The organism is Dolichospermum sp. UHCC 0406 (assembly GCF_009712025.1).
Classification (GTDB): domain Bacteria; phylum Cyanobacteriota; class Cyanobacteriia; order Cyanobacteriales; family Nostocaceae; genus Dolichospermum; species Dolichospermum lemmermannii.
The window spans coordinates 1-57,261 of the sequence record NZ_VILA01000010.1 but is presented as its reverse complement, the minus strand read 5'-3'; the positions used below and the strand labels follow the sequence as shown (position 1 = coordinate 57,261).

General features: G+C 38.0%; 59 protein-coding genes and 1 pseudogene. 27 read left to right on the top strand and 33 right to left on the bottom strand.

Annotated features, from left to right (window positions below; all coding sequences use genetic code 11):
- Positions 1-75 precede the first annotated feature (75 nt).
- From FJR09_RS08955 to FJR09_RS08945, 3 genes are all read left to right on the top strand, one after another.
- Complete coding sequence (locus FJR09_RS08955; RefSeq protein ID WP_015079171.1) at positions 76-795, top strand: hypothetical protein; 720 nt, start codon at positions 76-78, stop codon at positions 793-795.
- A 153-nt stretch (positions 796-948) separates the two neighbouring features.
- The gene (locus FJR09_RS08950; protein ID WP_015079170.1) at positions 949-1,278 is read left to right on the top strand and encodes an MgPME-cyclase complex family protein; all 330 of its coding nucleotides are present in this window, start codon (positions 949-951) and stop codon (positions 1,276-1,278) included.
- 212 nt (positions 1,279-1,490) lie between these two features.
- A complete protein-coding gene (locus FJR09_RS08945) occupies positions 1,491-2,144 on the top strand; it encodes a hypothetical protein (protein ID WP_168651216.1) in 654 nt (217 codons plus the stop codon).
- A gap of 76 nt (positions 2,145-2,220) precedes the next feature.
- Here the strand turns inward: FJR09_RS08945 and FJR09_RS08940 are convergent, their stop codons facing one another.
- The 5 genes from FJR09_RS08940 to folD all read right to left on the bottom strand — a co-directional run bounded on the left by FJR09_RS08940 (position 2,221) and on the right by folD (position 6,432).
- On the bottom strand, positions 2,221-3,384 hold the full coding sequence (locus FJR09_RS08940) for an LptF/LptG family permease (RefSeq protein ID WP_015079168.1): 1,164 nt from the start codon (positions 3,382-3,384) through the stop codon (positions 2,221-2,223).
- A gap of 99 nt (positions 3,385-3,483) precedes the next feature.
- Entirely contained in the window at positions 3,484-3,822 is a 339-nt protein-coding gene (locus FJR09_RS08935) for a hypothetical protein (protein ID WP_015079167.1), read from the bottom strand.
- Positions 3,823-3,939: 117 nt separating this feature from the next.
- A complete protein-coding gene (locus FJR09_RS08930; protein ID WP_015079166.1) occupies positions 3,940-4,395 on the bottom strand; it encodes a divergent PAP2 family protein in 456 nt (151 codons plus the stop codon).
- A gap of 93 nt (positions 4,396-4,488) precedes the next feature.
- On the bottom strand, positions 4,489-5,427 hold the full coding sequence (crtE, locus tag FJR09_RS08925) for a geranylgeranyl diphosphate synthase CrtE (RefSeq protein ID WP_168651215.1): 939 nt from the start codon (positions 5,425-5,427) through the stop codon (positions 4,489-4,491).
- 129 nt (positions 5,428-5,556) lie between these two features.
- A complete protein-coding gene (folD, locus tag FJR09_RS08920) occupies positions 5,557-6,432 on the bottom strand; it encodes a bifunctional methylenetetrahydrofolate dehydrogenase/methenyltetrahydrofolate cyclohydrolase FolD (protein ID WP_015079164.1) in 876 nt (291 codons plus the stop codon).
- 312 nt (positions 6,433-6,744) lie between these two features.
- Here folD and FJR09_RS08915 point away from each other — a divergent pair, with 312 nt between their 5' ends.
- On the top strand, positions 6,745-7,776 hold the full coding sequence (locus FJR09_RS08915; RefSeq protein ID WP_015079163.1) for a hypothetical protein: 1,032 nt from the start codon (positions 6,745-6,747) through the stop codon (positions 7,774-7,776).
- Here the strand turns inward: FJR09_RS08915 and FJR09_RS08910 are convergent.
- From FJR09_RS08910 to FJR09_RS08900, 3 genes are all read right to left on the bottom strand, one after another.
- Positions 7,748-7,921, bottom strand: a complete 174-nt coding sequence (locus FJR09_RS08910) for a hypothetical protein (RefSeq protein ID WP_015079162.1) — start codon at positions 7,919-7,921, stop codon at positions 7,748-7,750. The genes FJR09_RS08915 and FJR09_RS08910 overlap by 29 nt on opposite strands.
- Positions 7,922-8,014: 93 nt before the next feature.
- Positions 8,015-8,305 (bottom strand): 4a-hydroxytetrahydrobiopterin dehydratase, encoded by a 291-nt coding sequence (locus FJR09_RS08905; protein ID WP_015079161.1) that lies wholly within the window; start codon positions 8,303-8,305, stop codon positions 8,015-8,017.
- Between the two features lie 47 nt (positions 8,306-8,352).
- The gene (locus FJR09_RS08900) at positions 8,353-8,613 is read right to left on the bottom strand and encodes a transporter suffix domain-containing protein (RefSeq protein ID WP_015079160.1); all 261 of its coding nucleotides are present in this window, start codon (positions 8,611-8,613) and stop codon (positions 8,353-8,355) included.
- Positions 8,614-8,850: 237 nt separating this feature from the next.
- On the opposite strand from FJR09_RS08900, the gene FJR09_RS08895 reads away from it, so the two are divergent.
- Positions 8,851-9,219, top strand: a complete 369-nt coding sequence (locus FJR09_RS08895) for a pentapeptide repeat-containing protein (protein ID WP_217359769.1) — start codon at positions 8,851-8,853, stop codon at positions 9,217-9,219.
- A gap of 54 nt (positions 9,220-9,273) precedes the next feature.
- On the opposite strand, the gene FJR09_RS08890 is transcribed toward FJR09_RS08895, so the two are convergent.
- The 4 genes and pseudogenes from FJR09_RS08890 to FJR09_RS26125 form a co-directional block, all read right to left on the bottom strand.
- Complete coding sequence (locus FJR09_RS08890; RefSeq protein ID WP_168653819.1) at positions 9,274-9,609, bottom strand: XisI protein; 336 nt, start codon at positions 9,607-9,609, stop codon at positions 9,274-9,276.
- A 56-nt stretch (positions 9,610-9,665) separates the two neighbouring features.
- Complete coding sequence (locus tag FJR09_RS08885) at positions 9,666-10,124, bottom strand: hypothetical protein (RefSeq protein ID WP_015079157.1); 459 nt, start codon at positions 10,122-10,124, stop codon at positions 9,666-9,668.
- Positions 10,125-10,135: 11 nt separating this feature from the next.
- Complete coding sequence (locus tag FJR09_RS08880) at positions 10,136-10,435, bottom strand: hypothetical protein (protein WP_041457755.1); 300 nt, start codon at positions 10,433-10,435, stop codon at positions 10,136-10,138.
- Between the two features lie 101 nt (positions 10,436-10,536).
- A pseudogene (locus FJR09_RS26125) lies at positions 10,537-11,352 on the bottom strand (carbohydrate ABC transporter permease).
- Positions 11,353-11,527: 175 nt separating this feature from the next.
- Between FJR09_RS26125 and FJR09_RS08870 the strand changes: the two are divergent.
- From FJR09_RS08870 to FJR09_RS08855, 4 genes are all read left to right on the top strand, one after another.
- Positions 11,528-12,226 carry an aldehyde oxygenase (deformylating) gene (locus FJR09_RS08870; RefSeq protein ID WP_168653820.1) on the top strand — a complete coding sequence of 233 codons (699 nt, stop codon included), beginning with the start codon at positions 11,528-11,530 and terminating at the stop codon, positions 12,224-12,226.
- Between the two features lie 277 nt (positions 12,227-12,503).
- Complete coding sequence (locus FJR09_RS08865; protein WP_039202860.1) at positions 12,504-13,523, top strand: long-chain acyl-[acyl-carrier-protein] reductase; 1,020 nt, start codon at positions 12,504-12,506, stop codon at positions 13,521-13,523.
- A gap of 102 nt (positions 13,524-13,625) precedes the next feature.
- Positions 13,626-14,606, top strand: a complete 981-nt coding sequence (locus FJR09_RS08860) for an acetyl-CoA carboxylase carboxyltransferase subunit alpha (protein ID WP_015079153.1) — start codon at positions 13,626-13,628, stop codon at positions 14,604-14,606.
- 158 nt (positions 14,607-14,764) lie between these two features.
- A complete protein-coding gene (locus tag FJR09_RS08855) occupies positions 14,765-15,490 on the top strand; it encodes an SDR family oxidoreductase (protein ID WP_015079152.1) in 726 nt (241 codons plus the stop codon).
- On the opposite strand, the gene FJR09_RS25125 is transcribed toward FJR09_RS08855, so the two are convergent.
- The 3 genes from FJR09_RS25125 to FJR09_RS25115 are packed head-to-tail and all read right to left on the bottom strand — an operon-like array spanning position 15,487 to position 15,900.
- Positions 15,487-15,636 (bottom strand): hypothetical protein, encoded by a 150-nt coding sequence (locus FJR09_RS25125; protein ID WP_235081964.1) that lies wholly within the window; start codon positions 15,634-15,636, stop codon positions 15,487-15,489. The genes FJR09_RS08855 and FJR09_RS25125 overlap by 4 nt on opposite strands.
- Positions 15,581-15,724 (bottom strand): hypothetical protein, encoded by a 144-nt coding sequence (locus FJR09_RS25120; RefSeq protein ID WP_168204385.1) that lies wholly within the window; start codon positions 15,722-15,724, stop codon positions 15,581-15,583. The genes FJR09_RS25125 and FJR09_RS25120 overlap by 56 nt, the downstream gene beginning before the upstream one ends.
- 32 nt (positions 15,725-15,756) lie before the next feature.
- On the bottom strand, positions 15,757-15,900 hold the full coding sequence (locus tag FJR09_RS25115; RefSeq protein ID WP_254433069.1) for a hypothetical protein: 144 nt from the start codon (positions 15,898-15,900) through the stop codon (positions 15,757-15,759).
- A 102-nt stretch (positions 15,901-16,002) separates the two neighbouring features.
- Here FJR09_RS25115 and folE point away from each other — a divergent pair, with 102 nt between their 5' ends.
- The gene (gene folE / locus FJR09_RS08845) at positions 16,003-16,710 is read left to right on the top strand and encodes a GTP cyclohydrolase I FolE (RefSeq protein ID WP_015079151.1); all 708 of its coding nucleotides are present in this window, start codon (positions 16,003-16,005) and stop codon (positions 16,708-16,710) included.
- Positions 16,711-16,869: 159 nt separating this feature from the next.
- Here the strand turns inward: folE and FJR09_RS08840 are convergent, their stop codons facing one another.
- On the bottom strand, positions 16,870-17,502 hold the full coding sequence (locus tag FJR09_RS08840) for a phosphoribosylanthranilate isomerase (RefSeq protein WP_041458277.1): 633 nt from the start codon (positions 17,500-17,502) through the stop codon (positions 16,870-16,872).
- Between the two features lie 129 nt (positions 17,503-17,631).
- On the opposite strand from FJR09_RS08840, the gene psaK reads away from it, so the two are divergent.
- From psaK to FJR09_RS08825, 3 genes are all read left to right on the top strand, one after another.
- Positions 17,632-17,880, top strand: a complete 249-nt coding sequence (gene psaK, locus FJR09_RS08835) for a photosystem I reaction center subunit PsaK (RefSeq protein WP_015079149.1) — start codon at positions 17,632-17,634, stop codon at positions 17,878-17,880.
- Between the two features lie 579 nt (positions 17,881-18,459).
- Positions 18,460-19,656, top strand: coding sequence for a site-2 protease family protein (locus FJR09_RS08830; RefSeq protein WP_168652518.1), 1,197 nt, complete (start codon positions 18,460-18,462; stop codon positions 19,654-19,656).
- A 214-nt stretch (positions 19,657-19,870) separates the two neighbouring features.
- Positions 19,871-20,530 (top strand): Uma2 family endonuclease, encoded by a 660-nt coding sequence (locus FJR09_RS08825; protein ID WP_168654066.1) that lies wholly within the window; start codon positions 19,871-19,873, stop codon positions 20,528-20,530.
- A 145-nt stretch (positions 20,531-20,675) separates the two neighbouring features.
- Here FJR09_RS08825 and FJR09_RS08820 read toward each other — a convergent pair whose 3' ends face one another.
- The 3 genes from FJR09_RS08820 to FJR09_RS08810 form a co-directional block, all read right to left on the bottom strand.
- A complete protein-coding gene (locus FJR09_RS08820; RefSeq protein ID WP_148762930.1) occupies positions 20,676-20,948 on the bottom strand; it encodes a GlsB/YeaQ/YmgE family stress response membrane protein in 273 nt (90 codons plus the stop codon).
- Positions 20,949-21,093: 145 nt separating this feature from the next.
- Entirely contained in the window at positions 21,094-22,476 is a 1,383-nt protein-coding gene (hemN, locus tag FJR09_RS08815) for an oxygen-independent coproporphyrinogen III oxidase (RefSeq protein WP_168652516.1), read from the bottom strand.
- Between the two features lie 355 nt (positions 22,477-22,831).
- Positions 22,832-23,506, bottom strand: a complete 675-nt coding sequence (locus FJR09_RS08810; protein ID WP_015079144.1) for a heme oxygenase (biliverdin-producing) — start codon at positions 23,504-23,506, stop codon at positions 22,832-22,834.
- Positions 23,507-23,901: 395 nt separating this feature from the next.
- On the opposite strand from FJR09_RS08810, the gene acsF reads away from it, so the two are divergent.
- Entirely contained in the window at positions 23,902-24,978 is a 1,077-nt protein-coding gene (gene acsF, locus FJR09_RS08805; RefSeq protein ID WP_168652515.1) for a magnesium-protoporphyrin IX monomethyl ester (oxidative) cyclase, read from the top strand.
- A gap of 48 nt (positions 24,979-25,026) precedes the next feature.
- On the opposite strand, the gene FJR09_RS08800 is transcribed toward acsF, so the two are convergent.
- Positions 25,027-25,923, bottom strand: a complete 897-nt coding sequence (locus FJR09_RS08800) for a metal ABC transporter substrate-binding protein (protein ID WP_235082016.1) — start codon at positions 25,921-25,923, stop codon at positions 25,027-25,029.
- 267 nt (positions 25,924-26,190) lie between these two features.
- On the opposite strand from FJR09_RS08800, the gene FJR09_RS08795 reads away from it, so the two are divergent.
- The 3 genes from FJR09_RS08795 (at position 26,191) to FJR09_RS08785 (ending at position 29,832) form a co-directional block, all read left to right on the top strand.
- Positions 26,191-27,018 carry a metal ABC transporter ATP-binding protein gene (locus FJR09_RS08795; RefSeq protein WP_168651511.1) on the top strand — a complete coding sequence of 276 codons (828 nt, stop codon included), beginning with the start codon at positions 26,191-26,193 and terminating at the stop codon, positions 27,016-27,018.
- Positions 27,019-27,342: 324 nt separating this feature from the next.
- On the top strand, positions 27,343-28,188 hold the full coding sequence (locus FJR09_RS08790) for a metal ABC transporter permease (protein ID WP_015079140.1): 846 nt from the start codon (positions 27,343-27,345) through the stop codon (positions 28,186-28,188).
- A 108-nt stretch (positions 28,189-28,296) separates the two neighbouring features.
- Positions 28,297-29,832, top strand: coding sequence for a serine/threonine-protein kinase (locus FJR09_RS08785; protein WP_168652514.1), 1,536 nt, complete (start codon positions 28,297-28,299; stop codon positions 29,830-29,832).
- An 11-nt stretch (positions 29,833-29,843) separates the two neighbouring features.
- Here the strand turns inward: FJR09_RS08785 and FJR09_RS08780 are convergent, their stop codons facing one another.
- Positions 29,844-31,166: an RNA-guided endonuclease TnpB family protein gene (locus FJR09_RS08780; protein ID WP_015079138.1), complete on the bottom strand. Its 1,323-nt coding sequence runs from the start codon at positions 31,164-31,166 to the stop codon at positions 29,844-29,846.
- A gap of 109 nt (positions 31,167-31,275) precedes the next feature.
- Here FJR09_RS08780 and tnpA point away from each other — a divergent pair, with 109 nt between their 5' ends.
- From tnpA to FJR09_RS25110, 4 genes are all read left to right on the top strand, one after another.
- A complete protein-coding gene (gene tnpA, locus FJR09_RS08775) occupies positions 31,276-31,677 on the top strand; it encodes an IS200/IS605-like element ISAsp6 family transposase (RefSeq protein WP_015079137.1) in 402 nt (133 codons plus the stop codon).
- Between the two features lie 333 nt (positions 31,678-32,010).
- On the top strand, positions 32,011-32,580 hold the full coding sequence (locus tag FJR09_RS08770) for a COP23 domain-containing protein (protein WP_235081960.1): 570 nt from the start codon (positions 32,011-32,013) through the stop codon (positions 32,578-32,580).
- A gap of 24 nt (positions 32,581-32,604) precedes the next feature.
- On the top strand, positions 32,605-33,411 hold the full coding sequence (locus FJR09_RS08765) for a serine protease (protein WP_168652513.1): 807 nt from the start codon (positions 32,605-32,607) through the stop codon (positions 33,409-33,411).
- Between the two features lie 646 nt (positions 33,412-34,057).
- Positions 34,058-35,305, top strand: coding sequence for a GUN4 domain-containing protein (locus FJR09_RS25110; protein ID WP_254433068.1), 1,248 nt, complete (start codon positions 34,058-34,060; stop codon positions 35,303-35,305).
- A 147-nt stretch (positions 35,306-35,452) separates the two neighbouring features.
- Here the strand turns inward: FJR09_RS25110 and FJR09_RS08755 are convergent, their stop codons facing one another.
- The 3 genes from FJR09_RS08755 to FJR09_RS08745 form a co-directional block, all read right to left on the bottom strand.
- Positions 35,453-36,028 (bottom strand): YHS domain-containing (seleno)protein, encoded by a 576-nt coding sequence (locus tag FJR09_RS08755; RefSeq protein WP_168652512.1) that lies wholly within the window; start codon positions 36,026-36,028, stop codon positions 35,453-35,455.
- Positions 36,029-36,440: 412 nt separating this feature from the next.
- On the bottom strand, positions 36,441-36,890 hold the full coding sequence (locus tag FJR09_RS08750; protein ID WP_015079132.1) for a hypothetical protein: 450 nt from the start codon (positions 36,888-36,890) through the stop codon (positions 36,441-36,443).
- Positions 36,891-36,944: 54 nt separating this feature from the next.
- Positions 36,945-38,993 carry an FHA domain-containing protein gene (locus FJR09_RS08745; protein ID WP_168652511.1) on the bottom strand — a complete coding sequence of 683 codons (2,049 nt, stop codon included), beginning with the start codon at positions 38,991-38,993 and terminating at the stop codon, positions 36,945-36,947.
- A 220-nt stretch (positions 38,994-39,213) separates the two neighbouring features.
- Between FJR09_RS08745 and FJR09_RS08740 the strand changes: the two genes are divergently transcribed.
- Positions 39,214-39,999 (top strand): HAD family hydrolase, encoded by a 786-nt coding sequence (locus FJR09_RS08740; RefSeq protein ID WP_015079130.1) that lies wholly within the window; start codon positions 39,214-39,216, stop codon positions 39,997-39,999.
- Between the two features lie 11 nt (positions 40,000-40,010).
- On the opposite strand, the gene FJR09_RS08735 is transcribed toward FJR09_RS08740, so the two are convergent.
- Complete coding sequence (locus tag FJR09_RS08735; RefSeq protein ID WP_015079129.1) at positions 40,011-40,643, bottom strand: tetratricopeptide repeat protein; 633 nt, start codon at positions 40,641-40,643, stop codon at positions 40,011-40,013.
- Between the two features lie 81 nt (positions 40,644-40,724).
- On the opposite strand from FJR09_RS08735, the gene FJR09_RS08730 reads away from it, so the two are divergent.
- Positions 40,725-41,900, top strand: coding sequence for a DNA double-strand break repair nuclease NurA (locus tag FJR09_RS08730; RefSeq protein WP_015079128.1), 1,176 nt, complete (start codon positions 40,725-40,727; stop codon positions 41,898-41,900).
- Positions 41,901-42,062: 162 nt separating this feature from the next.
- On the opposite strand, the gene dacB is transcribed toward FJR09_RS08730, so the two are convergent.
- The 6 genes from dacB to FJR09_RS08700 form a co-directional block, all read right to left on the bottom strand.
- Positions 42,063-43,526, bottom strand: coding sequence for a D-alanyl-D-alanine carboxypeptidase/D-alanyl-D-alanine-endopeptidase (gene dacB, locus FJR09_RS08725; RefSeq protein ID WP_168652510.1), 1,464 nt, complete (start codon positions 43,524-43,526; stop codon positions 42,063-42,065).
- 1 nt (position 43,527) lies between these two features.
- Complete coding sequence (gene dnaB, locus FJR09_RS08720) at positions 43,528-46,785, bottom strand: replicative DNA helicase (protein ID WP_015079126.1); 3,258 nt, start codon at positions 46,783-46,785, stop codon at positions 43,528-43,530.
- 108 nt (positions 46,786-46,893) lie between these two features.
- Entirely contained in the window at positions 46,894-47,352 is a 459-nt protein-coding gene (rplI, locus tag FJR09_RS08715; protein ID WP_015079125.1) for a 50S ribosomal protein L9, read from the bottom strand.
- Between the two features lie 231 nt (positions 47,353-47,583).
- Complete coding sequence (gene gloB, locus FJR09_RS08710; RefSeq protein ID WP_015079124.1) at positions 47,584-48,357, bottom strand: hydroxyacylglutathione hydrolase; 774 nt, start codon at positions 48,355-48,357, stop codon at positions 47,584-47,586.
- A gap of 325 nt (positions 48,358-48,682) precedes the next feature.
- Positions 48,683-49,063: a hypothetical protein gene (locus FJR09_RS08705; protein ID WP_015079123.1), complete on the bottom strand. Its 381-nt coding sequence runs from the start codon at positions 49,061-49,063 to the stop codon at positions 48,683-48,685.
- Positions 49,064-49,109: 46 nt separating this feature from the next.
- Positions 49,110-50,807: an AarF/ABC1/UbiB kinase family protein gene (locus FJR09_RS08700; RefSeq protein ID WP_015079122.1), complete on the bottom strand. Its 1,698-nt coding sequence runs from the start codon at positions 50,805-50,807 to the stop codon at positions 49,110-49,112.
- A 398-nt stretch (positions 50,808-51,205) separates the two neighbouring features.
- On the opposite strand from FJR09_RS08700, the gene FJR09_RS08695 reads away from it, so the two are divergent.
- Positions 51,206-52,468 (top strand): FAD-dependent hydroxylase, encoded by a 1,263-nt coding sequence (locus FJR09_RS08695; protein ID WP_015079121.1) that lies wholly within the window; start codon positions 51,206-51,208, stop codon positions 52,466-52,468.
- Positions 52,469-52,891: 423 nt separating this feature from the next.
- On the opposite strand, the gene lysS is transcribed toward FJR09_RS08695, so the two are convergent.
- Entirely contained in the window at positions 52,892-54,475 is a 1,584-nt protein-coding gene (lysS, locus tag FJR09_RS08690; protein ID WP_015079120.1) for a lysine--tRNA ligase, read from the bottom strand.
- A gap of 56 nt (positions 54,476-54,531) precedes the next feature.
- Positions 54,532-54,891, bottom strand: a complete 360-nt coding sequence (locus FJR09_RS08685; RefSeq protein ID WP_168653676.1) for a VOC family protein — start codon at positions 54,889-54,891, stop codon at positions 54,532-54,534.
- Positions 54,892-55,099: 208 nt separating this feature from the next.
- Between FJR09_RS08685 and FJR09_RS08680 the strand changes: the two genes are divergently transcribed.
- The 3 genes from FJR09_RS08680 to FJR09_RS08670 all read left to right on the top strand — a co-directional run bounded on the left by FJR09_RS08680 (position 55,100) and on the right by FJR09_RS08670 (position 56,916).
- Complete coding sequence (locus FJR09_RS08680) at positions 55,100-55,477, top strand: GIY-YIG nuclease family protein (protein WP_148762964.1); 378 nt, start codon at positions 55,100-55,102, stop codon at positions 55,475-55,477.
- Between the two features lie 4 nt (positions 55,478-55,481).
- Positions 55,482-55,688: a hypothetical protein gene (locus tag FJR09_RS08675; protein WP_015079117.1), complete on the top strand. Its 207-nt coding sequence runs from the start codon at positions 55,482-55,484 to the stop codon at positions 55,686-55,688.
- A gap of 652 nt (positions 55,689-56,340) precedes the next feature.
- Positions 56,341-56,916, top strand: a complete 576-nt coding sequence (locus FJR09_RS08670; RefSeq protein WP_174783276.1) for a ferric reductase-like transmembrane domain-containing protein — start codon at positions 56,341-56,343, stop codon at positions 56,914-56,916.
- Positions 56,917-57,261 lie beyond the last annotated feature (345 nt).

Below are 57,261 nucleotides of genomic sequence, written 5' to 3'. Positions count from 1 at the left end.
TTGACAGACTACTAGAGGGGTTGTACCTGCGTAATTCCAGAAAATTAGAGTCACATTTGGAAACTTCAACCTACTATGAATTCTCAACAGTCTAACAAATTGCCACTATGGGTACAAGATAGAGACAAGGTAATTGCAGCCAGCACTGATGCTCAATGGCGCAATCAAAAACCCCCTGACTATAGCCGTTCTCAGCAAAACCTAGCAAAAGAGAGTATCCACCATCATCTCGAAGGTACACTAGAAGCTATAGTTGAAAATCTGGTGAGAACCTTTGAAATGGAAGTGTCATGGAAAACTAACCCCCAACAGTGGTTATCTATCGTCAATGACAAATTCCGGGTAACAAGCAATGGTGGTCAAGAATACACCGCTGCCGAATTAGGTAAATCAGGTACTTATAATTTATTTATGGCTGATTCTGAACATTACAAAGCTTCAGAGGAAAGTTTTGAATCATCCCATGATATCTTTCATAGTACCTTTCCTCAAGGATTTCCCTGGGAAGTATTGGCGGTTTATTCTGGTCCTCCCAATGTTACATTTAAATGGCGACACTGGGGACATTTTCAGGGTAAGTATAAAGATTATGCACCCACAGGGAAAACAGTTGAAATTATCGGTATGAGTGTTGCTCATGTCACCGAAGATTTAAAAATTGTTTCCTTAGAACACTATTTTGATAATGCCCTATTTTTAGAAAGCCTGACAGCAGGTGGCAAACTAGAAAATAGTGAAAATAAGAGCGGTGGTTGTCCTTTTGGTTCTTGGTTTCAGGGATTGAAGAAAAGTTAATCGCTCAGGGTACAGATTCAACACTGCGCCCTAAAATTATAGCAGATCCCCGACTTCTGTTTTCATGATGTTAATAAATGATGAATTAATACTAGAAGTCGGGCATATTACCACAGTAACCTAAAATTATAGATTAGTCAGCAAGCAAAGAAAATGCAAACATACTATTACGTTTTGGCCAGTCAACACTTTCTTATGGAACAAGAACCGATAGACGAAGTTCTCAAAGAACGGACTCGTAACTATCATGAACAAGAAAAAGAAATTGATTTTTGGTTAGTTAAGCAACCCGCTTTTTTAGAAACACCAAAAATGGCAGATATTAAAAAGAAATGTCCCCAACCTGCGGCAGCCATTATTTCCACCAATTCGCAATTTATAACTTGGCTAAAACTGCGGTTAGAGTATGTGATTACTGGAGAATTCTCCGCCCCTAGCGACACTATACCAAATCCATTAGCATCCCTTACCACAGCTTCTTAATAGGGAACAGAGAACGGGGAACGGGGAATATATAAGAATTTCACCTCTTCCCCAATTACCAATTACCAATTACCAATTACCAATTACCAATTACCAATTACCAATTACCAATTACCAATTACCAATTACCAATTACCAATTACCAATTACCAATTACCAATTACCAATTACCAATTACCAATTACCAATTACCAATTACCAATTACCAATTTATGCAAATATTAACAATCTTACCAAGTGCCTTATTACTAGCAGTTACTCCCTTAATTAGCAATATTAATCCTGTTATTGCTCAACAAAATCTTACTAATTGTCAACCACCAAATGCAGGAGAATATTTATTATTAGTAGTAAGTCCCACAACTGAAAATCAAAAGCAGTTGCGTAGTGCATTACCGACTGAATTAAAAACAGTTATTTGCAAATATAATAATCAAACAGTAACGCGAATTGGTGGGTTTAAAAATATTGATGATGCCAATCGCTGGGCAAGGTATATTCAGAATATAGTTGGTTTATCTGCCATTATCACCACTCGTGCTACAGAACAAGCACCTCAACAAGCACCACAAACAACACCAAAATTACCAACTTCAAAAATTAGCTATAACCCCAAAATATTAGGGGAAGGTTATGCAATTCTGGTTGATTATTTTAACCGTCCAGAAATGGTTAGTAGCCTGCAAAAATCCGTAGGAGGTGATGTGGGTTTTGTCTCCTATGGACAACGCCCTTACCTGTTGGCAGTTTATACTACCAATCAAAAGGAAGCATACAATACATTAAAAAAACTTAGCGAAAGTGGATTTGTAGCTATCTTAGCTGATGGTCGGAAAGTAGTTTTACTCCGCTCAATTGTCCGTTGATAATTAGTTAGAGGAGAGTTTAAAATTATCCTACGACGATATGGCGGTATGATTTACTTTTTGCGTAAGATGTTTACTAAATTAATGACAGCGAATTTTTCGTAATTAGTAAATAACCTGCAATGCTAGTACCGACAATATTTGGCAACCAAACCCAACCATATAAGATATTTTCTGATACAACCAAAATACCTGTAATTAGTTGAAATGTATCGTACAGTAGGATGATACCCAAAGTCAAGGCAAAGCTGTTATATTTGGTTCTTGTTTTTAAGTTAATGCCTATGGCTGAACCTAAAAAGGCAAATACAGTGGAGGAAATAGCTGAGGCAAAGCGTTTTTGAATGTGAACTTGTAGTTTGAGAAAATTTTGGTGATCGCCCGCTGTTTCCAAAATTGACAATTGCTGATAAGCTTGATATAGACTCATTTCTCTATGATCAAGTTTTTCTCTATCTGCCTTAAATTGTGAAGATATATTCGGTAAATATAAAGATATTTTATGAAATTTTAGATTTTTTCCATAAGAACCATTGGTATTAATAATAGTTTTATTACCATCATAAAAATAGCAATATTCTTCACTATGGCATTCTGCAAATTTAGAATTAATAATCATCTTTAATCTTTCATTATCTCTAATTAATAAGACTACAGATTTCATTTTTCTTTCGGTTAATTCTTTTGCATAAAATAGGTATTTAAGATATTTACTTTTAGAAACTATATCATCTGTGTTATTTTGGGATATTTGAACATAAAATATATCATGGATTCTGATGTTTTCTCTACTAATATTTAGATGTTTTTCTAGAGTAATTGCTGCTTTGTAGTTAGCTGGAGGAACAACTACTTCATTCAAGATTAACATCAAAATTGTTAATAATAAACCTATCATTACCGCAGGATATACTAATCTGTATAAACTAAGCCCGCAGTTTTGTAAAGCAATAATTTCAGTATTTCTTGATAGCTGCTGATAGGTAAAAATAGTTGCCATTAAAGTGGCAATAGGTAGGGAATAAATAATAAATTCTGGTAATTTCAGGATATGAAGATATATAAGAACATCAAAAGATAACCTTTTCTCTATCAAAAATCTAAATTGTTCAAAGGAAATACCAATTGATTCCGCAACCACAGTAACAATGACAATACTAAATAATAAAGGGGTTATTAATTGAGAGACTAAATAGCGTTCTAGTAATGATATTTGAGTAAAAATATTGATTTTCTTCATTTATCATTTTTTGGGTTTTATATGATGTATAAGCGGACAATATGTCCGCCTTCTTTATGTAACAGAGTATTAATTAGTTAAAAATTCTCAGGTTTTGCCTTAACTGTTAATGAAAATGACCGCTGCTTGTGCTGCTTCCGAAACTTCAGTCAAGCACCTGGCTTGTGAACGACTACCAACATTAAAGATGTTTCTACACTGTTCTCTTAGCTCTAATCGTACCCTACCAATATCAGCAGCAGTTGTAGTCTTATCCAAGGTTGCCGAATAACCTAATGAAGGAACATTAATAGTTAAGGTCTTTGGGTTAGTATCACTAGATGTATTACCAGATGTATCACTAGATGTATTACTAGATGTACCCCCACCACAGGAAGTTACTGTTAAACCAGTGAGTATAATTCCCACTAGCTTGCGGGTAGAAAAAATCGTTGTCATAACTTTAACACCTGAATTGCACTAATTAAATTTTTACATAAGATTCTAATTTACACAAGATTTGCCTGAAAATCTGATTATTACGTACGAGCAATATCCTTGTTTACTGACAACCGACTAATATACAGCCCGCGCTAACCAAGAAATAGCTACACCTAAAACTGAACCAGCGATAACTTGAACTGGTGTATGTCCTAATAATTCCTTGAGACGGTCTTGAAAAAAGTCCGGTTTTTCATGGAATAATTCATCAATCATTTGATTGAGAATTTTTGCTTGCTTGCCAGCAGCTTGACGCACTCCAGCGGCATCGTACATAACGATGATAGCAAAAACTGTAGCTAGAGCAAATTCTGGAGATGCCCAACCTAAAGTTTGGCCAACACCGTCTGCTAGGGCTGTTACTAGGGCTGAATGGGCGCTGGGCATACCTCCAGTAGTTACTAAAACACGCACGTTTAATTTACGATGTTTGACTAACTCAACGATAAGCTTTAATCCTTGAGCTACAAAACAAGCTACAAGCGCAACCAGCAGCACCCGGTTGTTAACAATTTCGCCTATGTCCTGCATGGTATTTTGGTGAAGTTAGTAAGTGTAAGCAGTGATTGTATGGAGGAAAAACGGCAGTAGAAGCCAAAATTTAGTTAAAATCCACAATTGGGCTTAGTTATTGCGGTTGATGATAAAGTGAGCGAGCGCTTGCAAAGGAATGGCTTTTTCACCATAGGATGCTAATTCAGCACAAGCTTGAGCAACCAGGTGTTGAGCTTTAGCGCGAGATTCTTCAATTCCCCACAGACTAGGATAGGTGACTTTCTTGGCTGTGAGATCCTTACCAGCGGTTTTACCTAACTGCTCTTGGGTAGCAGTGATATCCAGAATATCATCAATGATTTGGAAAGCCAGACCGATATTTTGAGAATAACGAGTTAATTTTTGCACATCTTCGGCAGATGCACCAGCAATAATTCCCCCACAAACTACACAAGCTTCTAACAAAGCTGCGGTTTTATGATTATGAATAAAATTCAGGGTTTCTAAGGAAATATCTGACTTACCTTCCGATTCCAAATCTACCACTTGACCACCGACTAAGCCAGCCGCACCCAAGGCTTTACCCAGGCGAATGATGACTTGTAAAACTCTATCCCTAGGTACATTTGTAGGAGTTTGGGCGGCTACGTGTTCAAAAGCTAAAGCCAATAAACCATCTCCTGCCAAAATAGCCACATCTTCACCATAAACTTTATGATTTGTGAGTTTACCGCGACGATAATCATCATTATCCATGGCGGGTAAATCATCATGAATCAAGGACATGGTATGAATCATTTCTACGGCACAAGCTGTAGCCATAGCCATTTCTATTGTGCCACCAATCATGTCAGCAGTCGCAAGACAGAGAATAGGACGAACTCGTTTACCTCCAGCTAAGAGAGAATAGCGCATAGCTTCATAAATCTTTTCTGGATAAACGACGGTAATGGAATTATCCAAAGCTTGTTCGCAAAGCTGTTGTCGTTGTTTGAGATAGGTAGCGAGGTTAAAACTAGCCGACTCTGATTTTTTTGGGGTTTCCAATCTTTTATCCGTTGCTACCATGCTTTGTATTCCTCTTGACTGTTCAAAATATTGGGCTGTTTGTGATCTGTGTACCAATTTTACGGGGCTTTGGGGCGGAAACACTCACGGTTTTGGTGAGTAATCATGAATATTCATAAAAATTATTTCTCAGTTGCCTGTGGTTTGTAAATAGCTAGAAACAGTATTTTGCAATAACATGGCTACTGTCATTGGACCGATACCACCAGGAACAGGAGTAATATATTCTGCCACATTAGCGATCGCTTCAAACTGAACATCACCAACTAACCGACTTTTACCATTGCTATCTGTAACCCGATTTATTCCCACATCTACCACAACTGCGCCCGGTTTTACCATCTGGGCATTAATCATTCCCGGAATCCCGGTGGCAGCAATGAGAATATCAGCATCTTTGGTAATATCTTGTAAATCCTGGGTTTTGGAATGGGCAATTGTGACTGTGGCATTAGCTGCTAATAACATCAAAGCCATCGGTTTCCCTACTAAAATACTCCGTCCTACGACTACGGCTTTTTTGCCCTGTAAAGGAATTCTATATTCTGCTAACAATCGCATCACACCGGCAGGAGTACAACTCCGTAAACCGGTTTCACCTCGTACCAGTCTTCCTAAGTTCACAGGGTGGAGTCCGTCAGCGTCTTTATCCGGGGCAATTTGATGTAGTAGACTGACAGCATCTAAATGATTGGGAAGGGGTAGCTGGACTAAAATCCCATCTACTTGATCATCTGCGTTGAGTTGGGCAATTACTTCCTCTAGTTCGGTTTGGCTGGTTTGGGTGGGAAAGTGTTTACCAAAAGAGGTAATTCCGACTTTGGCACAGGATTTTTCTTTGTTGCGAACATAAGCGGCTGATGCGGGGTTGTCTCCCACCATTAATACCGCTAATCCAGGCGATCGCCCAATTTTACCTTGTAATTTGCTAATTGTCTCACTAAGTTCTTGCTGAATTTTATCGGCTAATGCTTTACCATCAAGGATTTTCGCAGTTTGTTTCATAAGGGAATAGGTGACAGGTGACAGAGAATTGTTTCTTATTTAGTGCTTACGCACAAATCACGGAATAACGATAGCGAAGCGTGGCGTTAGCCATACCACAGAGTCACAGAGGACACGGAGAAATGAGGGTTTCAGAGATATTTTCCGTAAGTCCTGTTATTTTTGTCTGTTCTGCACTTTCGTCCCTTCATTTTCTCATTTTCCCAGTCCCCCTAAAATTTAATTTTTAAAGTACAATACTTACTCACCAATTTTCATGACGCAAGTTGCGTGAATATAAGCTAAATCGCATACCCCAACCAGCTATCCATCGTGCAAGATACCGACTCTATGAATGACATTGCTGCTGCACTCCAACAGCCAGCAGATTTAGACTTTGCATTACCTGATCCAGAAGATGAACAAATTCCTGAGTCCGACTTTTTACAACAACTTGATGTAGCATGGCAGGTATGCGATCGCTTTGATTTACAAACAGAAATTTGGCGTGGTCGCATTTTACGCGCTATCCGTGACCGTGAGAAAAAAGGCGGAGATGGACGCGGTGCGGGTTTTCTTAAATGGCTCAAAGAACGCGAAATCAGCAAAACCCAGGCATACAGTTGGATTCAATTAGCCAATAGTGCTGATACCTTGATATCAGATGGCAAACTGAACCCAGACACGGTTAATAACTTTAGTAAACGGGCATTTGTAGAAACCGCCAAAGCGTCTCCAGAAGTACAACAGATGGTCAGTGAAGCTGCGGAGAAAGGCGATCGCATTACCCGCAGAGAAGTCCGTCAACTCAGTGACGAATGGACAGCCATGTCCTCCGATTTATTACCAGAAGAAGTTAGGGAAAAAGCCGCAGATAACAGTCTGCCACCGCGCTACATTGCCCCTCTGGTCAAGGAAATGGAAAAACTGCCCGAATTGCACCAAAAGGCATTACAAAGGGATATAGCCGCCAATCCTGATGTTGATACTGTTAAACAAGCTACCTCAGAAGCCCGACAATTAGCCAAATATCTCAAATCTGCTGCCCAAGTGCAAGCGTTAATAGCGGAAGATGTAGATATTGAAACTGCCTTAGAAGAAGCCCAACGAGTCGGTTGTTTAAGTATTGCTGCTGACTTGGTAAATCAAGCATCACAAATTGAACAAACCATTGGCAAATTGTATATGACCTGGAAAAAAATTAGTAGTTTAGCGGACAGGTTATATGTGGATACTGGTGCAAGTACGCCCAATTTGCGATCGCTCCTCACCTGCATAGAACCTCTAGGAGGGGAAATCATGGAACTGCAATTAAGCGGTACAACAGAACATACCATTAGATTACAGATTCAGGAAACGAGTTAAGTAATTGGTAATTGGTAATTGGTAATTGGTGATTGGTGATTGGTAATGGGTAATTGGTAATTGGTAATTGGTAATTGGTAATTGGTAATTGGTAATTGGTGATTGGTAATTGGTGATTGGTAATTGGTGATTGGTAATTAGTCAAACTCTTTCCCAGTCCCCAACTTCCCCAACTTCCCCAACTTCCCCAACTTCCCCAACTTCCCCAACTTCCCCAACTTCTCCAACTTCCCCAATCTTACGGTGCTAATTCTTCCATTTTCTTCGCCAGTTCTACATCCAAATTGCTGATAGCATTACCGATGTCGTGGGTAATAAGATTTACCTGGACTGTACTGTAAACATTAAACCATTCCGGGTGATGTCCAAGTTTTTCCGCGTGAACACCCACACTAACCATCCAACCTAACGCAGTTGCAAAGGAGCTAAATTTATATTCTTTGTATAATTTGCCTTCTTTAATTTGCCATCCTGGTAAACTATTGAGGGCTAATTTTAGTTCTGCTTCGCTGAGTTTTTGTGCTGCCATTTTCCTAACCTACATAGAGATTTATAAATACTGATTCTACCTAATTATCATCTTTTTCTATTTTTCCGCTTCCATCTTTTGACGAGTATATTTAGATAACGGAAATTTAAATAACGGCGATACTTTTGCACTACTTCTTTCCCCACCAACAGCGTACCTGGCCAAAATAGAACTTCAGCCAAAACTAATAACGCTGGAACTAATATAGCTTTTTGGGCGAGAGAAATTGGCAAAAATGGCACTATCACAGCGATCGCCAACCATGGTAAAAATGAAATGATAATTAACACTAAACCCAACTTTTGCATATTTTCTGATGATGACGGAATCTGAGTTTAGTATTTTTGTATGTTTAGCTGGAGTGGTTTAACTCACATTGTAGGTTTTTATTTCACGCAAAAAATGATTTGTTTCATTTGCATAAAATCTCTGAGTAATGAAATGATAGAGTTATAATTGAGTAGTGATACTGAATATGCTATTTACCTGTAATTTCAGACAACTTAGAGAAGGGGAATCAGTGGATGTACAAGATTTATTTGGCTATGATTACAACTATTTTTAGTTTAGTTAGTGATCCTGTCTATGCCGCAAATCCTGCACATATTGAGCAGCTATTAAAGACAAAAAAGTGTGTTAAATGTGACTTGTCAGGAGCCGAATTGCTGGGGGTTAACCTATCAGAAGCCGAATTGTTAGGAGCAAACCTGTCAGGAGCTAACTTATCAAATGCTAACCTATCAGAAGCCCATCTAGGAAAAGCCGACCTGTCGAGAGCCAACTTGTCAAATGCCAACTTGTCAAGCGCCAACCTGTTAAACTCCAATCTATACAGAGCCAAGTTATATAACGCTAATCTTCAAGGAGCAAACCTTCAAGGGGCAATGATGCCTGATGGCACAATTCATCCTTAAAGATAGAGCAAAAATAATCAAAATCCTGATTCTGACAACTGAAACATTCAAAAATCAAGCTACACCATAACCAGTATAAGGACGTTTGTAGGGTGGTTGTAAACCAAAAACAATATCTTCTTTTCGTATTCCCATATTTACAAGTTCTTGAGCTAAATCTGATTCTGTCATGTTTTGTTGAATCCAGATTTTGTTATCTTTAATATCGAAATGAATGACGCTATGATAAACCCTTCTTAAATCATCCCAACCAACACGCATAAGTTGATAATGATCATGAATAGTATCAAAAATCAGTTCATTATCTATTTCGTCATATTTGGGCTTAAATTTACCATGTTCTTTGAGGATGGTTTGAATACACTGACGATAATGTTCTATGTTGGCCATTGTATGATTAGCGCGTAAGTGTGCTGCATTTTATCAAAACCACAATCAGTAAATTCCTAGCTGACCAAGTATTTGCTTACAAATTCAAATGGAGTCAAACATTCAAACTCTCCTGTTTCTTCAGCCAAAATCCGAATTAACTTATGATTAGCTGAAACAAAACATTGAGAATGTCCTGCTTTTGCCGTCAAATAAACTCCTATATCTTCACGAGGAATAACTCCTGCTGATTCCATTTCTGCCTGAGCAAAATCATCAATTTGAACATAACAAATATTTAACTTTTGCCAAATTCGTCCAATAATTTCTCCTGCCCAGTCTTTATTCTTTAACCGTTTAGCAACTCTGGAAATTTGATCAATTAATTCATCAGAAATAACTACCTCAATTCCATCATTACCTTGAGTTTCCCAACCTAACCATTGCAGAATTTGACCTTCATAACTATTTAAATCCACTGCACCAATCAGATAAACATTAGTATCCAAAAAAATTAACTCAGGAACGGTTGTCATTTTATTTAATCTTACTTTTGTCGGCGTTCTAACGCTATTTCTTGTTTAACCTCTTGCACAAGATCAATAATTTTTTCCCTGGAATCATAGCCAGCTTCACTCAATGCCTGTTTTAATTCCTGTTCTAATTGTTTGGGTGGCATCAGATTAAGCTGTTGATATTCACTGATGTTTGTGAAAAATTCAGTGGTATCTGTTTCTGCAAATAGAATAATCACTCGCACTGAACTAGGTGAAGTGCCTTCAATTGGGTAATCTAAGGATAATTGACCTTGTTCATCAATTTTACCTGTGGTTTGGATTGCTTTCATAAAAGTTTTTAGTTTAATTCGATGACAATAAATATATTTTACCAAAGCTGTAAACTTTAAAAATATTATCCTTTTCATTGAGACTAACAATTAACCAATGCCTAATTCTTAATTCCTGTTGTGGCAATACCCTGTATAAACTGCCGTTGACCAATTAAAAATAATACCATCACTGGTACAGTAGCAATTGTCACCGCTGCCATCATCAACGGCCAATTATTGGTAAACTGCTCTTGAAACTCTGCTAAAGCTAATTGCACTGTTCTTAATTCTGGTCTGGTTGTAAATACCAAAGGCTTAAATAAATCATTCCATTCACCAATAAAGGTAAATAGAAACAGAGTTACTAACGCTGGACGTGCTAAAGGCAACATTATCCGCCATAAAATTTGTAATCGGTTTGCACCATCAATAGCGGCTGCTTCCTCCAATTCTACGGGAATTGTCTGGAAATATTGACGTAACAGAAAAATCCCAAAGCCGTTGACAGCAGTTGGTAAAATCAAAGCCCAGTAGGTATTAATCAGATGTCCCCACTTCAGCACCAAAAAGATGGGAATTACCAATAACTGAAAAGGAATCACCAAAGTTGCTAACACCACCAAAAGCAACGCTTGTCTACCCCGAAATTTTAGCCTCGCCAGGGCGTAACCCGCTAAAGCCGAAGTGAAAATTGGAAAAGCCGTAACTGCGATCGCTACTAAGGTAGAATTAGCAAAAGCTAATAAAAACTTCCCTTGTCCCTACCCCCCGGTAATTGGCTAAAGTCCAATTATTTGGGGAAGTGCCTGTTCGCACCCCCAAAAGAGGTCAGGAAAACCACAATTAGCGGCAGTAACCCTATAAATGCACTTGTTAGCGCTACTAACAGGCTCAACAAATTGGCATTTTTTTAGATTCCAGTTTAGCTTGGACATTGGCTATGACTCCATACATTTGTTTTTCTGTTGGTACAACCATCAGTAAAAACTAATTTAATAACTATAGTTTCTTGTTAAGTTAAATTAAATCACAGTGATAATTACCCCAAATTGATCGGGTAATTTAAGTTTTTGTATTAAATAATTCATGGACAACGGAGTAACACCGAATATGCAGCAGCTTGTAGACCAAATTGAAAAAATTGATTTCCAAAGCGAAATATATAAAGATGCTTATAGCCGCATCAATGCCATTGTCATTGAAGGGGAACAAGAAGCCCACGAAAATTACATGACATTAGCGAAACTGCTGCCAGCACAGGAAGAGGAATTAATTCGTCTCTCGAAAATGGAAAGTCGCCACAAAAAAGGTTTTGAAGCCTGTGGACGGAATTTAAAAGTGACTCCAGATTTAGTATTCGCTAAAAAGTTTTTCTTGGGACTACACGACAATTTTCAAACCGCAGCCGAAGAAGGTAAAGTCGTTACTTGCCTTTTGATTCAATCATTAATTATCGAATGTTTTGCGATCGCTGCCTATAATATCTACATTCCCGTAGCTGATGATTTTGCTCGTAAAATCACAGAAGGAGTTGTAAAAGAAGAATACAGCCATCTTAACTTTGGTGAAGTGTGGTTGCAAGAAAACTTTACAGAATCTAAAGCCGAATTAGAAGCAGCAAACCGCCAAAATCTGCCCATTGTCTGGAAAATGCTGAACGAAGTAGCAGACGATGCCAAAGTTTTAGCTATGGAAAAAGACGCTTTAGTAGAAGATTTTATGATTCAATATGGTGATGCCCTAAGTAAAATTGGCTTCACTACCCGTGATATCATGCGTCTTTCTGCCTACGGACTGGCAACCGTTTAATAACTGCCCACAGGGGTGACGACTTTGTTACCCCAGGGAGGTAGGGGAAGTAGGGGAAGTAGGGGAGGTAGGGGAGGTAGGGGAGGTAGGGGAGGTAGGGGAGTAATAGTTCTGTAGTCAACCGTCAACTGTGAACATTGACCCCTTATGTAGTATTTTTAATAGTTAGATACTATAGTTTGCGATTTCTCCAAAATCCAAAATCTCAAATCCAAAGTTGGTATTGCCCACTAATTCCACAGTTTTGCACGACAGCACACGCCTAATATATCACTCCATGTTTGGTTTAATTGGACATCTGACTAGTTTAGAACACGCTCAATCAGTAGCTCAAGAATTGGGATATCCAGAATATGCCGATCAAGGGCTAGACTTTTGGTGTAGCGCCCCGCCGCAAATAGTTGATCATATCACTGTCACCAGTATCACCGGGCAGAAAATAGAAGGAAAGTATGTAGAATCTTGCTTTTTGCCAGAAATGCTGGCCAATCGTCGTATTAAAGCTGCCACGCGGAAAATTCTCAACGCTATGGCTCATGCTCAAAAGCATGGCATTGATATTACAGCTTTGGGAGGATTTTCCTCAATTATTTTTGAGAACTTTAATTTAGAGCAGTTCAAACAAGTCCGCAATATTAACCTAGATTTTGAACGCTTCACCACAGGCAATACTCATACAGCTTACATTATTTGTCGGCAAGTAGAAGAAGCCTCTAAACAACTAGGGATTGAATTGTCCAAAGCAACTGTAGCTGTGTGCGGTGCAACGGGGGATATTGGTAGCGCAGTCACCCGCTGGCTAGATAAAAAAACAGATGTCCAAGAATTACTATTAATTGCTAGAAATCAAGAACGTCTCCAAGAACTGCAAGCAGAACTAGGACGCGGTAAAATCATGGGATTACAGGAAGCATTACCCCAAGCGGATATTGTCGTTTGGGTGGCGAGTATGCCCAAAGGCGTAGAAATTGACCCGACAACATTAAAACAACCCTGTCTATTGATTGATGGTGGCTATCCTAAAAACTTAGGCACAAAAGTTCAGCATCCGGGGGTATATGTATTAAATGGTGGCATTGTGGAGCATTCTCTAGATATTGACTGGAAAATCATGAAAATTGTCAATATGGATGTGCCAGGGCGGCAATTATTTGCTTGTTTTGCCGAATCAATGCTGCTGGAATTTGAGAAGTTATATACAAACTTTTCTTGGGGGCGTAATCAGATTACCGTAGACAAAATGGAGCAAATTGGTCGTGTGTCCATTAAACACGGTTTTAGACCATTACTAGTTTAGTCATTGGTCATTGGTCAGTGGTCAGTGGCAAAGAAAAGACAACTGACAACTGACAACTGACAACCAACAACTGACAACTGACAACTGACAACGAACATAATTATGGCAACCACTGAGCGCAAACCGCTACTGTTAGATTTTGAAAAGCCTTTAGCAGAACTGGCTACTCGGATTGACCAAATTCGCCAATTGGCTGAAGAAAATGGTGTTGATGTTTCTGGACAAATTCGCCAACTAGAGACACGGGCGACGCAATTACGGGAAGAGATTTTTAGTAGTCTGACACCATCTCAACGATTGCAGGTAGCCCGTCATCCCCGCCGCCCTAGCACTTTAGATTATATTCAATCTATTAGTGATGAATGGATGGAGTTGCATGGCGATCGCTGTGGCGGAGATGATCCAGCTTTAGTTGGTGGCGTTGGTCGCATCGCTGGACAACCGGTGATGATGTTAGGACATCAAAAAGGTCGAGATACTAAAGATAACGTGGCTCGGAACTTTGGTATGGCTGCTCCTGGGGGCTACCGTAAGGCTCTGCGCCTCATGGAACACGCCAATAAGTTTAGTATGCCAATTTTGACCTTTATTGATACTCCTGGGGCTTGGGCAGGCATAGAAGCCGAACATCAAGGACAAGGAGAAGCGATCGCCTATAACCTGCGGGAAATGTTCAGTTTTGACGTACCCATCATTTGCACAGTTATTGGTGAAGGTGGTTCTGGTGGGGCGTTAGGTATTGGTGTAGGCGATCGCCTATTGATGTTTGAACACTCAGTTTATACCGTCGCTACCCCGGAAGCCTGCGCTGCAATTTTGTGGAAAGATGCCAGTAAATCTCACCTGGCCGCCGTAGCCTTAAAAATTATCTCCCACGACCTCAAAAACTTGGGCATTATTGACCAAATTCTCCCTGAACCCTTGGGTGGCGCACACTCAGACCCTTTAACAGCAGCGACAAACTTGAAACAAGCCTTGCTAGAAAACTTAGACGAACTGAACCGTCTGACACCTGCTGAACGTCGCCAACTCCGTTATGATAAATTCCGTAATATCGGCGTTTTCACAGAACTTGCTCACTAAAAATACTCAAGAAAATGGCATAGAATCACAGCAATGCTATAATTGCCTATGGCTGCTTAAAGATTTTTAACAATCTTCAAGAGCTATAGGCATTTGTATTTACTTGGGTTTATGAGCATCTGTTGGCTGACAGCATTGCCAAAAAGTTGGAAAATATCATGAATTTTGAGCAAAAAAGACGCGCCTTAATTACTGGTGCTAGTAGCGGAATTGGCAAAGCAACAGCTTTGGCATTTGCCAAGGCTGGGATAGATGTAGCATTGGTCAGCCGTTCTCAGGATAAACTAGAGTCCGTAGCTAAAGCTGCACAGGAGTTAGGAGTAGAAGCCAAAGCCTTTTGTGTAGACTTAGCTGAAGTTACCCAGGTTAAATCCAAAATTCAAGGAATAGCTGACGAATTTGGCAACATAAATATTCTCATCAATAACGCTGGGATTGGATATACGGGCAACCTGAGTGAAACACCTTTAGAAGACTGGCAACAGGTAATTAATTTAAATCTCACCAGTGTCTTTCAGTGCATGATGGGAATTTTGCCAGGAATGCGCCAACAAGGCCAAGGCACAATTATTAATATTGCCTCTATAGCTGGCAAACAAGCTTTTCCGGGTTGGGGCGCTTACTGCGTCAGCAAAGCAGGACTTCTTTTCCTATCCCAAACCCTCGCACAAGAAGAACGTGCTAATGGCATTCGCGTCATTGCCATTTGTCCTGGTTCTGTGAATACGGAAATTTGGGATACACCTACAGTCCAAGCCAACTTTGACCGTTCCCAAATGTTAACTCCAGAAATTGTGGCAACAACAATTCTGCACACTGTCTTATTACCACAAGAAGCAGTAATTCAAGAATTGACGATTATGTCCAATGCTGGTGTTCTCTAATTGGTGATTTTATCATTTATCTCTTTAATTACCACTGACAACTGTACGGGCGAAGCATTTGCAGAACTATTTTTGGCAATGACCGATAATTTATCTTCCAAATGCTTCGCCCCTACTAACAACTGACAACTGTACGGGCGAAGCATTTGCAGAACTATTTTTGGCAATGACCGATAATTTATCTTCCAAATGCTTCGCCCCTACTAACAACTGACAACTGTACGGGCGAAGCATTTGGGGAACTATTTTTGGCAATGACTGATAATTTATCTTCCAAATGCTTCGCCCCTACTAACAACTGACAACTGTACGGGCGAAGCATTTGGGGAACTTTTTTTGGCAATGACTGATAATTTATCTTCCAAATGCTTCGCCCCTACTAACAACTGACAACTGTACGGGCGAAGCATTTGCAGAACTATTTTTGGCAATGACCGATAATTTATCTTCCAAATGCTTCGCCCCTACTGACAACTGACAACGAACAACTGACAAATTACTAAAATTCAATCATGACTATCGCTGGTTCAAACGGTTCTAACACTTCCCAATCACCTCTCATTCCTGATTTAGCAGAAGCTATCAATGTCCGACCAGACCGCAATACCCATAATGGCAAAGAACCACAAATACATCCACCATCTGAGGAAATCATGGATGAAATGATGGCAGCGGTGCGAACAATGATTGTGGGAGTAGGAGAAGATCCTGAACGGGAAGGACTTCTGAAAACACCCAAGCGCGTAGCTAAGGCGATGAAGTTTCTTACCAGTGGCTATAATCAATCTTTAGAAGACCTCATCAATGGTGCTATTTTTGATGAAGGACATGATGAAATGGTGTTAGTTAGAGATATTAACTTCTTTAGCTTATGCGAACATCATATGTTGCCATTTATGGGTAGAGCGCACGTGGCTTATATTCCCAATCAAAAAGTGGTGGGATTAAGTAAACTAGCACGGATTGTGGAAATGTATTCTCGCCGGTTACAAGTCCAAGAAAGACTAACTCGACAAATTGCTGAGGCACTGCAAACCGTTCTCGAACCTAAAGGTGTTGCTGTCGTCATGGAAGCCAGTCATATGTGCATGGTAATGCGTGGAGTGCAAAAACCTGGTTCTTGGACAGTTACCAGTTCAATGGTAGGAGTATTCCAGGAAGAACAGAAAACCCGTGAAGAATTCTTCAGCTTGATTCGTCACCAACCGTCATTCTTTTAATGAGGGAACAGGGAACAGGGAACGGGGAGCAGGGAACAGGGAACAGATTTTTTCAACTGACAACTGACAACTGTACGGGCGAAGCATTTGGAGAACTATTTTTGGCAATGACCGATAATTTATCTTCCAAATGCTTCGCCCCTACTGACAACTGACCAATTACCTATTCCCCAGATTTTGAAATAATAGAGCTACTTTGTCTAAATCTTTGTTACCTGGTGAGTGTTCGACACCACTGGATAAATCAATACCATGGGGGTTAATTTGACTTAAAGCAGTCAAAATATTATCTGGTGTGAGTCCTCCGGCTAAGAACCAAGGGAGAGAGGGGCTAAATTCCTGATTTAACATTAGCCAATCTAGGGTTTGTCCTGTTCCTCCTAGGTGTTGGGGATGGTAGGCATCAAGTAGTAGGGTATCTACATAATCCATATAATGCGTGGTGGTTTGTAGATGCTCTAAACTGCGGACTCGTATAGCTTTAATAATTTCTACTTGGGATAAAGATTGACGTAATTGATGGCAAAATTCTGGTGTTTCGTCTCCATGTAGCTGGACACCAGTTAAACCAGACTTTTTAACTATTTGACTAATTTCGGAAATAGTGGTGTTAGCAAAAACGCCGATCTTATCAATATTTGGGGTAATTGGAGCGATAGCTGCCTGAATTTGAGCTATACTAACGTAGCGAGGGGAACTGGGAACACAGATAAATCCTAGCGCTGTTGCACCAAGGGAAGTTATAGCTAGAGACTGCTCTGGTTGAGTAATACCGCAAATTTTAACCCGAATTTTCATCTGAAAAGTTACAAATAATCACAAAAGTATCTTAATTCAAGTTAAAAACTTTTGCTTTGTCCTTAGTAATTTTATAATTCGGTAGGATTATATTCATTTTTTCAATCAGGAGAACACACTTTCATGTTATCAGTTTTATTAGCCGCAGCATCCGTTCCTGTTACACCAGTGTGGAGTCCTACAGTCGGTATCATTATCAGCGCCAGCAGCGCAGTTGTACTTTTATTCACTTTTGCACTCAAATCTGCTAAAGTCGGACCAAGGATGCCTGTATTACCTGTGAGTGTACCAGGATTCATTGGGGCAATGGCTTTTGGTCATGTGATTGGTATTGGTATTGTGTTAGGACTAACTAATATTGGTCGCTTGTAAGTTCGATTTCATCCTCTCTTGCTATAGAGAGTAAAAATTCAGCGGTAGGTAAAAATCAAATTACTTACCGCTAATGTCCTAACCACTTTGCTGGTTGACATAATTAAGTTTAAATCAAAATTGAATAGTAAATATTTTCCAGTTAAATTTTTATTGATCCTATTGGTAGCAATTAGCATTTTTTTTAGATTTACTGATCTGTCTCATAATTAAGGACTAGCTGAAAAAGAACCGCAGCAAACACCTTTGTATTTTATTATATTAAGATTTTGGACGCAAATATTTGGTAATTCTATGGCAGTAATTAGAAGTTGTTCAGCTTTTTTTAGCTTAGAAAATATTGACTCGTCTGTTTTATTTAAGATTGAATAATTATTTGACAATTTTTGGTTTTTGAGGAATTAAATTGTCAGAATAATTGACCGCAGATAAACGCAGATAAACGCAGATAAAGACGGATGAATTAATGGATTTTATGATTCTGTGCAAATATAGATCCGAAAACCAATAAAATCGTTAGGATATTAATGGGGTTCAGGATTTTGTTGAAGGTATTGAAAAACTAGATAAATTGATGTTATGCAAACTAATTGGCAAATAGGTTCTTTATTTGGTATTCCTTTATTTTTAGACCCCTTATGGTTTGTAATTTTGGGGTTAACTACTCTGAATTTTGGATTTGCTTACCAACAATGGGGGACTGTCGCGGGTTGGAGTGCTGGTTTGATTATGGCACTGTTGTTATTTGCTTCGGTGCTACTGCATGAGTTGGGACATAGCTTGGTGGCACAATCCCAAGGAATTAAGGTGAATTCTATTACTTTGTTTTTGTTTGGGGGAGTTGCGGCCATCGAGGAGGAATCAAAAACTCCTGGTAAAGCTTTTCAAGTAGCGATCGCTGGTCCGGCGGTAAGTGTTATCCTATTTTTCTTATTGCGTCTGGGTGCGAGTGTTATTCCTGATAGTAATCCTTTGCATGAAATGATGGGAGATTTATCAAGAATTAACTTAGTTGTGGCTTTATTTAATTTAATTCCTGGTTTACCTTTGGACGGGGGACAGGTGTTAAAAGCGGCTTTGTGGAAAATTACAGGCGATCGCTTTAAAGCTGTACACTGGGCAGCAAAAGCCGGACAAATTTTAGGTTATAGTGCGATCGCTTTGGGATTTGCGATTGATTTCTTCACTAGAGAATTTATCACGGGTTTATGGATTGTTTTGATCGGTTGGTTTGCGGTTCGGAATGCTAACAGTTATGACCGGGTAACTACATTACAAGAAACTTTACTAAAGTTAGTAGTATCTGATGGTATGACTCGTAATTTTCGGGTAGTTGATGCTAATCAAACATTGCGAGAATTCGCTGATTCTTATCTTTTAGAAACTACTACACCAGAAGTTTATTTTGCGGCTGCTGATGGTCGTTATCGCGGTTTAGTTAATATTAATGATTTGCGAACTACCCAAAGAAGTGAATGGGAAACCCAAATTTTACAAACTATTGTTCATCCCCTAAATACAATTCCTACTGTTGTTGAATCTACTTCTTTAGCAGAGGTAATTAAGAAATTAGAAACTGAACAATTACCTCAGATTACTGTTCTTTCTCCTGCGGATGCTGTTGCTGGTGTCATTGATAGAGGGGATATTGTCCAAGCATTAGCACAAAGGTTAAATTTGCCAATTACTGCTGCGGAAATTAAACGCATCAAGGAAGAAGGGAGTTTTCCTCCAGGTTTACAATTAGGGGTAATAGCGAAGTCTGTAGAAAAATGAAATTGTCAGAATCAGGATGTCCAGGATTTGAGGATGTTCAGGATGAATGATTTTTGATGGTTAGAAAATTTTGGAAATTGTCAGAATCAGGATATCCAGGATTTGAGGATGTTCAGGATGAATAAATAGAACATCTTGTTAATCTTTAAATCCTCTAAATCCTGATGATAAAAATTAATGCTATAATCAACAAATACCTACTTGGTATCATATTATGATGATTACTCAAGAATTAGAACGTAAAGAAAACATCTCTCAAGATATAATTTTTCCTCCCAGTGATTTATATAGTAATGAACCTCCCGTGGAAACAGAACTACATCTGAGACAAATAATTCTCCTTTTCAAATGTTTAGAATGGTTGTGGAAAGATAGATATGATTTCTATGCTGCGGGAAATCTCACCATTTACTATAGTCCTAATCAGAGAAAATCAGAATATTTCCGAGGTCCTGATTTCTTTGTTGTACTGGGAACAGAACGGAAAACTCGGAAAAGTTGGGTAGTTTGGGAAGAAGACGGTAAATATCCCAATGTAATTTTAGAAATTCTCTCACCAACTACAGTTAATACAGATAAAGAATATAAAAAAGAACTTTATCAAAATACTTTCCGCACACCGGATTATTTTTGGTTTGATCCTTATACACTAGAATTTGCAGGTTTTCATTTATTAGATGGAGAGTACCAACCTCTAGAAGCAAATGAAAAAGGACATTTATGGAGTCGTCAGCTAGGTTTATATTTGGGAATTTATGAGGGTTTATTACGGTATTTTACACCAGAAGGAAAGCTAGTTTTTACCCCTGAAGAAACCGCAGAACGTTTAGCAGCAAAGTTGCGAGAACTAAATATTGACCCAGAAACAATTTAAAATGTAGGTTGGGTTAAGTTGCATCGCAACCCAACCAAAGTTTTGATAATGTAACAATGTTGGGTTTCCTTGCGTCAACCCAACCTACGTAAATTAATGAAAATGACTTTAATTAATGCTATATCAATAGCTAACTATTAGTAAGTTATGCCCTGCTGCCTCTTTGGAATAATCCCCACAAATAAATGGCAATAATTGCCCCAAGAACTGCCACTATTACTCCAGGAATACTTAAAGATGCCGATGTTAGTTGTAAAGTCCCTGTGCGGAGAAGAGTAAATAAAGTACCACCGATAAAAGCACCAACAATACCTAAGATCATGGTGGATATCATCCCCCCACCTTGATAACCAGGATAGATTGATTTGGCAATTACACCAGCTAATAGTCCCAAAATTATCCAAGTAATAATATTCATTGATTGCCTCAAAAAATTGACTTAGGTTATGTCAAATTTATCAAAGCTTAATATTATTTATTTCTACCTAATGACATAAACTGTATAAATCAAAAGGTATGTAGTTTTGTTCTTTTCATAAATCATCACTACATACCAATGCTAATTAAATAGAACGCGAGAATTTTGTCTCTCTAGTTCTTGTATGAGTATCGAAAACAACTGCAATATTTCTAACTAGCAATCTACCAATATCAGTAATATGGATTTCGTCTGCTAATACATTTACTAATCCATCCGCTTGTAGTGGTGCTAATTCTTTGAGTTCATAGGCAAAATATTTATCAAAATTGATATGATATTTCTGCTCAATCTCTGACTTATTTAACTGAAAGTGAGACATTATTGACATAATTACATCCCGTCTAATAATGTCATCTTGAGTGAGTTTAATGCCTTTACTGGTAGGAATTACACCTGCGGCAACTGCTTTGTAATAATCCTTTAATTCCTTGTGGTTTTGAGCATAGGCATCTTCTAACATACTAATAGATGTGGCACCGAAACCAAACAATTCCGTTTCCGCGTGGGTAGTATAACCTTGGAAATTACGTTTTAGTGTACCATGACGTTGAGCGATCGCTAATTCATTGTTATTTTTAGCAAAATGATCCATCCCAATAAACAGATACTCATTATTAGTTAATTCCTCAATCGTCATTTTGAGAATATCTAACTTTTCTTCTGCTCCCGGTAATGCGGCTTGGGGAATCATTTTTTGTACAGGTTTAATCCAAGGAACATAGGCAAAATTAAACACGACAATTCTATCAGCATCCAATGCCATTGTCTTGTGTAATGTTTCTCGAAAAGTGTCAAGAGTTTGATAAGGTAAACCGTAAATTAAGTCTACATTGACACTATCAAATTTAGCCTCCTTAATCCAACTCATCACATCAAAAAGTAGTGCTTCTGGTTGAATCCGATTCACCGCTTTTTGTACTTCTGGGTTAAAATCTTGAATCCCAAAACTAATGCGATTAAAGCCAATATCTCGCAAAAATAAGATATAGTCTCTAGTCACATAGCGGGGATTAATTTCAATGGATACTTCTGCATCTGAAGCAATTTGGAAATTACGGGTAATATTTTTCCATAGAAATTCTACTTGATCAAGTTCTAAATAATTCGGTGTACCTCCACCCCAATGAATCTGTAGGACTTTTCTATCTTTGTCAATTAAAGCTGAGGTATTTTTGATTTCCTGTTCCAAATGTTCTAGATATGGAATAGCCATTTTCTTGTTATTGGTAATCACGGTATTGCAACCGCAGAAATAACAAGCGCTTTGGCAAAAAGGAATATGGAAATATAGGGATAGAGGTGTTTGTCTTTGATTGGAAGCGGTAATTGCAGATTGGAAATCTCTTGCAGTGAAATTTTCACTTAATTCCGTTGCTGGGGGATAACTCGTATATCGAGGAGCGCGAGTATCATACTTTTGAATTAGATCAAAATCAAACTTAACACCAGGTAATAGAAAAACCATTACAGCCTCCAATAAATGTGGGTATATGTCCTTGTAGGGGCGAAGCATTCGACCGATAAACTATCGCTAAAACCATTAATTTTCAATCCGAATGCTTCGCCCTTACTAGTTGGGAATAATCACAATTAATTTTCCCAATTTAATGTTGTAATTGAGGATTTAGCTATTAGCAAATAGAATATTTTTATCCTATTCCGTTTGTGGTTAGTATTATTTTTAACGAACCACAGAGGCACAGAGAACACAGAGGAAGAGAATAAATAGATGTTTGCATCTTGTTTAGGATTTTTATATAATTCATCATTGTCAAAATTAATTGGGTGATGAATTATATTTTTGTAAATGATGCAGAGACTCAAGTTAATTCGTTGTAAGTAGCTCTACCCAGAGCTTGGATTAAAATACTTTCCAACTCTTTAAGTATCTGCATATTTAGCTTGAAAGCATGGTTAGCTTCTGCCACAATTTTGTCAGTGGTTTTATCGTCAATAGATAGTTTATCTAATGCTTGACGATACTTTCCTTTGAAAGCCTGCTTGTCTGGAATTTGCTGAAAGTTGTAAAAGGATGTTCCTTCATGTCCAGACAGTTTTAAGGCTGATTGAGCAATTTTTTGTAGCATTTGCCCACCAGAAAGATCACCCAAATAACGAGTATAGGAATGAGCTAACAATAGTGCAGGTTCATGAGTAGAAATTTGTTGGATACGCGCAATATAAGCTTGAGCAGCGGGTGAAGGGGTGATGCGTTTTTGCCATTGATTCCCATAGTAAAATAACATATCTTGTTCTAGGGAAGATTGGCGATTTAGTTCGGGAAAATAAATCAAATTAATGACAGGATGCTGTTTATGTTTCTCAATTGCTGTTTCTAGTTCACTGTAAACAAAATAGAAATTCCTCAACAACTGAATAAAACAATCTCTATCTACAACTCCTTTGACAAAACATTTCATGAAACCCAGATTTTCTGAATCTGTATGTGCTTGTTGAGTTCCTACACGCAGTTTCATTGCCAAATCATTACTCATTCTTAGTTCCTTCTTCTTGACGTGTCAGGGTTTGCAAATTTCAACGACTTGTTTATCAGTTCACCGTCGTTATGATCACAGAAAAATTGCTATTCTATGGGAATAGGGTTTTGAGAATAATTTCTCCAGCACAAATTACTACCGATGCAGATTTCGGCTAGTTTTACTGCTCCTGAAATCATTTAACTATTATTCTTTGTATAACTATAAGAGTATTCATATTTATTTATGGTTTCATAAATACATTTGTTTAGTAAATAGGTATTTAAACTATGGGAGAATTAAAGATAATTCAGTATTTTTGTAAGAATTAGTTTCAATAATTTAACTGATGACTAATAACAAATATTTATGCTTATATAATTTTAAGGCAGACAATGGTAAAGGGACTACTTATGGTTAAATCGTTCGATAAACCCCCACTTGATTTATCGAAATCAGGTGTAAAAGCACCAGTTCAAGAAACATTATTAACACCCCGTTTTTATACCACTGATTTTGACACAGTGGCAAAAATGGATATTTCTGGGTATGAAACGGAATTAAGGTCTGTAATTGACGAACTCAAGGCTGATTATAACCGTCATCACTTTGTGCGCGATGATGAATTTAAGCAAGGTTGGGATCACATTGTTGGTGAAAAACGACTTGCTTTCATTGACTTTTTAGAACGTTCTTGTACTTCAGAATTTTCCGGGTTTTTACTGTTTAAAGAATTATCTCGTCGTCTTAAAGACAGTAACGCTTTACTATCAGAAGCATTTGCTTATTTAGCGCGAGATGAAGCCCGTCATGCGGGATTTCTGAATAAGTCAATGGCAGATTTTAACCTTTCTCTTGACTTGAGTTATCTCACTAAAAATCGTACCTATACATTTTTCCCAATTGAGTGGGTTATTTACACAGTTTACCTATCAGAAAAAATAGGTTATTGGCGTTATATTTTAGTATTTCGTCACATGGAAAAAAATCCGGAATACCAGTTTTATCCCCTATTTCGGAAGTTTGAAAGCTGGTGTCAAGATGAGAATAGACACGGTGATTTTTTCAAAGCTTTGTTACGTTCTCAACCCCAATTATGGAATAATTGGAAATCTCGCTTATGGGTGCGGTTTTTCTTGATAACTGTGTTTGCTACCCACACTATGACAGTATTTGAAAGAGGTAATTTCTATGAAATATTAGGGATTCATCCTCGTCAATACAATACTCAAGTAGTTGAAGAAACTAACAAAACCGCAGCTAAAGCATTTCCAATTATTTTAAATACCAATCATCCCTATTTTTTCTGGTATTTAGAACAATGTGCTGTCTATAATCAGAAAATAATTGATCTCAATCAAATCAATGATTGGAAAATTGCGAAATTTATCCAAAAAATTCCCTTAACTCTAATGATTTTTTGGTATATGTTCAAGCTATTTCTGATTAAACCCATAGACACAGAAGCAACTCGTAAACAAGTTTGTTAATTAATCAATCAGATCCCCGACTTCTCTCAGAAGTCGGGGATCTAATCCTTATTTTTGACTCTTTAATGGAAATGGCGTATATTTTCCCCCCAATGCTTCAACAATAGCGCGGGTATTTGCTGCCATCATTTTTATATAAGTATCACCATTACTACCCTTTGCCCCAATAGAATCAGAAAAAAGTGGAGTTGGTGCTAATTTTACTCCGGCTTCTTCGGCTACTGTTTTAATTAAAGCTGGGTTAATTGTCGTTTCGGCAAAAATAGCGGGAACACCTATTTTTTTAACTGATTCAACTAACTTTTTTACAGTTTGGGCGCTTGGTTGTTCCTCCGTACTAATGCCAATTAAAGTTCCAGCGATCGCTATTTTATAAGCATTTCCGTAATATTGAAAAGCATCATGGGTAGTGATGAGTTTCCTTTTATCTGCGGGAATAGTTTGAATTTCTTGAATGATCCAAAGATGTAATTGTTGTAATTCATCAGTTAGCCTTTCGGCATTTTGAGTAAATTTTTCTTGATCTTCTGGTGACAATTCAATTAAACTATCTCGAATTGCTTTCACCATAGAGATAACATTTTCTGCACTGCCCCAAACATGAGGATCTGGGATAATTTGCCCTTTACCTTTATCTAATTTCAAAGATTTAACAACTTCTCCCACAGCTATTTTTTTCGCTTTCCCTCCAGTCGCATTCATTAACTTAATAAGTCCCGGTTCTAAATTGTAACCGTTATACAAAATCAAGTTAGCTTTTTCCAAAACTCGACTATCTGCGGGTACAGGTTCGTAAACATGAGGGTCCGCACCTGGTTTGAGAATTCCCGTAATTTGTACTTCTTCTTTGCCAATTTCTTCAGCTAAATCAGCAATAATGGTACTTGTTGCTACAACCTGTGGCTGAGTATTTCCCTGGGGTTGGGAGTTGGGAGTACAACCCATTAAAGCCAAAGATAGGAAAATTCCTAGACAAAGGGGATTAAGTAAAGAGAACCTAACCCCCAACCCCTTCCCTCGCAGGGAAGGGGAGTAAGAATAAAAGCCTCTCTCCTCACAGGGGAGAGGTTTGGAGAGGGGTTTCAGTAATAAGTCATACATTGTATTAAACATTAGTTTCATTTATCTCAGTGATTACTTCTAATTATATATATTTTCATATTTCTCTCATTTTTATAGTAAACTCAAAAAATAAGTATTTTAACTAGGGTTATGCAAAACGTTTCTTTTTACCGAAAATTTAGCCTATCTCCCAAAAATCAAGTAGATATACCTACACAAGTTATTAAATCCATTGACATGAATTCCTCAACAGCAATTAACATCACTAACATAGGCGTATATTACCGCACACAAGAAGCATTGAGAGACGTTAATTGCACAATTAAGCCGGGAAGAATCACAGGCATTTTTGGACCCAATGGGGCGGGTAAAAGTACATTAATGAAAGCCATTTTGGGATTAGTTCCCATGAGTAGTGGTCAAGTTTTATACAAAAATCAGCCTTTAATGCAGCAACTAGAGAAAGTTGCATACATACCACAACGTAGCCAAATTGACTGGAATTATCCCGCAACCGTGTGGGATGTAGTGATGATGGGGCGTGTCAAAAAAACAGGATGGTTACGGAGTTTTTCCACAATTAGCCGCCAAATCGCCAAACAAGCATTAGAACGAGTGGGAATAGAAGAATTAAAAAATCGTCCCATTGGTGAACTTTCAGGAGGACAACAACAACGGGTATTTTTAGCCAGGGCGTTAACTCAAGAAGCAGAAATTTTCTGTTTTGATGAACCATTTGTAGGGATAGATCAAAAAACCCAAACTATCATATTTGAAGTCTTTCAAGAACTAGCAAAAAACAATAAAATCGTCCTAGTAGTTAATCATGATTTAGGTGAATCAATCACCCATTTTGATGATTTAATCTTACTAAATTGCGAATTGATCGCCACAGGTTCACGCCAACAAGTCTTAACAGAAGAAAACTTATATCGTGCTTATAGTGGCAAAGTTATGTACTTTTCCGACGCAGCATAATAACGGCTAATACCAAATTAAAATGAAGGTGCATAGAATAAAAAATCAAGAATAATTGAACGCAGATAAACGCAGATAAACGCGGATGAATTAATTGATTTTATAATTCAATACAGTTCAGTTAAGAATTTGTTCCTCTCTTGTCTCTGTGTCCTCTGTGCCTCTGTGGTTCGTTTTAAAAAAGATTTTTAGGCTTAACTGAATCGTCGTGTTTTATAATTCTGTGCAGCATCACATAAAATTGGTATTTTCTTCCTCTCTTCCTTCGCTTACTATCTCTAACGAGACGCTTCGCTATCGCTCCTTCGTGGTTCATTTTCATCTATGCTTCAAGCACTAATAGAACCGTTGCAATATGGCTTCATGCAGCGTTCCTTAATCATCGCCATATTAGTAGGCTTATTGTGTGCCATTGTCGGTAGTTATTTAATGGTACAACGCCTCGCATTACTGGGAGATGCTATTAGCCATTCAGTCTTACCAGGACTGGCTATAGCCTTCATGATTGGTGCTAATATCTTTGTCGGAGCATTTATTGCTGGTGTTTTAAGTACAATGGCCATAGCGGTAATTAAAACCCGATCTCCCATTAAAGAAGATGCTGCTATGGGCATAGTTTTTTCTGCTTTTTTTGCTCTGGGAGTTACTTTAATTACAGTCATTCAAAAGGATAATAAAATTGATTTGAATCACTTTCTTTTTGGTAATATTTTAGGGGTGACTGTTGATGAAGTCAGAGATACAGCTATTATTGCAGCTATTGTTTTAATGGTAGTTTTCTTATTATATAAAGAACTGTTATTTTACACATTTGATCCTTTGGGCGCACAAGCTGCTGGTTTACCAGTCAATCGCTTAAACTTTGGTTTAATGTTGTTAATTGCTTTAACTATTGTTGCCAGCATGAAAGCTGTGGGAGTAATTTTAGTATTATCACTTTTAATTACCCCAGGCGCAACTGCTTATTTATTGGTGAAACGTTTACATGAAGTAATGATTTTAGGGGCGGTAATTGGGGTAATTTCTAGTATTAGTGGAATGTATCTCAGTTACTTTTATAATTTACCTTCTGGTCCGGCGATTGTGTTAGTTGTTTCGGGTTTGTTTACGTTGGCTTTGTTGTTTAGTCCTCGACATGGGATTTTGATCCCTAGTGGGAATAGGAGATAAAATTATTAAATCGGTAATTTGATTACTAAACTGGAAAAGTGTTCACAAGTACCGCTATTATAATTCTTGAGGTGTCAGATTAAGGTGCAGCAACCCAGGTGAAAGAAAATGAATGAGATTCAAGGACAACTCCCGATTTTAGCTGGAAACAAAGGAAGATACCAACTTCTCAGGCCTTTAGGAGGAGGGAGTTTTGGGGACACTTTTTTAGCTATTGATTTAGATACGCTTACTCAGCGACACTGTGTGATCAAGCGATTACGAATTGATAATCATTATTCTTCTGAAATAGTTGCAGGGATTAAAAAAGCCTTTGAAAGAGAGGCTCAGGTTCTAGAAGATTTAGGGGATAGAAGCGGTAACATTCCTTGCTTGTATGATTATTTTTCCTTAACTGTAACTGACCCTCAATTAAATACTCCACAAGAGTTTAATTATTTAGTTCAACAATATATCAAAGGTGAAGATCTAAGTAAAGAACTGGAACAACAAGGACGTTTTTCAGAAGCAAAAGTTTTGACTCTATTAAATAATATTTTACCTGGTTTGGACTTTATCCATAATCACAATGTTATTCACCGGGATATTAAACCTAGTAATATTGTGCGCTCCAATGCAGAAGATGACAAATTCTATTTAATTGACTTTGGAGCAGTTAAACAAGTAATTAAAGGTGACATTTCCACCACAGAAAAATCTATAGTATTTGGAACTATTTCCTATGCTCCCCCAGAACAAATCAAAAAGGAAAAAGTTGATTATTCCAGTGATTTATATGCTTTAGCTGCTTCTTGTGTGCAATTATTAACAGGTGAATTTCCAGACGATTCCCGTGACGTTAATAATCTTTGGAATTGGCAAAAATATCCCCATATTAGTGAACATTTGGGTAAGATACTAAGGCGTATGCTCCAAGAAGATCCTTATTATAGATTCCAGTCAGCACGGGAAGTAATGGAAGCTCTGAATAAACCTGATGATAAACCACCGGGATTGAGTCCGCGTACAAATAATGGTGATAAGACAATAATTATCCCTACTTCCCAACCTCAATTTATTAAAGTTTTATTGATAACAGCAATTATTTTGACCGCTGCTGGGGTTTTCATAACTTTGTATCGCTATCAAATTCAAAAATCCCAAGAAAGTATTAAAACCATTCCTGGTAAACTATTTACAGATAAACAATTTGGAATTGAGATCAAATATCCTCAAGATTGGAAGGCTGAAAAACAAGAATATAGTCCGTTAACCGGGGGAACTATTGCCAAAATATTCCCTAATACTTCTAGTCTGAATCTCGAAGTAGGGCTATTTATCCGTATTGAAGATATACAAAAATCTCAGACTTTATCAGAGTATAATCAGGTTGCTATCGAACAAATTAAAAAATCCGTTAGAAACGTCCAAATTCTCGAACAACAATCGAAAAAACTAGATGATCGAGAGGGATATCAAATAGTGTATACAGGTCAAGATCAAATTCATAACTTCAGGTTTAAGTCCATGGAAGTTTGGACTATTAGTGATTCAAAAGTTTATATTCTGACTTACCGAGCAGAAGAAAAACTCTATGATCCCTTTCTCAAGGATGTAGAACAAACCATGATGAGGTCTTTTCATATAGAGCCTATTGGTCTTTGACACTCTCAGCCCTAAAGGGACTGAGATTCTGCGGACAGAGTAAACTTAGGTAACGCCCAAAGTCTAATTCTCGCTACGGTAGTCAAACACCGTCTACCCAGTAAGCCCAAGTCTAAGCTTAGATTGCTGGCTACTTTTCGCAGAATATTAGCTGCGCCGTTCAAATCTGCATTGATCATTGAACCATTACCCGACTTGTACAAACCACGCTCAATCCGTCTTCCAGATGCTTTCCACCCGTCTGGTTTTGGGCTTCGCCCCGCTTCGCTAACACCAAACTTAGGTAGGGAGTCTCCATCTAGAAAACTAGCTTTGGATGTATACGCCTCTTCGGTTTCTTGAAATCTAATACCGTGCAAATCGCATAATTGTTTTAACCTATCCTTGAGTTTACCTAACGGCATTTGGACAAACTTTTGATTATTAATTCTCCCCATGTTAGCGTTAGATTTAAAGCCTTCATTCCAACCAATAACCAATGTACCAATGCCGTATTTTAAGCAATGGTCAATAATTAGTTTTGCAGCTTTATTAATGCCGTCACGCATTTGATGGTTACGTTTACGAGTTACTTTGTCTAACCAATTATCCCAATAAGCTTCTGATTTCCCTTCTTTTCGTGTTGATACTTTCTTATTCCAAAGTTGATTCATTGACTTCATTGCACGGGCATCAATCAATAGGGAATTACCCAATGTATCAACACAAGCCGCTAGATTATCAGCCGTTCCCAGGTCAATAGACAGAGCTTGATTGATGTCTAAGACGTGGTGTTGTTTCTCAACCTCATAAGATATTTCTAAATAAAAAGCACCGTTTTTAGGTAGGATAGTAAACTCTTTAACCTTTGCAATGTCTATATTTGACGGCATTGGTAGGAAAAATTCAGAAATTCCAAACCATCTTTTTACAGTTAGTCCTAACGAAAATCTAAGTTGTCCATTAATTAGAGTTGGTTTTTGTCCACCGCTATTAGGATAGGCAACTTTGAAAAGTTTAGAACCTGTTAGATAGCCGGGAGCTTTCGGTTTAAAATGTAATTGTCCGTTAAGGAACAAAGAGCGTAATCCTTTGAAAGATTTAAAAGCCTCAATTACAGACAATAAAGTTTGTTGTGCTGGGGTAGATGGCACTGATTGAGCAACCATAGTTTTAGAAACTGAAGGTTCGTAGGCTAAATCAAATTTACCCGTTAAAAGTTTTCCGGTTTTAAAAAATGTTTGTCGAGCGAAATAAACACCACTGTTATAGAGTTTCCCCGACTGCTGACAAAGATATTCTAATACTGCCTTAGTTTCATCATCAGGAGATAACAAAACTTGTTGCACTCCCATTGACTTTTTATTTTTTACCACCAATTTTTGATGTAATGAAAGTTGACTTCTCAATAATAATTGATTAAACTAGGATTGTCAATAGATATAGAGAAAACAACACAAAAATATGTTAACGCAAGAAGACTACAAAACCCATAACTACATTAAATTCTTGGTTAACTACCACTTTGTCTGGATACCCAAGCGCCGGAAAAAAGTTTTAACAGGGGATATAGCAACAAGGATAAGACAGATTTTTGCTGAACTAGCTATAGAAAAAGGTTGGGATATTTTAGCCTTAGAAGTAGCCCCAGACCATATCCATTTATTTATTAGCGTTAAGCCTACAGATACCCCACATTTAGTTATCAAGGCATTTAAAGGGCGTTCTAGTTTCTACTTGAGAAAAGAATTTCCCCAATTAAAAAAACTACCGTCTCTTTGGACAAGTAGCTATTTTGTAAGCACTGCGGGAAATGTTAGTAGTGAATCGGTGAGGAAATATATTGAAGATCCGCATCACGGATAATACAGAAAATACCACAGCGGTTAAAACCGCTCGCGCCGCTTCCCTCCCTGGTCTAAAGACGCGCTCGTTTCCCACTTACCGTGAGGTCTTATGAGAGGGTGTTTAAAAAGGGGCTAGAAGTATGGCTAACGCCACGCTTCGCTATCAGGAGTACGGCTAAGGCCACGTTTCGCTATCAGCAAGCCTATTTATACATTAAAAACTTTTCAAATATCCTCTGAGATCCAGCAGGGTAATATACCTTCTCAATTGACATTTAGACACTAGTTATATTAACATAGAATTGATTCAAATAATCAGCTTTTTGTAACCCTCTTAATAACCTGATTTCTTATGGCTTTAGTTATGAAAAATAACCTATCAGCACCCTTAACTGGTCTGGCTTTAGCCTTGAGTGTTACTTTAGCTAGTAATCAGCCCAGCCAAGCTCAAAGCCGCCAATTTACCTGTGGTTTAAGTGATAACTATCCAGTAACCGTGGTTCGTCACCCAACCAGAGGTAGTGTAGCCTTAATTGTGTGGACAAACACAAGTCAGATTAGTGGTACATGGACACCTCAAAAACGTTGTCAAGAGGTATCAGATCGTTTCCAGAAACTGCAAAATAAAGGTGAACTGAAAATCCTGAAAACGGGAACAGTTAACGGTCAATATGTTATCTGTGGTTTAGGAACTAATCAGAGAGCTTGTGATAAGAAAAATGTTTTACTGACCATGACAAAGGATCGTGACCCTAAGCAAGTCCTTGAACAACTATTGAATACCCGTGTTGCCGCAAGTGGGGAAGCTGTTTACCTCAGTGGCGACCAAGAAGGACACATTAAACCAACAATCAACCGTGATGGCACTGCCAGCGTTGACATTGATCAGGTGATCAACGGTAAAAGTGAGCCGATCTGGTAAATTTGAGATGATGGGGGGAAAATCATGAGTTGGCGGATAGGAATGGTCGCTGTTTTTGCACTAGCTGGTTCTCTTTTGCCTTTGGCTCCAGTGTCGTCAGTTCCAAAACCCCCTTTTTCAATGGTTAATTTGTGGTCTGGACAGGAACAAATTCAACTTGAACAAGAAGCCCGTTTAATTACAGTTAAGATTCTGAGTAGCCCTAGAGAAAAGCGCGATCGCTCATTAGGTTCTGGTGTACTATTTTATCAAGATAAATTAACCTCAACCTATGGAGTAATTACCAATAATCACGTTTTACAAGCCGGTGAAGCTCCCTATTCTATTCAAACTCCCGACGGAAAAATTTACCGTGCTAACTCTGTGGCACGGAAAAAACAACTGAGGGGAAATGGTTTAGATTTAGCCTTATTAGAATTTGTGGCTGACTCAGAATACATGATTGCTACCAAATCAAATCAACAAGCTGCCATTGGAGCTTGGGTAATGTCCGCAGGTTTTCCCCTCAAAAATAGCCAAAGCAAATCCGGGAGGTTTGTGATTAAACCCGGTAAAATTCAACTGGTGCTAGATAAAGCCCTAGAGGGAGGATACCAAATTGGCTTTACCAATGATGTAGAAAAAGGGATGAGTGGAGGACCCCTATTAAATGGCGCGGGGGAATTAGTGGGAATTAATGGACTTCATGCTAACCCAATTTGGGGTGATCCTTATGTTTTTGAAGATGGTTCTTACCCAACGGACGCACAGCGAGAACAAATAAGTCAATATAGTTGGGGTATTCCCTTAGAAACAGTCAAGCAATTATTATTTGCTAAAGGCAATTCCTGATGCTTGTAATTTTGCGTGAGACAAAAAATAGAATATATCAACAAGTTTAAATATGCTGTAAGTCTTTTTCCTAAAAAAAGCCCAAGCAGATTTTATCTAAAAAAATTGTACAAAAAATAGTTGAGAATTTCAAGCCCTGAAATTAACTTTTTTCGTCAGCTTATTGATAAAATTCTCAAGATTATTGAGAATATAGGGTACTTGTGCTTTTTTGCTGAAAAATGATTTGAATAACTTATTAGATATATTCAGATGATAAGAATCATTGATAATGATGCGTTACGCTGTCGCTAACACACTCTACCTAAATGAATCTCATTTTACCCATAATCCTTGATCATGGTGCATTACTATTGAGCGAACCCCAATAGACATAGACCTCTGGTGAAAATGAATGTAGAGACGTTCTATAGAACGTCTCTACAAGGGTTTCAAACCACGCACATTTAATTACCGGAGATGTCTAATCAAATCCCCAGTCGGTTTTAACCGACTTGAGCTTTCAGACAGGGAATTTATTCCCTGGCTGTCTGGCTGTCTAAATCTAAATCAAGCTTTTAAAACCTTACATCTTTGCATGAGGTAGCAAGAAAGGGTATTATAAAAAATAGTATATAAAAAATAGTATTATAACAGACAAAGAACTATGAAATTTTCCCAGGGATTAGGAGTAATTCTAGGGACAACAACCCTAGCTTTAGTACAATACCAAACCGTATTTGCTTTAACTCCTGTACAAGTTAATGATATCGCTAAACCAATCACCGTCATGATTGGAGGATTAGATGGTAAGGGTTCAGGAGTAATTATTGCCAAAGATGGTAATACCTACACTGTGCTAACAGCCAATCATGTGGTTAAAAAAGCGGGATATGGTATTTATGAGCTTATCACCCATGATGGGCAAAAATACCAGATGGAAAACAAAGCTCAAATTGTGGGAAAATTAGATTTAGCTTTAGTCAAATTTACCAGTTCTAAAAATTATCCCATTGCTAAAATTGCTGATTCTCAGACAGTTAAAGAAGGTGCAACGGTATATAATTCTGGATTTCCTATTCCTTCTAGTTCTAATAGTCAACAGCGAATTTACTTCTTCATTACAACCCAAATCACAGCTAGAGGAAGGGGAGAAAATCTGGGATATGATTTATTTTTGAGTGGGAGTCCAAGACCGGGGATGAGTGGGGGACCAATATTAAACGACCAGGGGGAAGTAATTGGTATTTATGGTAAGGCTGAATTTGGCAGAAGTGAATCAGCGTTAGCAAGAGATGGGGTTCAGGGAATACCGACAGAAAAATTCCCCAATTTAATTAGTAATATTCCAGATAATACCCAAGCTAATACCACTGGTAATAATATTAGTCCTAGAACTGAACCTACACCTGTCACATTAGCTAATACCCCTCCTAATAATCCTAGTCCTACAAATGAACCTACACCTGCCATATTTCAGGAATTAGAAGCATTTTTAAAAGCAGGAAAATGGCAAGATGCAGATTTAGAAACTTGGGAATTGATGAAAAAGTTAACTAAACGAGAACAGGAAGGATGGTTAAGAGTTGAAGATGTGAAAAATTTTCCCAGACAGGAATTGCGAAAAATGGATCAATTATGGGTAAAATATAGCAATGGCAAGTTTGGCTTTTCTGTACAAAAGCAAATTTGGCTGGACTTGGGAGGCAAGTTAGATGGAGAACCTGACTTTAATACTTATGTAAAGTTAAGCTCCCGCGTTGGTTGGATAAAAAATAATGAATGGCTCAGTTACGATAGTTATACCTTTAGTAATACTGCACTACCGGGACACCTCCCGGGTGGTCCCTTGGGGGAGGGTTTTTCGGGTGGGTATAAGGGGGGGGATTACTCTTTTCTCTTCTCTAGACTATAACCCGTAAGCGTTACACAAGATTATAAGTATTTCTTATCAAAAGATAAACAACCGATTTATTAGGCTTTGGGGATTTCATTACCTGTTAGCCTACCAGATCCCCGACTTCTTAAAGAAGTCGGGGATCTAAAGTAGGACTAATGCTCATTAACGGCGAATTTTCTTAGCTATACCAGGCCAATTTTGATCAGCTTTTTGAATATTTCCAGGAATGTCTTTTTCCCAGCGTTTTTGAGTGTCCAAATTAACATTTAAGTACAACTTACCGTTGACAATTTTCCAGGCATTAGGGTCAATAGGTGCAGTATATCCTCTACTGACAGCCCAAGCACAAAATCCTCCATATTGAGGAGCGTATTTTTCAGGATTTTTAATAAATAAGTCGCGGTTTTCGGCTGTAGAAAATCGCCAATTTACATTCTGCCATTTATAGGTGAAATTAGCATTACCTGGAATCGGTTTTCCTTGTTGAAAATAGGCTACAGCATCAAAACCTTTTAAAACAAAAGAGTCTTGGACATTAAACACATTACCAGCCAGCTTTAAAGGGGTATTAACCGGGGGATTTTGCCCTTGAATAGCATTTGGATCAAAGTTACCATTGGCAGCGGGTTGAAGGCTGGGAATAACGGTTGTAGTGGTTGCATGAGAACGACAACCTAAACTTAATCCCACCATGAATATTGAGGATGTGATGAAAGCGAGAAAGTTCTGGTGATTCATAAAAATGTTTATTTGTTTTAGGACAATATCAGGTTCTTACCCCACCCTAACCCTCCCCTTGCAAAGGGGAGGGAACTAATTTTTCCGGTTTCCCCCCTTTACAAGGGGGGACTAAGGGGGGTAAATTCCGGTTTCTTTACAAGCTACGGTGTACACACATCTCTAGACAGGATGCTAAACGTTATCCGATCCCCCTAAATCCCCCTTAAAAAGGGGGACTTTGAAGAATTTAGCCCCCCTTTTTAAGGGGGGTTGGGGGGATCTAAACGTTGTGGGGCAACTCTAGAAGACTTGTGTGTACACCGTAGCCTTTGCAAGGGGGGACTAAGGGGGGTAAATTCCAGTTTCCTCAAGAGGGAATTTTTTGAACAGATGTTAAATGGAATTATGGAAAAGTGGGAAGAATAAATCCCTAAGAAATTCTCGGCCATTTGCCAATCCATTCTCCACCGCGAAAACGCCACCGGGGAAATAATAACCGCATGACTACCCAAGCAGATAAATAAATTGCTAACCAAACTAAACCATAATGTTGAATAAATCTGATTAAATCAAATTCACTTTTAGGAATATGCGGTAAACCGATATTGGCAATTATTAAAGCCAGAAATACCCCTTCTATAACTCCTGCATAAAGTTGAAATACTCCAGGCCAGTCATGGTCCCACAGATATTTTTGCAGAAAATCATACAAAACATCCCAAGCAATGCCAAATAAACCTACATAAAACACAACCCAAAAGTAAACTAAGTTGGAGGCAATGCCTAAATATCCCCCATAGAAAAGCAGAGAAACTAACATTCCCACCGTTGCTAACAAAAAAATTCGCGTTTGCCAACGTCCGAATAAAGTTGGAGTCATAATGTTGTTAGAAATGTTGTTAGAAATAATGTAAATTAAGGTTTTTGAAAGCAATTAAGGCTTTTGATTCAATGCCCATTTTAGCCATTGCCAAAGGGAATAAATTCCCTGAATATAGCGGACTCCTGGAGCTTTTGCAGCCGCCAATGCTTCCATAGAACGATGGGCAGCATATTGTAGTCCTAAAAATGTGTCTACGGGGGCGTAGGGACCGCCTAATGTGATAATTCCTGCCCCATATATGCGAGAACGATTATTTCGCAGTTTTTTGATTTCAAAGTTGTTTTCTACATGAAAACGTCCTTGTGGGTTTAGTTCTAAATCGTAATGCAGTATTAGGTCTTTTAAAAATGGACTTTCTAAAGGATTGGAAATCAATCCTGTACAGTCAATAACAAAATCAGCAGTTAGGGTTTTTTGACCTTTGTTAGTGACTACATGAGTAATAACTTGACCTTGGGAATTACGTTCTAGTTTGGTGACTACACCATAACGAATTTCATACCATTTCTGGGCTATTCCTTGACGAATAATGTCGCGCCATTTTTTACGACTGGCTGTGGTTGTTCCCCCCCAACCCTGTAATAATTCCCGTCGTCTTAACGGGTCAGCGGCTTCTAACATTGTCCGCATATCACCCCCCCAAGTTCCTTTTGGCCAGTTAAAAGGTTGAAATTCCCAATCATTTTCTACATAGCGTTTAGCTTGCTCAAATTGATTACCTTTGCGCGGTTCTCGGTTTAAATGAATTACCTGAATATTCCCTTGCATTTTTCGGGCTTCATACAACCTTTCTAATATTTGTGAGGCGACAATTCCCGACCCTCGAAGGACAATAGTACCGCCCTTTTTTTCTAATTGTTGGTAAATATGATCATGGGGTTCATAACCTTGAACTACAGTTCTCTTATTTCCTGTTTCTTCGGGATATTGTTGACGATATTGTTCTAGGTCTTCTAGTAATTTAATTGCTGGATAACCTGTGCAGAGATGGACATATTTAGCTAATAAAAATTGGTGATTTCCGTCTTCTTGGTTGGAAGTAGAATAGGCAATACAATAACGCCCATCTTCTGTTTGTCGTAGACTACGAATACTGCCATATTCTAACATTTTACCCCAACCAATGCGCTCCCCTTCCCGGTCCATGGACTCAAATACATCTTTTCCACGAGGGGTGTAAGTATCTGCATAAACAGGTTCGGCAAAAACTTGCCACAAAAATCCTAAAGCTGCACCAACTTGTCCAGAAAAAAAGGATTTCCAAGTATCTCTTAAAGCATATCCTGGCCATCCCCAAATATTATCAGGACAGGAATCTGAACCAGAACGAATCCGTTTATGTCGGGGAATTTGACAATTTTTCAGTAGGCTTTCATAGCGCTTATAAGGTTTGTCTTGAATACTCAAAACTTTAATATTTTCCGGTTTAACCCCCGCAATTCTCAACATATCCACCCAAACAAAACTGCCCATTCCTCCCCCGCAGGCCACATATTCTGTTTCTCTGACTAAAATACCACTGCGACGAATAGCTTCCGGGGAAACCTTTTCTCCATTCCAAAAGTTGAGATTATAGGGAAAACCCGCAGGTTGACTAGGTACAGCGTCGGGAGTTTGCTGTTCTAAAGCATCCGTATAAGGGTTAAAAATGATGGATGATTGAGAATCTGGTAATTTCCCCACCCTAGATACGGGAATAATCTCAGATTGGGGGTTAAAAATTGTGGAATTATTTTCCAATACAACGGTAGCATTCTCATCCTCAGATCGAATGAGAATAACGGTAATGGTATGATTACCTATTCCCAGTCTATCCCCACTGTTTAAAGTCCGACGTTGATTAAGTAGCTTTTGACCGTTAACTTGAGTCCCATTGGCGCTCTTGTCTTCTACATAAAGCTCATTGTTGTCTAAGGTAATTTGAGCATGAAACCGAGAAATTTGCTTATTAGAGTCCAATAAAACTACAGGAGACACCGTTTCACCATTGATAACCGCAGGAAGTTGAGTTATATCTCGTCCGATAGCTACCGGCAGGGTAAAAACCTGTTCTTCCTGCTCCTCTGTCAGTTTATTTTCGGAAATCAGCTTGATTTGCATGGTTTTGATGCTCCTATTTACACCTTAATATCTGATGGTCTGACTCGGTTTGAGTCAGTTGATAATATTAATACATCAATATTTTCCCCTATTTCCATAAAAATACCGAAAAAACCTTAAAAAAACTTTATTTTTTATTCCCTATTTCATAGATTAATCGCTACATATCCAGAGATGAAGATGCGGTAAGCTAACAAAAGCAGTTTTTAACCTCAGAACAATGACAGCAAATAGTCCCACGATTTTGGCTTTAGACTTTGATGGAGTGGTTTGCGATGGACTAATTGAATATTTTGAGGTAGCGTGGCGTACCTACTGTCAAATTTGGTCGCCGATTAACGATACACCACCAGATGATTTAGCTTTAAGATTTTATCGTTTACGTCCTGTAATTGAAACTGGTTGGGAAATGCCCGTTTTAATCAAAGCCTTAATTGAGGGTTTTTCTGATGATCAAATTCTCCAATCATGGACAAACATCACTCCCCAAATTTTAGCAGCAGATAACCTAGAAGCAAAAGCAGTTTCGACAAAATTGGATCATTTACGAGATGAATGGATTCAGACAGATTTAAATGGTTGGTTAAGTCTCCATAGATTCTATCCAGGTGTGATAGAAAGACTCAAAATAACTCTTAAAAGTGAAAGACAGTTATATATTGTCACTACCAAAGAAGGGCGATTTGTCAAGGAATTATTACAACAAGAAGGAGTTAATTTACCACCAGAAAATATTTTTGGGAAGGAAGTAAAACGCCCAAAATATGAAACTTTGCGTGAATTAATCAAGAAAGCAAATATCCAAAATGTAAGTTTATGGTTTGTTGAAGATAGACTGAAAACTTTACAGTTAGTTAAACAACAATCAGACTTAGATCATGTCAAACTTTTCTTAGCAGATTGGGGTTATAACACTCAACCGGAAAGGGAAGCTGGCAAAAATGATCCACGTATTCAGCTAATATCACTTTCCCATTTTGCTCACGATTTTTCCACCTGGTTGTAAATCGAGTAAACCTAGATCCCCGACTTCTTTAAGAAGTCGGGGATCTTAATCTTTTGAATTAAATCAATTACCTCTTGATAATTAGAAATTCTTTTTTGTTCTTTAAATAAGTTAGCTGCTGTTGTCAAATCAGTAATTGCTCCCTGTTTATCACCCAAGGCATTGCGAGTAATACCTCGATTTTGGTAAGCTTCAGGAAAATTAGGATTAAGAAGTAATGCTTGATTGAAATCTGCGATCGCACCTTTTAAATCTCCCAAATCATGACGAGTAAATCCTCGATGATTGTAGATACCAGGATAGTTAGCATTAAGACTGATTGCTTTGTTATAATCTGCAATCGCCCCTTTTAAATCTCCCAACTTATAGCGAGATATTCCTCGTTTATAGTAAACTTCAGGAAAATTAGGATGTAACCGTAAAGCCTTATTATATTCTTCAATAGCCCCTTTTATGTCTCCAAATGTATGACGGTTAATTCCCTGATGAAAATATACTATAGCCTCTTTCAGATCAGATTGTGCTAACAGTGCTGATTTTATTCTAAAATCGGAAATATTTGCCAAATTCTTAGCGCTCACCTTTGGACTATATAATATAGTTCCTAATATAAGAGTTGTAATTGTTAATTTCCATTTTTTCATGACGCTATTTTTCCAATTATTAGCATACAGTTATTAATTATATGGCATTTACTTACATCAACACAAATAGACTCAACTAATATGCTTGATTTAACAAAAATATCGAGACAAATGCAAGGTTTCAGTCAACATTTAACTTCAGAAGTGGCTGCAAGTCATCAGCGGTTAGAGTTAGCACAAGAATATTTAAAAAAGGCCTTTGAGTGTCAAGAGGAGTTAGTTAAACGTCAAGAAGAATGGCGAAATCGGATTATTTTTGCGAATGCTACACCCATTGAACCTCTCGAAACCTGTATTACTATTCCTGTTCCCCCCAAAGTTCATACTGTTATTTCTACAGATGGTTCGCAAATTGCCCCCAATCATCACGAAATTGCGTATTGTTACTTACTGAATATCGGCAGAGTTGTTTTACACTATGGTCAAGATCTTCACCCAGTTCTCGATAGTTTACCGGAGGTATTTTATCGCCCTGAAGATTTATATATATCGCGTCAGTGGGGCATTAGAACAGATGAATGGATGGGTTATCGGCGCACAGCCTCTGAGGCTACAGTATTAGCGGAACTGGCTTGTAGTACCAGGACAGAAGCCCCAGTCTTAGCAATGATAGATGGTTCGTTAATATACTGGTTTTTAGATCAGTTACCGATGGATGCCAGGGATATGATTTTACCTCCGGTTTTAGAAGCTTGGCAAAAACTCCAACAAGCCCAAATCCCCCTCATGGGTTATCTTAGTGCCTCTCGTAGCACCGAAGCCACCAACTTTTTACGCTTTTTAGCTTGTCCTCATCCTGTCCCCGATTGTATTGCCCATTGTCCCAATCAACTAGAATACGTACCTTGCAAAAAATTTGATACTTTGCGCGATACAACCATCATGACCACCCAACTTCAACCTGGACAAAGAGGACCATTATGGCGGAGTAATGCCCGAATTTTAGAATTGTATGACGAGCAAATTATTTATTTTTGTTACGTCCATGTCGGGACGGAAATTGCCCGGATTGAAGTTCCTGCTTGGGTTGCAGAAAATTCCATCATGTTTGATCAAGCACTAGGGCTAATGTTGGCACAGGTACATAAGGGGTATGGTTATCCTGTGGCGATCGCCGAAGCGCATAATCAGGCTGTAGTCAGGGGTGGTGATAGAACCCGGTTCTTTGCCCTTTTAGAACGACAAATGATTAAAGCTGGGATCAAAAATGTCGGGATTTCCAACAAAGAAGCAAGAAAACGGGGTAGTATTGCCTAAACTCAGGTTGTACATGGAGTTTATCTTTTTGGTCATTTTGTGCGAAAGTATAGATATAAGTAAGTCATGGAATAACGAACCACAGAGGCACAGAGAACACAGAGAAATGGGGGTTTGAGAGATATTTTGCTTAAGTCCTGTCATTTACTCAACTCAATTATTTTAACACCGCTTTAATTCAGATAATAAAACTACAATTTCATCTATTGCTGTTCTCATGACTTTCCCCGGTTGTTCAGATTGATTTACCATAATACTAAAAACCAAGGGTTCATAATTGGGTGCGTTCATATATCCAGATAAAGCAGAAATTCCTGTCATTGAACCTGTTTTTGCTTGCACTATTCCCGCAGCCGCAGTATTAAGAAACCGATTTTTTAGACTACCTTTGACACCAGAAATAGGTAAAGAAGCCCGAAAAACTGCTGCTTGAGGTGATTTATCAATTCCTTGTAAAAGTTGTACCAACGCTGCTGGAGTCGTTAAATTTTTCCGAGATAAACCAGAACCATCTACAATGACATAACCTGCTGGTGCAACTCCTAATTGAGTTAAAGTTTCTCTGACAACTTGTAATCCGACATCAGCCGTATTTTGATTTTTTTCTTCTGGTTTCTTAATAGCTAAACTTCTGAGTAAAGCCTCAGCATATAAATTATTACTATTCACATTTGTCTCTAGTAATAATTCCGATAAAGGTGGAGATTCTACTGCGGCTATTTCTTTGTCATTTTTACTCAGATTACTACTCAGAGTTTCTTTAACTGTAATTCCCTCTTTAGCTAAATTTTGGCGAAATTGTCTGATAAAATTAGCAACTGGATCAAATACGGCTAAACCTGTAATCTCTGGCTGGGAATTTATAGCCAATTGTCCTTTGATTCGCAGAATTTGTCCTTTTAAGTCACGATTTACTTCTACAAAACTGGGTTTATCGGCTTCAGTAGTGACGGAATTATTTTCGATTTTCCACCGATATGCTTCTGTTGGTTCTGTCCATTTTAATTTTAATGGTTCTCCAATAGTTTGTGGTAAAAAAGTTAATACAGTAGCATTTTCATTGAGAATAAAACTATTAATTGGTGCGCCATAATCAGCTTGAATGTCTTCCCATTCCCAACTGGAATTAACTACTTCACCTTGAAAATAACTATCATCAACAATTAACTGATTAATTTGCCGAATTCCCTGTTGATATAGTTGTTTTGATAATATTGTTAATTGAGCATTTTTGAAACTAGGATCTCCCCTTCCCACTACACGCAAAACACCATTACCTTCATCATAAATAGAGGTACGAATCCGAAAATCTGCCCCCAATTTTTGTAATGCTGCTGCGGTAGTAAATAGCTTCATATTAGAAGCAGAAATAAAATATTTTTGAGAATCTTGACTATAAAGAATTTTTTCTGATGATAATGGTTTAACTAAAATCCCCCAACGGACTCGACTAAATTGAGGATGATTGATAATAGTATTAATAGCAGATGATAATTGAGCAGGACAAATTTGTTTAGTAGTAGTAACTGGTGTAACAGGTGTTTGGGCTTGGGCTATTTTTTGAATACTACCAATATTAATAGAAATAAATAGTAATATCAAACTGGCATAATTTTTTTTTAACATATTACCAATTATTATTTGGTTTAGCGAGATTTTTAAACTTTGTAAATTGTGGATCAAATAATAGTTTAATTGTTCCTGTTGGTCCGTTCCGATGTTTAGCTATGATTACTTCTGTAACTCCCCTCTCTGGGGTATCTGGTGAATAATATTCATCGCGGTATAACATCATTACTATATCCGCATCTTGTTCAATTGAGTTATGAACAATAATATTATTAGCAATAAAATTATGTAATTTATCAACTGTTAAATCAAATACTTCTTCTTCTCCATCAGGTATAATTGAAACAATTTCATCCCAGTATACATCACTGTTGGCAAGGGCAATTAATTGTTGATTCAAATCTAATTCATCTAATCTTTTCCAACCATTAATAGTTAAAAATTTATGATTACCAGTAGCACGAATTTTTCGACCTAATCGAGTTGTTAAGGTAAATACCGATTTCATGCCTGTGGAAAAGGCATTACTCACAATTGCTTTTTCTAATTGCATTGTTTTTTCATTTAATGCCCAAACTGCAAAACCAAATTTACCTACTAATTCTTTAATTGGTATTTGTATTCCACTATCAGCTAATGTTACTAAAGTATCTCCTGCTAAACAACCCGATTCTCTCAAATCAGATAACATTGGGCGTTTATTAGTTCTTGCTTCTACTCCACGACTTAACTGTGATAAAGCAATTATGGGTACAGATAATTCTCTTGCTAAACCTTTTAAAGAACGGGTAATTCTTGATAATTCTTGCACACGATTATCACCTGCACCTTCCATTAATTGCAAGTAATCAATGACTATTAATCCTAAATTTCCATTTTGTTCGGCTTGCAGTCGTCGCGCTTGACTTCGCATTTGTGTGACTGTAATATTTGACGTATCATCAATAAAAATTGGCGTGTCTGAGAGTTTATCAATGGCACGGCTTAAAGGTTCCCATTGGGTTTGACTAATCCGGCCACTTCTTAAATAACTGCTTTCAATTCCGGCTTCACTAGCTAATAGTCTTTGTACTAGCTGTTCTTTGGACATTTCTAAACTAAAAACAGCCACCGGTAGTTTATAACCAGCAGCAATATTATGAGCGAGGTTAAGACAAAAGGCGGTATTGTGAACACAAATATCATTAGCAATAAAGTTGTGTGTTTCGGGAATTGTTAAATCATAAACTTGTTTGTTACCAACTGATTCAATAGAAATAATTTCATCCCAATATACATCACTATTTGCTAATTGCTGAAGTGGTAAATTGTCTAAAGCCGTGGCTAAAATCCATAATCTTTCCCTTTTTAATGCCCGTTTACCGACATGAATATTTGTATAGCTTTTAATCCCAGCCCGTTGAGCTAAACTACTCCAAGTTTCGCTACCTTTAGCTACTGCTATCTGTTCCCAAATTTCTACAGGTATCAAGTCACGATTGGTTTGATATCTTTTTTGAGATATTGCTTCTGTAACTTTTGCTAATGCTGCTTCTTTGCCAAAAATGCCAATTTCTGCAATGAAGTTTTTGATAGATATGGCATCAGTAATATCTAATTGCCATGCTGGTCTGCGGGTATTATTATATTTTACAGACCTTTTTTTCAAAGCAGCAATAATACCAAATCTTAATAACAGATGTTGAATTTGTCTTGCTAGTTTTTCGCTGACTGTACCATAACCTAATTGTGATTGACCACTATTGAGTAGGGTAGCCCAGCCGTCAGTGGCAAAGAGACGATTTAGGAATAAGGATAATTGTGATTTTTCTAATTTAAATACAATATTTGGGACAGTTTTAGTATGAGCATCTTTGCCCCATAAACCTAATTTTTCTAACCAAACTGTCAAAGCATTTTTACTCGATTTACTGATACTAGCGAATCCATGAGGTGCAAATTCTTCTGACTTAATTTCCAGAGTTTTACATAATAACTCAAAAGTGTCATAATTTGGTACACATTCTCCTTTTTGCCACATACAAAGTAAAGATGGCGTTACTCCTAGTTCATTGCTCAATTTTTTAGCAGTTAATGAACGAGAACTAATAGCAATTTTGAGCCTTTCCGCGAAAAGCTGTCTTTGAGTGGCAATCAATTCTAAATCTCCACGAACACATAATGAAGGTGTCCGTTGTCCTTGGGAATCTTCCCATCGTACTGATAAACCACCAAATTCAGTTACTGCTTCAGAAAAATCTGTTTGCAATAATGGGTTGCTGTTTGTAAATCTAGGAGTGCTATTAGTTAAACCACCATCACCAATTAAATAACCTAATAATTTGACTTCACACTCGCGGATAGTTTCTGTCCCAAACACATCTATTTTACGAGGGATGGCAATCTTATTTCCAACTTGCAAATTTTCTAATCTTTGCCAGCCTTTAATAGTTAAAAATGGGTGAGTGATTGTGGTTTCAATTACCCGACCTAATCGAGTTGTGACGCGGAAAACTGGTTTAATTCCATCATCTACAAATGCAGATGGTTGGGTAAAGGTAAATTTCCAATCATCATTTAAGGTTAATAATGAACCTTGACGTTGCTGATATAGTTCTTCAATTGTCGCAATTTGTCCATCTGCTAAGACGATTTCTGAATCATGGCTGAGGCATTTTCCCATTGACGGCCTCCCAGCAACGATAATTAAATCAGAACGCTGAAAACCGCTAGTCATGGCATCTAAATCATAGAAACCACAAGGTATCCCCGGTAAAGCAATGCCTTGATGACGAGTTTCAATATCTTGAAAAGTATTAATTAAAGTGTCACCAATATGAACCAATCCCGATTGGGTTTTTTGTTGGGTGACGTTAAAAACTTTTTGTTCGGCACTATCAAGAACAATTGGTAATTCTGTTTCTGTTTCAAAACCAAGATGAACAATTTCATTCCCGGCTTTAATTAATTGCCGACGCAGGTATTTTTCCATGACTAACCCTGCTAAGGCATCAATATTGACGGCAGAAACTGTCCGGTCTACTAATGTTGCTAATTTATTTCTGCCACCAATTTGTGTTAATTGATCATTGTCTGTCAACCAACTAGTTATAGAAAGTAAGTCTGTGGGTTTTTGCTGGGTATGGAGACGCAGGGCGGCTTGATAGATGGTTGTATGGGCGCTAATATAAAATGCTTCCGGAACTAGGCGATCGCTCACTCGACCAATTGCCTCTGGATCTAGTAGAATACCTCCTAGAATCGCTTCTTCTGCTTCGATGTTTTGAGGTGGGACGCGATTACTACCATCACCTTGAAAACTTAGTTCTTCAGCCATAGAATTTTAAATTTTAGCGATTTTGGATTTTTACCTAATCATCCAAAACCGATAGGAAAATATTGATAACCACAGATATATCATCTGTGGTGATTAATTAAGTCACCGTTAGTTAGAGACGACTTCAATGTTAATTACTGCTGTTACTTCAGAATGGAGTTTAATTTCAGCTTTGTAAGTACCCAATTGGCTAATATCGGGAATAGTGATCCCACGACGATCTATTTCTAGACTAGCTACTGCTTGAATTGCATCTGCAACATCTTGAGTAGTAACTGTACCGAAAATAGCCTCATTTTCACCAACTTGCTTGGCAATTTTTAAACCAGCAATATTTTCTAAAGCTGTTTTTTGCTCAGTTGCTTGTTGTTTGAGTTCTAATTGTCTTTGATATTCTTTCTCGCGTCGGCGTTCCACTTGTTTGAGCAGACCGGGTGTAGCACGAGCGGCTAAACTCTGGGGGATGAGGTAGTTACGAGCATAACCGGGAGCTACTTCTACCAAATCACCGAGTTTTCCCAGCTTGGTAACATCTTTTGTTAAAACTAATTGCACACGTTTCGCCATTGTTTTTCGCTTTTCTTGGTAAAATCTTCGTTATTTGGGTGTCATCAGAGTGGCTCACAAAATTGTAGCTTGATCCTCAGCGACTTTGAACATACCCACAGCCTCAAGATTCTAGCGAAGTTTGGGGAGCGATCGCAATACCAAATGTCAGAAATATCAAAAAAGGAGTTGAGAAGGGACACACAAAGAAGATAACCAGAAAATTCTTAACCACTGACAACTGACAACTGACTAAAAATTATCCTTCATCCCTCGAATCCGGGCAAAGGTTTGGACTCCTTCTTTACTTTTCGCTATTGCTTGTAGAGATGGTTCTTCCCAACGTAAAAAAGGATTTGTGAGTTTTTCCACTCCTAGTATTGATGGAACTGTCGCTTCATTCCCATCCCGTTGAGCTTTAACATCTTGGTAGCGTTTTTGTAAATCTGCATTTTCAGCATCCACAGTCACCGCAAAACGCAAATTGCTTAAAGTGTATTCATGGGCGCACCAGACGCGAGTATGATCAGGTAAAGCCCGGAGTTTAGTTAAAGAATCTACCATTTGCCCCGGTGTACCTTCAAATAAACGACCACAACCTCCCGCAAACAATGTATCACCACAAAACAATTCTCCAGGCTCTCCTGGACTTGCTGGGGGGAAATAGTAGGCAATGTGAGCGCGAGTATGTCCAGGTACAAAGAATATATTAGCAGTGCGATCGCTAAATTGGATGCGATCGCCTTCCTGCAAAAACACCTGTTGTCCCGGAATTCTCCCCCGATCTTCCGCACCTCCATAAACTTTCACATCGGGAAATTCCTTCATCAACCCCGTATTTCCAGCCACATGATCGCCATGATGATGAGTATTAAAAATTGCTACTAAATCAGCCTTGAGTTTCGTCAATTCCTCTAAAACTGGTTGTGCTTCCGCAGGATCAACAACAGCCGCAATATTCCGCACTGGATCATGCAGTAAAAATATATAATTATCTGAAAGTACCGGTAAACGGATTATCTGCATTAGCTTTTTCTCCTCAAAAACTATCATCAGTAATAGTAAGTTGCTAGTTATCTAGTTGGTAATTGGTGATTGGTAATTGGTGATTGGTAATAAGATACCTATTTTCTCCATCCTGTAAATCCTTTAATCCTGGAAATCCTGATTCAGACAATGAATTTAATTTCTTTATCCTGTTAATCTTTGAATCATGGACATCCTGATTCAGACAATGTATTTTTCCATCCTGTTAATCTTTGAATCATGGACATCCTGATTCAGACAATGTATTTTTCCATCCTGTTAATCTTTGAATCATGGACATCCTGATTCAGACAAGATAATCTTACTAAGACCAAGAATCTAAATCCAAAGACTGCATTCCTTCGCTTTTAACATAATCTAGCAAACCTCCCAACTGCCGCCAAATAAAGAAACAAGTTAGCAGACTCATAGGTAAACCGATACTTAAAGCCATTCCTAAAGGAAACCCAAATATCTCAAAACCAGAACAAAGAAATAAGCAAGAACCACCAGTAATACCAATAAATGGTACTAATAATTGTTTATAAAAAGAACGGGTATTAGTCTTTTCTTTAGGAGACTTATCCTGTGGCCATTGTTGGACAATTACCTTCAATGTTCCAGATAAAGCTAACCCAGAAGTGAAAGCCGTGAGAAAACCAACTAATAGTAAAAAGTAGGGTGGTTGCAGAGGGTAATAGTACATTAAAACTCCTGGTTGTTATTAAAATTCATTTTTATTTGGTAACAGATTATTTAGCTAAAATAGCTGCTACACCTTCTCTAGAGAACTCTGTTAACAGGCTAATGGCGACATTTAGTAAACGATTTGGGGGTAAATCGTCCTTGACTAAATCCCACAAACTTTGGACTTCTTCTGTGTGCAAACGGTCATCTTCAGTGATAGCTAAAACCAACTGACGACGGAGAAATTTACCCTCTTCGGAAAGGATGAATTCCAAACCCATCTTCGCTGTTGGTAAAACATCGAAATTGCTATCAGTGCGAGCAATAGTAATCAGATTTTCTAACCTTTGCCACTGAAATTTACCATCTTTAAACAACACATTCAATAGCCGTCGCCTTAATGCGGGAGATTCCCCAGTTAATAATCGTCGGGCGATATAGGGATAACCAACTTCCACAATTTTGAAATTGGGGTTTAGACTCAGCGCAATTCCTTCTTGTGTCACCAAAGAACGAATAATTAAAGCAAACTTTGCCGGTACACGGAAAGGATATTCATACATCAATTCCGAAAACTCATCGGTAATGGTTTTGAAGTTGAAATCTTGGACATTTTTACCAATAGCATTTCCTAATACCGCTTCTAATGCCGGCACAATAGGGGCAATATTAGTATTCGCTGCCAAAAAGCCCAATTTGACAAAATCTGCCGCTAAATCAGCGTAATCCTTATTTACCAAATGCACTAAAGCATCAACTAAATTCTCCTTAGTGGTTTCCTCTAATTGATCCATCATACCAAAATCAATGTAAGCCATGCGACCATCGGCCATAGCGAACAAATTCCCAGGATGAGGATCGGCATGGAAAAAACCATGCTCTAATAGTTGTTGTAAACCAGTAGTTACACCTATTTGAATGATGGCTTCTGGGTCTAAACCTACAGATTGAATATTCTGAGTATCTGTGAGTTTAAAGCCATTAATCCATTCTAGGGTTAAAACATGAGTGCTGGTATAATTCCAGTAAATACTGGGAATTTTTACCTGGGGGTCATTACGGAAATTATGGGCAAACTTTTCCGCATTGTGACCTTCATTGATGTAATCAATTTCCTCAAATAACTTTGTACCAAACTCGTCCACAATCAAAGTTAAATCATGACCGAGATTCAGCGGTAGCCAGGGAGCAAGCCAACTGGCAACCCAACGCATGAGATACAGGTCTTTTGTCAGTAACGGGCGTAAATTGGGGCGTTGTACCTTGACTGCCACTTCTTCACCACTGAGTAAGCGACCCCGGTAGACTTGACCCAAACTAGCCGCTGCTACGGGTTGAGGGGAAAGTTCCCGAAAGATTTCGCTAATTGAGCGATTTAATTCTGTTTCAATAATCTGATATGCCAGATCATTATCAAAAGGTGGTAACTGGTCTTGTAACTTGATTAGTTCTGCTAAGAAATCCTTGCGGATTAAGTCGGGACGAGTCGAGAGGGCTTGACCAACTTTAATAAATGTCGGACCCAGATCGGTAAGTAGGGTTCGCAACTGGGTAGCGCGTTTCCCTTGATTTTCCTCTACCTCGTCTTGCCAGTCGTCCCACTTGAGACTGAATATAAATCCGGCAAAAGACCAGATTATTCTCAGTAGTCGCCCCCATACTAACCAGGGACGGTAGCGAAAGTGACGACTGGTAGCCGCGCTTGCCCAGGGCAACGCTTCTGGATTATACTGCTTTAATTCATCAGATTGATACTGACCCACGCCTTTATTTGCCTCTTCAACTGGGAATTGTACATCGTCGCTTTGATTCTGAATGCTAACTTAGTTGTTGGCACAGGAAAATGGTACTTTTTAGTTTAGAAAGAAACTTTAACCGGATCTAGGCGCAATAGGTGAAGAAATAAGCCTATTGATCCTAGATTTATTGATCTTTTTCTTAACTATACTTTATAAAAGTACAAACTTTTTGTATGTATTTGGGGTATTTTATCTTTTTTTAATGACTAAAGCCTTTCCATAATGTAGTTAATTTTGACACCACCCAGTCAGAAATATCAATCAGCTATGCAAATAACCAGCAGTGAAATCCAAGCTATGCGGGAATTAATGCCAGATTATGCGTCACAATAATAATTAAAACTATGTAATTTATCTTCACAATGTCCCTCTCCCAGCTTACCCCCACTCTTTCCTCTCCCCACACCCCCACAGAAACCTACTGGGGATATGATTATGATTTGGTTATAGTCGGTGGTGGAATTGTCGGTTTAACCTTAGCCGCTGCTTTGAAAGACTCTGGTTTAAATATCCTCCTTATTGAAGCTAGAGTGGCATCAGCCGCAGTGGCTAAAGGACAGGCTTATGCTGTACATATGCTGTCCGCACAAATTTTCCAAGGAATTGGTTTATGGGATAAAATTCTCCCCAATGTTGCCAAATATAACCAAGTTCGTCTCTCTGATGCTGATTATCCCGATGTAGTCAATTTCCAAACTGCTGATTTAGGGACACCAGAGTTAGGTTTTGTAGCGGAACATTATGCACTGTTAGAACCGTTACAGGAATTTGTGCAAAGTTGTCCAAATGTAACTATCTTGTGTCCAGCGGAAGTATTAAGTACGCAAAATGAAAGAGATATAGTTACTATTAATATCAAAATTGCCGACGAAAATCGGATAATTCGCAGTAAATTGTTAGTCGCTGCTGATGGTTCAAAATCTCCCATTCGTCAAGCTGCGGGCATTAAAACTAAAGGTTGGAAATATTGGCAATCATGTATTGTGGCCTTTGTGAAACCAGAAAAATCTCACAATAACACCGCTTACGAAAAGTTTTGGTCTAGTGGTCCCTTTGCCATTTTACCTTTACCGGGAAACCGTTGTCGCATTGTTTGGACTGCGCCCCATGAAGAAGCAAAAGCTTTGTGTGCGTTGAATGATCAGGAATTTTTAGCGGAACTAACTAAACGCTATGGTCAGCAAATGGGGAAATTGGAATTATTGGGAGACAGATTTATTTTTCAGGTACAGTTAATGCAGAGCGATCGCTATGTTCTCCCTAGATTAGCATTAATTGGTGATGCCGCCCATAATTGTCATCCCGTCGGTGGACAAGGTTTAAATTTGGGGATTCGTGACGCAGCCGCATTAGCTGAAATTATCCAAACAGCACATAAACATCGTCAAGATATTGGCAATATTTCCATTCTCAAGCAATATGAAAGTTGGAGAAAAAAAGAAAATCTCGCAATATTAGGTTTCACCGATTTATTAGATCGAGTTTTTTCCAACAACTTCTTACCAATAGTCATAATTCGCCGTTTGGGTCTATGGATTATGCAGCGAGTTCCCATGGTTAAAATATTCGCCCTGAAATTAATGATTGGCTTAAAAGGAAAAACTCCTGAATTAGCTAAACGGTGAAATTACCAAAACCAAAATATCGTAGGGTGCGTCAGACTCGATAACTTAGCCAGCCATAAATAGATTTTGACATCTGACGCACCTTAGAGGTTGTTTGAAAAGTATTATATGAAACCCATAATCTCCAAAAACCTAACCCCCCTTCCCCCCTTCCCTACAAGGGAATGGGGGTTTTAAAGCCTCTCCCCTGGTAGGGGAGAGGTTTGGAGAGGGGTCTGTTTACACATTAAAAACTTTTAAAACATCCTCTTAGAAGCAATCAAAGAATTTCGTCGAGGGATTTAATGGTTATTCCTCGTTTCCTCGTTTCCTCGTTCCCAGCTTCTACCTGGGAATGCAATCTAGAAGGCTCTGACTTCTGATAATCTAGAGGCAGAGCCTCATAAACCGTATTCCCTGCCAGAGACAGGGAACAAGAATAATTTAAACTTCTAGTTTTTCCTTACCAGCATTCAAAGCCACAATATCTTGCAACCTGGAAATCACAAAAGACTTCTCCAGATAAGACAACAAACCACCAGCTTTTGGACCCTTTTCTTTATTTAAAAAAGATAGATACAAAGCCTTAAAAGCAATTGGTTGTTGAATCCCTAACTCCTTAGTAGTCGAGAAAATTATAGTTTGTAATTCCTCAGCTTCCCAATTAGGAATATTTTGCAAATTCTCCATCAACTTTTGCAAATAAGCAACTTGTTCAGAGTTCAAATCATTAGCTTTATCAGGAACTTGTTCCAAATACAGAACTAACTTTTCTTCCTCATCTGCATAATCTTGTAACCACAATTGTGCAGCAGCAATTCTTTGATTAATAATTTCCTGATCATACTCAGTTAAAGGCTGTAAACTACGTTGGACAACCTCATCCTGAATATTTAAACGCGGAACTTGCAACAAAGAAATCAGGGTACTAAAATCAAAAGGTTGGAAAGTTTTAACTTCATCCCCTAGCTGGGCGTAAAATAACGGCATTAATTCCTCCGTTAATTCAGGAGATTTAGAATACTTGTTGATTAAAGTATCGTAATCTCTAAATAAACGAGTAGTAGTTTCATAATTTGGCGCGAAATTAATGACAGTTCTTGGCTGAGTTCGCAACATTAAAAAGCGTAGTAATTCCGGTGGAAGTAAAGCCGCAATTTCTTCAGCACTCGAACCAACTCCCTTAGAAGAACTCATCTTTGTCCCATTTACCAGAATAAATTCATAGGGAGAATGGAAAGGAGGTTGCTTTTGTAAAACCTTGCGACTAATCGCATTAGCAACATCACGAGAACCACCTTTTTGAGAATGATCCTTCCCCGCCATTTCAATAGTTACACCCAACACATCCCACTTAGCCACCCATTCAACTTTCCAAGGTAATTTACCATTACCATTAAAAGGAGAAACCCAGCCAGAATGTCCACAACCTTTTACATAATCAGTTGCATCAGGTTTGCAGGTGTAAAATACTTCTGAACCGTTATAATCTGTCGTGACAGTTGTGGCAATCTTACCGCAATTTTCACAAATAACTTGAAAAGGATACCAGTTATTTGGACGGTCAGCTTTGCTTACTTCCTTATAAGCTTCTCTCGCCAAATGGGCATTTTTTAAGAAAGTGTCAATATAGGAATTAAGTTTTCCAGAACGATATAAATCGCGGAGAAAATAAGTTTCTGGTTTAATTCCTAAATACTCGAAAACTTCAAAAAATTCACCAATGAAATATTTAGCATAATCACTAGCATCATCACCAGGAGAAGGCACATTACACAGCGGAAAGCCCAAATAAGGAGAAAACTTTTCCTGATCTAAGTATTTTGGAACTGTATCCAGTGCGTCATAGTCATCCACACCATACAAGAACTTAACGGGCTTACCTGCGTGTTTCAATGCCCGGTAAATCACATCATGGATAACCACACCCCGCAAAGATCCAACGTGTACTCTTCCTGATGGAGTCTTAGAATCATTAACTACCTGGTAGCCTACTGCATCAGCAGCGATTTTATCAGCCCAAAACATTTGCTATTTATCTTTTCACAATCCATCCATTTTAACTTTTGTCATGGAGAATAATCTCATTGTTGACTAAGTTCAATAATATTTCTATCTGGATCTTTAATAAAAATCGCCGCCCGACCAGAAGCACTAGCTTGGAAAGGATAGTTTTTAGCGATTAACTCATCTTTCACAACCTGCAAATCAACCACAGAAAAAGCAATATGAGGATTTTGTCCCCATTTTTCCTGTTGCTTATCAGTTGGTACAGTAGGTGCAACAATCAGATGAAGTTGATAATTACCAATTTGATACCAGACACCGGGATATTTTAAAGGACGTTCTATTTTATTTAATCCTAATATCTGGCTATAAAAATATTCCGAACGTTCTAAATCAGTCACTAGAATAGCAGTATGAAGACTCTGTATAATTTGCATTTTTTTTTAAATATAGTACAATTTTATCTGTCAGATTAGGACTTATGTAATTGATTAAAAATATATAAATAAACATGACCTATATTTTTTATTAAATCATCATCAATTTTGATATTCCCTTTCCTAAATATGCAATTTATTTTGTACCACTACTTATTATAACGTTAAACTGTGGAATAATTCTTGTGGAATTACCCTAATTGTTTTTATGTCCGCAAAAGAATCTGATCTAAAAATTCAGGCTCAAGTAATATTAGATGCAATAGCTTTTACTCCCTTTGAGCAATGTCAACCCTTAAACCGCAGGTTTGATAACATATCTCGAAGTCCTGGCATTTACGCTATTAGACACAAAACTGAAGGATTACTTTACATTGGTAAAGCACAAAATCTGCGTAGCCGTTTCAGTGGAGGTCACAAAGCTTTTTTATGGGCATGGCTAGATAAATATAGAGACGAAGATGTGCGTATTGCAGTACAACCAATTTCTCATTGGGAAAATCCTGGGCTATTATTGGAGTTAGAAGCAATTATTCTCAGAGCTACTGAACCTCCTTACAACGTTCAAATACCAAGTGAGCAGTAACATTATGCAAGTAGAACTTTTAGAGCAACTTTCCGCTACTGATGCTAAAATTATCTTAGAACGCTTACCAGAAAAAATCAGAGTAGCTTTAATTGCTCGTGCTGCTGAAATTGACTATCCAGTAGAAGCTATTATTGAAATGGCGATCGCTAGTTTCCTAGATAGCGAAGCATTAGGTTTCGCAGACTGCAAACCAGGACGAGGACAATAGCAAACAACAAATATATATTAGTATTATTGAAAACTAATATATGGTCACTAAAATCATATACAAATCTGCAACTATTGTAACTGTTGTCATGGAGAATAAAATCATTGTTCCATAAATTGACTCAGTTCGATAATATTGCAATCGGAATCTTGAATAAAAATTGCAGACTCTGTATAATTTGCCTTTTTTTGTTTTGTTAAAATCAGTAAATTGACTTAAAACCGATAGATTTCAGTTAAAGATAATTGTAGGTTGGGTAGAACAAAGTGAAACCCAACATTTCTAAGATTTTGTTGGGTTTTGTTTATTAACCCAAATTACACATATATACGCGAAAATGAGCAAGTTTTGACGATAGATGCAGAATAAATACCCGGGCTAAATCTTGTGGTGCGGGCATCCTGCCCGATGGAATTATACAAACTTATTCCATAAGCTGTTACGCAGCTAAATTTGATATTTCGTAGCCTAGAGTCCTTGCCGTAAGGCTTTTGGGCAAAAAAAGTAAATGCGTAACAGCTTACTAAAAAATTTTGTTACGTATATTTAAGACAGATTGCTATCTGATACTAATTGTGGAAAAATGAAACCGTATTGTCCGATCTAAAGAATCTGGAAATGCAGCCTCTATCTCATAAAAACTCATAAAAACATGAATGGCATTTTTGGTTTTGTCACGTTAGTATTTATTAATTACATTTTCAGTGCTACAGTGTTTTTTTTGATCCCATATATTGATTATGCAAATATTATCGGTGTTTTGTCTTTAATATATTATTCGCTGACTATTATTCCTACTATAATAAAAACACTTTTTCCGAATTTTTATAAGCAACAATATATTTGGAAAAGCTTGATGAAAAACCGACGTTACACAGGTGTTACTGCTTTTTGTTTTGCTTGGAATCACGCTGCATTATTGATTTGGCAAAAATCTTTAAATTTCTTAGATTTCAATACTTGCCTCCAATACTTTCAAGGCTTATCATCAATTATCATTTTCACTATTTTAGCCATAACATCTAATGACGAAAGTGTTAGAAAACTTCAAAAAAATTGGAAAAAAATACACAATTTAACCTATCTATGTTTGTTTATACTTCCCTGGCATATTTTAGATAAAATGTTCGGACGCTGGAGTTATCTTACTCCCTTTGCGGTTATTTTATCTATTAGTTTATCTTTGCTTTTTGTGACTAGAAAAATAATTGAAATCAAGGAACAGTAACTAGTAGTTTGTCAAGATAAAAATGATGGACTGTAGTGTGAGCGAGACGCTCACGCGGGCAAGACTTGTACTGAGCTTGTCGATAGCGCAGCGTGGCGTTAGCCATAGTATGCCCGCACTACCAAAAACCCGTTAAAATAAATTTGACAGACTACTAGTTACATCCCTTTTCTTGACACCTTATTCATCTTCAATTAATTTTACTCAGGTACTTAATAACCAAAACAAAACCCCCTCTAAATGAATAGAAGGGGCATTGTTGTTAAATAATAAACCTGGCATCGAGCTATTTTCACGGAGGGCTACCCCTCAACTATCGTCGCCGCAGCAGCGTTTCACCTCTGA

Bases quoted from the DNA above. Each gene is read 5' to 3' on its own strand.
- rplI (WP_015079125.1), bottom strand. From the start codon at position 47,352: ATGGCGAAACGTGTGCAATTAGTTTTAACAAAAGATGTTACCAAGCTG.
- dacB (WP_168652510.1), bottom strand. From the start codon at position 43,526: ATGTTAAAAAAAAATTATGCCAGTTTGATATTACTATTTATTTCTATT.
- FJR09_RS08745 (WP_168652511.1), bottom strand. From the start codon at position 38,993: ATGCAAATCAAGCTGATTTCCGAAAATAAACTGACAGAGGAGCAGGAA.
- FJR09_RS08870 (WP_168653820.1), top strand. From the start codon at position 11,528: ATGCAGCAGCTTGTAGACCAAATTGAAAAAATTGATTTCCAAAGCGAA.
- FJR09_RS08735 (WP_015079129.1), bottom strand. From the start codon at position 40,643: ATGAAAAAATGGAAATTAACAATTACAACTCTTATATTAGGAACTATA.
- FJR09_RS08790 (WP_015079140.1), top strand. From the start codon at position 27,343: ATGCTTCAAGCACTAATAGAACCGTTGCAATATGGCTTCATGCAGCGT.
- FJR09_RS08680 (WP_148762964.1), top strand. From the start codon at position 55,100: ATGTCCGCAAAAGAATCTGATCTAAAAATTCAGGCTCAAGTAATATTA.
- folE (WP_015079151.1), top strand. From the start codon at position 16,003: ATGACTATCGCTGGTTCAAACGGTTCTAACACTTCCCAATCACCTCTC.
- FJR09_RS08830 (WP_168652518.1), top strand. From the start codon at position 18,460: ATGCAAACTAATTGGCAAATAGGTTCTTTATTTGGTATTCCTTTATTT.
- FJR09_RS25125 (WP_235081964.1), bottom strand. From the start codon at position 15,636: ATGCTTCGCCCGTACAGTTGTCAGTTGTTAGTAGGGGCGAAGCATTTG.
- FJR09_RS08800 (WP_235082016.1), bottom strand. From the start codon at position 25,923: ATGGGTTGTACTCCCAACTCCCAACCCCAGGGAAATACTCAGCCACAG.
- FJR09_RS08675 (WP_015079117.1), top strand. From the start codon at position 55,482: ATGCAAGTAGAACTTTTAGAGCAACTTTCCGCTACTGATGCTAAAATT.
- FJR09_RS08685 (WP_168653676.1), bottom strand. From the start codon at position 54,891: ATGCAAATTATACAGAGTCTTCATACTGCTATTCTAGTGACTGATTTA.
- FJR09_RS08940 (WP_015079168.1), bottom strand. From the start codon at position 3,384: ATGAAGAAAATCAATATTTTTACTCAAATATCATTACTAGAACGCTAT.
- FJR09_RS08890 (WP_168653819.1), bottom strand. From the start codon at position 9,609: ATGGCCAACATAGAACATTATCGTCAGTGTATTCAAACCATCCTCAAA.
- acsF (WP_168652515.1), top strand. From the start codon at position 23,902: ATGGTTAAATCGTTCGATAAACCCCCACTTGATTTATCGAAATCAGGT.
- FJR09_RS08900 (WP_015079160.1), bottom strand. From the start codon at position 8,613: ATGCAAAAGTTGGGTTTAGTGTTAATTATCATTTCATTTTTACCATGG.
- FJR09_RS08865 (WP_039202860.1), top strand. From the start codon at position 12,504: ATGTTTGGTTTAATTGGACATCTGACTAGTTTAGAACACGCTCAATCA.
- FJR09_RS08820 (WP_148762930.1), bottom strand. From the start codon at position 20,948: ATGAATATTATTACTTGGATAATTTTGGGACTATTAGCTGGTGTAATT.
- tnpA (WP_015079137.1), top strand. From the start codon at position 31,276: ATGTTAACGCAAGAAGACTACAAAACCCATAACTACATTAAATTCTTG.
- FJR09_RS08795 (WP_168651511.1), top strand. From the start codon at position 26,191: ATGCAAAACGTTTCTTTTTACCGAAAATTTAGCCTATCTCCCAAAAAT.
- FJR09_RS08765 (WP_168652513.1), top strand. From the start codon at position 32,605: ATGAGTTGGCGGATAGGAATGGTCGCTGTTTTTGCACTAGCTGGTTCT.
- FJR09_RS08750 (WP_015079132.1), bottom strand. From the start codon at position 36,890: ATGACTCCAACTTTATTCGGACGTTGGCAAACGCGAATTTTTTTGTTA.
- gloB (WP_015079124.1), bottom strand. From the start codon at position 48,357: ATGCAGATAATCCGTTTACCGGTACTTTCAGATAATTATATATTTTTA.
- FJR09_RS25120 (WP_168204385.1), bottom strand. From the start codon at position 15,724: ATGCTTCGCCCGTACAGTTGTCAGTTGTTAGTAGGGGCGAAGCATTTG.
- FJR09_RS08785 (WP_168652514.1), top strand. From the start codon at position 28,297: ATGAATGAGATTCAAGGACAACTCCCGATTTTAGCTGGAAACAAAGGA.
- FJR09_RS25115 (WP_254433069.1), bottom strand. From the start codon at position 15,900: ATGCTTCGCCCGTACAGTTGTCAGTTGTTAGTAGGGGCGAAGCATTTG.
- FJR09_RS08885 (WP_015079157.1), bottom strand. From the start codon at position 10,124: ATGACAACCGTTCCTGAGTTAATTTTTTTGGATACTAATGTTTATCTG.
- FJR09_RS08670 (WP_174783276.1), top strand. From the start codon at position 56,341: ATGAATGGCATTTTTGGTTTTGTCACGTTAGTATTTATTAATTACATT.
- FJR09_RS25110 (WP_254433068.1), top strand. From the start codon at position 34,058: ATGAAATTTTCCCAGGGATTAGGAGTAATTCTAGGGACAACAACCCTA.
- FJR09_RS08780 (WP_015079138.1), bottom strand. From the start codon at position 31,166: ATGGGAGTGCAACAAGTTTTGTTATCTCCTGATGATGAAACTAAGGCA.
- FJR09_RS08930 (WP_015079166.1), bottom strand. From the start codon at position 4,395: ATGCAGGACATAGGCGAAATTGTTAACAACCGGGTGCTGCTGGTTGCG.
- FJR09_RS08695 (WP_015079121.1), top strand. From the start codon at position 51,206: ATGTCCCTCTCCCAGCTTACCCCCACTCTTTCCTCTCCCCACACCCCC.
- FJR09_RS08880 (WP_041457755.1), bottom strand. From the start codon at position 10,435: ATGAAAGCAATCCAAACCACAGGTAAAATTGATGAACAAGGTCAATTA.
- FJR09_RS08950 (WP_015079170.1), top strand. From the start codon at position 949: ATGCAAACATACTATTACGTTTTGGCCAGTCAACACTTTCTTATGGAA.
- FJR09_RS08895 (WP_217359769.1), top strand. From the start codon at position 8,851: ATGATTACAACTATTTTTAGTTTAGTTAGTGATCCTGTCTATGCCGCA.
- folD (WP_015079164.1), bottom strand. From the start codon at position 6,432: ATGAAACAAACTGCGAAAATCCTTGATGGTAAAGCATTAGCCGATAAA.
- FJR09_RS08740 (WP_015079130.1), top strand. From the start codon at position 39,214: ATGACAGCAAATAGTCCCACGATTTTGGCTTTAGACTTTGATGGAGTG.
- FJR09_RS08860 (WP_015079153.1), top strand. From the start codon at position 13,626: ATGGCAACCACTGAGCGCAAACCGCTACTGTTAGATTTTGAAAAGCCT.
- FJR09_RS08730 (WP_015079128.1), top strand. From the start codon at position 40,725: ATGCTTGATTTAACAAAAATATCGAGACAAATGCAAGGTTTCAGTCAA.
- dnaB (WP_015079126.1), bottom strand. From the start codon at position 46,785: ATGGCTGAAGAACTAAGTTTTCAAGGTGATGGTAGTAATCGCGTCCCA.
- FJR09_RS08825 (WP_168654066.1), top strand. From the start codon at position 19,871: ATGATGATTACTCAAGAATTAGAACGTAAAGAAAACATCTCTCAAGAT.
- psaK (WP_015079149.1), top strand. From the start codon at position 17,632: ATGTTATCAGTTTTATTAGCCGCAGCATCCGTTCCTGTTACACCAGTG.
- FJR09_RS08955 (WP_015079171.1), top strand. From the start codon at position 76: ATGAATTCTCAACAGTCTAACAAATTGCCACTATGGGTACAAGATAGA.
- hemN (WP_168652516.1), bottom strand. From the start codon at position 22,476: ATGGTTTTTCTATTACCTGGTGTTAAGTTTGATTTTGATCTAATTCAA.
- FJR09_RS08770 (WP_235081960.1), top strand. From the start codon at position 32,011: ATGGCTTTAGTTATGAAAAATAACCTATCAGCACCCTTAACTGGTCTG.
- FJR09_RS08935 (WP_015079167.1), bottom strand. From the start codon at position 3,822: ATGACAACGATTTTTTCTACCCGCAAGCTAGTGGGAATTATACTCACT.
- FJR09_RS08855 (WP_015079152.1), top strand. From the start codon at position 14,765: ATGAATTTTGAGCAAAAAAGACGCGCCTTAATTACTGGTGCTAGTAGC.
- FJR09_RS08905 (WP_015079161.1), bottom strand. From the start codon at position 8,305: ATGGCAGCACAAAAACTCAGCGAAGCAGAACTAAAATTAGCCCTCAAT.
- FJR09_RS08945 (WP_168651216.1), top strand. From the start codon at position 1,491: ATGCAAATATTAACAATCTTACCAAGTGCCTTATTACTAGCAGTTACT.
- FJR09_RS08810 (WP_015079144.1), bottom strand. From the start codon at position 23,506: ATGAGTAATGATTTGGCAATGAAACTGCGTGTAGGAACTCAACAAGCA.
- FJR09_RS08755 (WP_168652512.1), bottom strand. From the start codon at position 36,028: ATGAATCACCAGAACTTTCTCGCTTTCATCACATCCTCAATATTCATG.
- crtE (WP_168651215.1), bottom strand. From the start codon at position 5,427: ATGGTAGCAACGGATAAAAGATTGGAAACCCCAAAAAAATCAGAGTCG.
- FJR09_RS08705 (WP_015079123.1), bottom strand. From the start codon at position 49,063: ATGTACTATTACCCTCTGCAACCACCCTACTTTTTACTATTAGTTGGT.
- lysS (WP_015079120.1), bottom strand. From the start codon at position 54,475: ATGTTTTGGGCTGATAAAATCGCTGCTGATGCAGTAGGCTACCAGGTA.